Annotated in this window: 46 protein-coding genes and 2 pseudogenes (2 of these 48 running past the window's edge); 30 read left to right on the top strand and 18 right to left on the bottom strand. The window is 36.7% G+C overall.

What is annotated here, in order from left to right:
* Positions 1 to 545, bottom strand: partial view of a hydrogen peroxide-dependent heme synthase gene (gene hemQ, locus AAG068_RS26885; RefSeq protein ID WP_001287590.1) — the 5' portion only. It extends 199 nt beyond the left edge of the window; 545 of the gene's 744 nt are visible here — the first part of the coding sequence; its start codon is at positions 543 to 545; its stop codon lies off the left edge, out of view.
* A 280-nt stretch (positions 546 to 825) separates the two neighbouring features.
* On the opposite strand from hemQ, the gene pta reads away from it, so the two are divergent.
* A complete protein-coding gene (gene pta / locus AAG068_RS26880; RefSeq protein WP_342716476.1) occupies positions 826 to 1797 on the top strand; it encodes a phosphate acetyltransferase in 972 nt (323 codons plus the stop codon).
* Between the two features lie 48 nt (positions 1798 to 1845).
* Here the strand turns inward: pta and AAG068_RS26875 are convergent, their stop codons facing one another.
* Together AAG068_RS26875 and AAG068_RS26870 are read right to left on the bottom strand one after the other, a co-directional pair.
* Positions 1846 to 2691, bottom strand: coding sequence for a lipoate--protein ligase family protein (locus AAG068_RS26875; protein ID WP_342716475.1), 846 nt, complete (start codon positions 2689 to 2691; stop codon positions 1846 to 1848).
* A gap of 129 nt (positions 2692 to 2820) precedes the next feature.
* The gene (locus tag AAG068_RS26870; RefSeq protein ID WP_001980712.1) at positions 2821 to 3513 is read right to left on the bottom strand and encodes an RsfA family transcriptional regulator; all 693 of its coding nucleotides are present in this window, start codon (positions 3511 to 3513) and stop codon (positions 2821 to 2823) included.
* Positions 3514 to 3950: 437 nt separating this feature from the next.
* Between AAG068_RS26870 and AAG068_RS26865 the strand changes: the two genes are divergently transcribed.
* The 6 genes from AAG068_RS26865 to AAG068_RS26840 all read left to right on the top strand — a co-directional run bounded on the left by AAG068_RS26865 (position 3951) and on the right by AAG068_RS26840 (position 9964).
* Positions 3951 to 4175, top strand: a complete 225-nt coding sequence (locus AAG068_RS26865) for a DUF1450 domain-containing protein (protein ID WP_000526077.1) — start codon at positions 3951 to 3953, stop codon at positions 4173 to 4175.
* 314 nt (positions 4176 to 4489) lie between these two features.
* Positions 4490 to 5545, top strand: a complete 1056-nt coding sequence (locus AAG068_RS26860) for a FecCD family ABC transporter permease (RefSeq protein ID WP_242318754.1) — start codon at positions 4490 to 4492, stop codon at positions 5543 to 5545.
* Positions 5542 to 6558: a FecCD family ABC transporter permease gene (locus tag AAG068_RS26855; RefSeq protein ID WP_001260777.1), complete on the top strand. Its 1017-nt coding sequence runs from the start codon at positions 5542 to 5544 to the stop codon at positions 6556 to 6558. Before AAG068_RS26860 ends, AAG068_RS26855 begins: the two co-directional genes overlap by 4 nt.
* 15 nt (positions 6559 to 6573) lie before the next feature.
* A complete protein-coding gene (locus AAG068_RS26850; RefSeq protein WP_000212064.1) occupies positions 6574 to 7386 on the top strand; it encodes an ABC transporter ATP-binding protein in 813 nt (270 codons plus the stop codon).
* Positions 7387 to 7576: 190 nt separating this feature from the next.
* Positions 7577 to 8512, top strand: coding sequence for an ABC transporter substrate-binding protein (locus AAG068_RS26845; RefSeq protein ID WP_000787746.1), 936 nt, complete (start codon positions 7577 to 7579; stop codon positions 8510 to 8512).
* Between the two features lie 147 nt (positions 8513 to 8659).
* Complete coding sequence (locus AAG068_RS26840) at positions 8660 to 9964, top strand: HD domain-containing protein (protein ID WP_000262739.1); 1305 nt, start codon at positions 8660 to 8662, stop codon at positions 9962 to 9964.
* A gap of 39 nt (positions 9965 to 10003) precedes the next feature.
* Here AAG068_RS26840 and AAG068_RS26835 read toward each other — a convergent pair whose 3' ends face one another.
* Complete coding sequence (locus AAG068_RS26835; RefSeq protein WP_001147171.1) at positions 10004 to 10189, bottom strand: 2-hydroxymuconate tautomerase; 186 nt, start codon at positions 10187 to 10189, stop codon at positions 10004 to 10006.
* 111 nt (positions 10190 to 10300) lie between these two features.
* On the opposite strand from AAG068_RS26835, the gene AAG068_RS26830 reads away from it, so the two are divergent.
* Both AAG068_RS26830 and AAG068_RS26825 read left to right on the top strand, forming a co-directional pair.
* Complete coding sequence (locus tag AAG068_RS26830) at positions 10301 to 10972, top strand: site-2 protease family protein (protein WP_342716474.1); 672 nt, start codon at positions 10301 to 10303, stop codon at positions 10970 to 10972.
* 18 nt (positions 10973 to 10990) lie between these two features.
* Positions 10991 to 11500, top strand: a complete 510-nt coding sequence (locus AAG068_RS26825) for a YwhD family protein (RefSeq protein WP_342716473.1) — start codon at positions 10991 to 10993, stop codon at positions 11498 to 11500.
* A gap of 33 nt (positions 11501 to 11533) precedes the next feature.
* Here AAG068_RS26825 and AAG068_RS26820 read toward each other — a convergent pair whose 3' ends face one another.
* Together AAG068_RS26820 and AAG068_RS26815 are read right to left on the bottom strand one after the other, a co-directional pair.
* A complete protein-coding gene (locus AAG068_RS26820) occupies positions 11534 to 13585 on the bottom strand; it encodes a transglycosylase domain-containing protein (protein ID WP_342716472.1) in 2052 nt (683 codons plus the stop codon).
* 98 nt (positions 13586 to 13683) lie between these two features.
* Entirely contained in the window at positions 13684 to 14409 is a 726-nt protein-coding gene (locus tag AAG068_RS26815) for a glycerophosphodiester phosphodiesterase (protein WP_342716471.1), read from the bottom strand.
* Between the two features lie 152 nt (positions 14410 to 14561).
* On the opposite strand from AAG068_RS26815, the gene AAG068_RS26810 reads away from it, so the two are divergent.
* From AAG068_RS26810 to speB, 4 genes are all read left to right on the top strand, one after another.
* Positions 14562 to 14969 carry a MerR family transcriptional regulator gene (locus AAG068_RS26810; protein WP_342716470.1) on the top strand — a complete coding sequence of 136 codons (408 nt, stop codon included), beginning with the start codon at positions 14562 to 14564 and terminating at the stop codon, positions 14967 to 14969.
* Between the two features lie 5 nt (positions 14970 to 14974).
* Entirely contained in the window at positions 14975 to 16138 is a 1164-nt protein-coding gene (locus AAG068_RS26805) for an MFS transporter (protein ID WP_342716469.1), read from the top strand.
* A gap of 164 nt (positions 16139 to 16302) precedes the next feature.
* Positions 16303 to 17130: a polyamine aminopropyltransferase gene (gene speE, locus AAG068_RS26800; RefSeq protein WP_000424698.1), complete on the top strand. Its 828-nt coding sequence runs from the start codon at positions 16303 to 16305 to the stop codon at positions 17128 to 17130.
* Between the two features lie 217 nt (positions 17131 to 17347).
* Entirely contained in the window at positions 17348 to 18220 is an 873-nt protein-coding gene (gene speB / locus AAG068_RS26795) for an agmatinase (RefSeq protein WP_001209831.1), read from the top strand.
* Between the two features lie 329 nt (positions 18221 to 18549).
* On the opposite strand, the gene AAG068_RS26790 is transcribed toward speB, so the two are convergent.
* Positions 18550 to 19587 carry a PTS sugar transporter subunit IIC gene (locus AAG068_RS26790; protein ID WP_342716468.1) on the bottom strand — a complete coding sequence of 346 codons (1038 nt, stop codon included), beginning with the start codon at positions 19585 to 19587 and terminating at the stop codon, positions 18550 to 18552.
* Between the two features lie 234 nt (positions 19588 to 19821).
* Between AAG068_RS26790 and AAG068_RS26785 the strand changes: the two genes are divergently transcribed.
* Positions 19822 to 20184, top strand: coding sequence for a YxeA family protein (locus AAG068_RS26785; RefSeq protein WP_098668206.1), 363 nt, complete (start codon positions 19822 to 19824; stop codon positions 20182 to 20184).
* Between the two features lie 25 nt (positions 20185 to 20209).
* On the opposite strand, the gene AAG068_RS26780 is transcribed toward AAG068_RS26785, so the two are convergent.
* Positions 20210 to 21205: a S66 family peptidase gene (locus tag AAG068_RS26780; protein WP_342716467.1), complete on the bottom strand. Its 996-nt coding sequence runs from the start codon at positions 21203 to 21205 to the stop codon at positions 20210 to 20212.
* A gap of 202 nt (positions 21206 to 21407) precedes the next feature.
* Here AAG068_RS26780 and AAG068_RS26775 point away from each other — a divergent pair, with 202 nt between their 5' ends.
* The 5 genes and pseudogenes from AAG068_RS26775 to AAG068_RS26755 all read left to right on the top strand — a co-directional run bounded on the left by AAG068_RS26775 (position 21408) and on the right by AAG068_RS26755 (position 25138).
* Positions 21408 to 21845 carry a DUF1934 domain-containing protein gene (locus AAG068_RS26775; RefSeq protein ID WP_000414867.1) on the top strand — a complete coding sequence of 146 codons (438 nt, stop codon included), beginning with the start codon at positions 21408 to 21410 and terminating at the stop codon, positions 21843 to 21845.
* Positions 21845 to 23515 carry an arginine--tRNA ligase gene (gene argS / locus AAG068_RS26770; protein WP_342716466.1) on the top strand — a complete coding sequence of 557 codons (1671 nt, stop codon included), beginning with the start codon at positions 21845 to 21847 and terminating at the stop codon, positions 23513 to 23515. Before AAG068_RS26775 ends, argS begins: the two co-directional genes overlap by 1 nt.
* A 151-nt stretch (positions 23516 to 23666) precedes the next feature.
* A complete protein-coding gene (locus AAG068_RS26765; RefSeq protein WP_342716465.1) occupies positions 23667 to 24194 on the top strand; it encodes an RNA polymerase sigma factor in 528 nt (175 codons plus the stop codon).
* Entirely contained in the window at positions 24181 to 24495 is a 315-nt protein-coding gene (locus AAG068_RS26760; RefSeq protein WP_342716464.1) for an anti-sigma factor, read from the top strand. Before AAG068_RS26765 ends, AAG068_RS26760 begins: the two co-directional genes overlap by 14 nt.
* Positions 24479 to 25138 (top strand): annotated as a pseudogene (locus tag AAG068_RS26755) (anti-sigma factor). The gene AAG068_RS26760 and the pseudogene AAG068_RS26755 overlap by 17 nt, the downstream one beginning before the upstream one ends.
* Positions 25139 to 25163: 25 nt before the next feature.
* Here the strand turns inward: AAG068_RS26755 and AAG068_RS26750 are convergent.
* The gene (locus tag AAG068_RS26750; protein WP_342716463.1) at positions 25164 to 25538 is read right to left on the bottom strand and encodes a hypothetical protein; all 375 of its coding nucleotides are present in this window, start codon (positions 25536 to 25538) and stop codon (positions 25164 to 25166) included.
* A 1914-nt stretch (positions 25539 to 27452) separates the two neighbouring features.
* Here AAG068_RS26750 and AAG068_RS26745 point away from each other — a divergent pair.
* Entirely contained in the window at positions 27453 to 35192 is a 7740-nt protein-coding gene (locus AAG068_RS26745) for a Cna B-type domain-containing protein (protein WP_428845980.1), read from the top strand.
* Positions 35193 to 35372: 180 nt separating this feature from the next.
* Here AAG068_RS26745 and AAG068_RS26740 read toward each other — a convergent pair.
* The 4 genes and pseudogenes from AAG068_RS26740 to map form a co-directional block, all read right to left on the bottom strand.
* Positions 35373 to 35520, bottom strand: a pseudogene (locus AAG068_RS26740) (type I methionyl aminopeptidase); the annotation flags it as partial.
* A 319-nt stretch (positions 35521 to 35839) separates the two neighbouring features.
* Entirely contained in the window at positions 35840 to 37237 is a 1398-nt protein-coding gene (locus AAG068_RS26735; protein WP_342716460.1) for a M28 family metallopeptidase, read from the bottom strand.
* 541 nt (positions 37238 to 37778) lie between these two features.
* A protein-coding gene (locus AAG068_RS26730; protein ID WP_342716459.1) for an IS3 family transposase occupies positions 37779 to 39079 on the bottom strand; the annotation gives its coding sequence in 2 pieces (ribosomal slippage) (positions 37779 to 38722 and positions 38722 to 39079; 1302 coding nt in all).
* A 161-nt stretch (positions 39080 to 39240) separates the two neighbouring features.
* Entirely contained in the window at positions 39241 to 40035 is a 795-nt protein-coding gene (map, locus tag AAG068_RS26725) for a type I methionyl aminopeptidase (RefSeq protein WP_097889515.1), read from the bottom strand.
* Between the two features lie 157 nt (positions 40036 to 40192).
* On the opposite strand from map, the gene AAG068_RS26720 reads away from it, so the two are divergent.
* From AAG068_RS26720 to AAG068_RS26705, 4 genes are read left to right on the top strand one after another with little or no spacing between them, the layout of a single operon-like run.
* Positions 40193 to 41095 (top strand): ABC transporter ATP-binding protein, encoded by a 903-nt coding sequence (locus AAG068_RS26720; protein WP_342716458.1) that lies wholly within the window; start codon positions 40193 to 40195, stop codon positions 41093 to 41095.
* Positions 41092 to 41826 (top strand): ABC transporter permease, encoded by a 735-nt coding sequence (locus AAG068_RS26715; RefSeq protein WP_342716457.1) that lies wholly within the window; start codon positions 41092 to 41094, stop codon positions 41824 to 41826. The genes AAG068_RS26720 and AAG068_RS26715 overlap by 4 nt, the downstream gene beginning before the upstream one ends.
* Positions 41827 to 42957, top strand: a complete 1131-nt coding sequence (locus AAG068_RS26710; RefSeq protein WP_342716456.1) for a sensor histidine kinase — start codon at positions 41827 to 41829, stop codon at positions 42955 to 42957.
* Positions 42954 to 43556 (top strand): response regulator transcription factor, encoded by a 603-nt coding sequence (locus AAG068_RS26705; RefSeq protein ID WP_342716455.1) that lies wholly within the window; start codon positions 42954 to 42956, stop codon positions 43554 to 43556. Before AAG068_RS26710 ends, AAG068_RS26705 begins: the two co-directional genes overlap by 4 nt.
* Positions 43557 to 43568: 12 nt before the next feature.
* On the opposite strand, the gene AAG068_RS26700 is transcribed toward AAG068_RS26705, so the two are convergent.
* Complete coding sequence (locus tag AAG068_RS26700) at positions 43569 to 43892, bottom strand: bacillolysin (RefSeq protein ID WP_342719823.1); 324 nt, start codon at positions 43890 to 43892, stop codon at positions 43569 to 43571.
* A 414-nt stretch (positions 43893 to 44306) separates the two neighbouring features.
* On the opposite strand from AAG068_RS26700, the gene plcR reads away from it, so the two are divergent.
* Both plcR and AAG068_RS26690 read left to right on the top strand, forming a co-directional pair.
* On the top strand, positions 44307 to 45164 hold the full coding sequence (gene plcR / locus AAG068_RS26695; RefSeq protein ID WP_342716454.1) for a transcriptional regulator PlcR: 858 nt from the start codon (positions 44307 to 44309) through the stop codon (positions 45162 to 45164).
* A gap of 87 nt (positions 45165 to 45251) precedes the next feature.
* The gene (locus tag AAG068_RS26690; RefSeq protein ID WP_002034882.1) at positions 45252 to 45398 is read left to right on the top strand and encodes a quorum-sensing peptide PapR; all 147 of its coding nucleotides are present in this window, start codon (positions 45252 to 45254) and stop codon (positions 45396 to 45398) included.
* 65 nt (positions 45399 to 45463) lie between these two features.
* Here AAG068_RS26690 and AAG068_RS26685 read toward each other — a convergent pair.
* The 4 genes from AAG068_RS26685 to cls all read right to left on the bottom strand — a co-directional run bounded on the left by AAG068_RS26685 (position 45464) and on the right by cls (position 51897).
* A protein-coding gene (locus AAG068_RS26685; RefSeq protein WP_342716453.1) for an IS3 family transposase occupies positions 45464 to 46794 on the bottom strand; the annotation gives its coding sequence in 2 pieces (ribosomal slippage) (positions 45464 to 46407 and positions 46407 to 46794; 1332 coding nt in all).
* A gap of 119 nt (positions 46795 to 46913) precedes the next feature.
* Entirely contained in the window at positions 46914 to 49592 is a 2679-nt protein-coding gene (locus AAG068_RS26680) for a DUF4084 domain-containing protein (protein WP_342716452.1), read from the bottom strand.
* A 125-nt stretch (positions 49593 to 49717) separates the two neighbouring features.
* A complete protein-coding gene (uvsE, locus tag AAG068_RS26675) occupies positions 49718 to 50671 on the bottom strand; it encodes a UV DNA damage repair endonuclease UvsE (RefSeq protein WP_342719822.1) in 954 nt (317 codons plus the stop codon).
* Positions 50672 to 50703: 32 nt separating this feature from the next.
* Complete coding sequence (gene cls, locus AAG068_RS26670; protein ID WP_342716450.1) at positions 50704 to 51897, bottom strand: cardiolipin synthase; 1194 nt, start codon at positions 51895 to 51897, stop codon at positions 50704 to 50706.
* A gap of 307 nt (positions 51898 to 52204) precedes the next feature.
* On the opposite strand from cls, the gene AAG068_RS26665 reads away from it, so the two are divergent.
* The 4 genes from AAG068_RS26665 to AAG068_RS26650 all read left to right on the top strand — a co-directional run.
* Positions 52205 to 54316: a (Fe-S)-binding protein gene (locus AAG068_RS26665; RefSeq protein WP_342716449.1), complete on the top strand. Its 2112-nt coding sequence runs from the start codon at positions 52205 to 52207 to the stop codon at positions 54314 to 54316.
* Between the two features lie 9 nt (positions 54317 to 54325).
* Positions 54326 to 55609, top strand: a complete 1284-nt coding sequence (locus AAG068_RS26660; protein ID WP_342716448.1) for an acetyl-CoA C-acetyltransferase — start codon at positions 54326 to 54328, stop codon at positions 55607 to 55609.
* A gap of 49 nt (positions 55610 to 55658) precedes the next feature.
* Positions 55659 to 56510 carry a 3-hydroxybutyryl-CoA dehydrogenase gene (locus tag AAG068_RS26655; RefSeq protein ID WP_071757850.1) on the top strand — a complete coding sequence of 284 codons (852 nt, stop codon included), beginning with the start codon at positions 55659 to 55661 and terminating at the stop codon, positions 56508 to 56510.
* 72 nt (positions 56511 to 56582) lie between these two features.
* Positions 56583 to 57671, top strand: the 5' portion of a protein-coding gene (locus AAG068_RS26650; RefSeq protein ID WP_342716447.1) for an acyl-CoA dehydrogenase. The gene runs 42 nt beyond the window's last position; only the first 1089 of its 1131 coding nucleotides appear in the window; it begins with the start codon at positions 56583 to 56585; the stop codon falls past the right edge of the window.

Raw genomic sequence — 57671 nt, 5'->3', positions numbered from 1 at the left:
CGCACCTTACCTGCGTACTGGCGACCGATTTTACTATGACTGTACATCATTTTTTTACGTTCTTCCATAGGAAGCATGTACCAGTTGTCATCACCTTGGCGACGCTTGTCCATTGGATAGAAGCAAATGTGATTTGCTTTTGGTAACTCAGGATATAAGCGGGCTAAGATTTGTGGGTTTTGGTATGGATCTTCATCAGCTGGAAGGTAGTTGCTTAGTTCAACAACAGATACGTAAGAGTATGCAGGAACCATATATTCAGCTAATGTTGTTTTATTCAATTCTGTCTCAATTTCATTTAACTCTTCCATTGTTGGACGCAAAATCATAAGCATAATATCAGCTTTTTGGCCAACAACTGTATACATCGCATGACTGCCTTTTTTCGCACTAGCTACTTCATTCCATTTTTCAACGACATTTAAAAATTCAGACACAGCTTGTCCGCGTTCGTCGCTAGATAATGTTTTCCATGCAGCCCAATCAATAGAACGTAAATCATGTAAACAATACCAGCCATCTAACGTTGTTGTTGCTTCACTCATTCCATTCACCTCAGTTAATGATAGTTTTACACGTTAACTATAGCATATATAGTTTTAAAATCATCTATATAAAGCCTTGGCGCATAAAATTGTCACATTTAAATTTACTTGAAAATAGGAAGAGATAAGGCCTAAAGGGGATTTATTTCTATGCTGAATTTTATGAAAATATAATCATTTTTATTTTATCTATTTTTTGGGAGCTATAAGTTTAAAATATAGAAGAAAAGCAGTATTCTTAAAGATAGAGTTTTTTTAACATATGTAGGAGGGTTTATTCGTGAGCAACTTATTTACAACAGTAAAAGAAAAAGTTCAAGGAAAAGGCATTTCTATCGTACTTCCTGAAGGAACTGATGAAAGAATTTTAGGCGCTGCAGAGCGTTTAGCAAAAGAAGAGTTAGTAAAACCAATCTTAGTTGGTAATAAAGAAGAAATTAGCGCAAAAGCTGCTAGCATGAATTTAACATTAGCAGGCGTTGATATTTACGACCCAGCTACATACGAAGAAATGGATGCAATGGTAGCATCTTTCGTTGAACGCCGCAAAGGTAAAGCAACTGAAGAAGACGCTCGCAAAATCCTTAAAGACGAAAACTACTTCGGTACAATGCTTGTATACATGGGCAAAGCACACGGTTTAGTAAGTGGTGCAGCTCACTCTACAGCTGATACAGTTCGTCCAGCACTTCAAATCATCAAGACAAAACCAGGCGTTACAAAAACTTCTGGCGTATTCATCATGGTACGTGAAGAAGAGAAATATGTATTCGCTGATTGTGCAATTAACATTGCACCAAACAGCCAAGATTTAGCTGAAATTGGTATCGAGAGTGCGAAAACTGCTGAACTATTCGGTATTGATCCACGCGTTGCTATGTTAAGCTTCTCTACAAAAGGTTCTGCGAAATCTCCAGAAACAGAAAAAGTTGTAGAAGCAACTCGCATTGCAAAAGAAATGGCTCCTGAATTAGCTTTAGATGGAGAATTCCAATTCGATGCTGCATTCGTACCATCTGTAGCTGAGAAAAAAGCTCCAGGTTCTACAATTAAAGGTGATGCTAATATATTCGTATTCCCAAGCTTAGAAGCTGGTAATATTGGCTACAAAATCGCTCAACGTTTAGGTAACTTCGAAGCAGTAGGACCAATCTTACAAGGTTTAAACATGCCTGTAAACGACCTATCTCGTGGATGTAACGAAGAAGAAGTGTACAAGTTAGCTTTAATTACAGCAGCTCAAGCACTTTAATTCTATAATGAATTGAAATAAAGACCGTCGCTATAATAGCGACGGTCTTTATTTTTCTAAGCCAAGTGCTTTATTATTACGATCAATAATACGCTGTAAATTCGTCTCATATAAAGGTATTTCATCTATTGTTAATTGAGATGGTGTTAATTTTGGAGCGAATTGCTGTAATGTTTTTAAAAGGCGCATCATTAAATCTTGTACTGTAATGGTTTCGCCAAGTAATTCTGAAAGTGAGGCCATCGTACTCGGTACAATTTCAGGATACGTAAAGCGTGTTTCTTCTCCTTGAATGGCTAGGTTGTAGAAATCACGAACGAGTGTGGCACGTTCAGAACCACTTCCTGTAGCACATAGATAAATTTGGACGGCGACACCGCCGCGAATACGGCGCTGTGAAATACCAGCAAATTTTTGATCGCGAATACTTAAATCGTAGCTACCAGGGCAGTAAGAACCAACGATTTCTTTTGCCTCGATTGTAACATCGTAATCCTTTAACATTTCTTGAATTAAATGCCACATTGTATCGTATCCAAGATCAATATCGATACCCTTTTCTGTTTCTTGGAATAACAGTGATACATTTAAAACATCTTCATCAAGTACGACTGCAAGTCCGCCAGAATTCCGAACGATAACATTGAAGTTGTTTTCTTTTAGAAAAGAAATACCTTCTTCCAAGTGCGGTAGGCGTGAATCTTGAATGCCAAGAACAATTGTATTGTGATGAACCCAAGAACGCATTGTTGCAGCTGATTGACCATTTCCAATGCTTGTGCATAATGTGTCATCCATGGCGAAGGACTGCAATGCATGGAATGTTGGTCCCAAACTAGACTGATCTACAATACGCCACTCTGGCTGAGATAAAATGGAACGGGAATTGCTCATATAACTAACCCCTTATCTTTAAAATGACAATCTCTATTATAGCAAAAAATGAAGAATGGGGTTTTCTCACATATAAAGGGAAAATTTAAAGGTGAAAGACTAAAAAAGGATGCATTATATGCATCCTTTTTATTCTGCAATTTTTTCTAAATTACCGTTTCGATCCATTCGGAAAGATGTTTGAGAACGTTCCTCGTCATCCATGACTGCCAACTTACGAGCGCGGTTCATAATATTCATAAGTGTTTCGTAATCTTCTTGTACAGTATGAGATTGCTTTTCTAATTTTTCTAGTTTCTTTTCTAGTTCTTCATTTCGAAGGATTTGTGATTTAATTTCTTGTTTCAATCTCGTATTCTCATTTTCAAGAGCTGTCACTTTTATATTGGAAGATCCGACTGTTTGTAAAAAATAAATAACATCTTGCATTGTCATAGAGCCTTTTGCAGCAGGGACGGTAGTTTCTTTATATGGAATAGCTTCTTTGTATTGTACAATCGATTCCTCTTGTACAAATTCTTCATAATCAGTTATCGAATCTGAAGCTGGTGGTGTATAAAGTAAACGTTTTTTCGCTTGTTCACCGCTTGCAGCGCGCATTTTATCTTTACGATGTTTTTTTGCTAGTTGAAGAGCTTGTTCATAGCTATAGCGAACAACAGCATTCCAACGGAAACCACAGGCAGCCGATGTACGATTCAACCTGTCTCCTACTTCTTCAAATGCATTTAATTGCGTACTTCCTTCTCGAACGTGACGAAGTACAGTTTCAGCAAGTAATAAATCATCCTCATCCGTCCAAGCATCTTGTCTTACTTTCATAGATTCAACTCCCTTTCTTTTTATGAACTTCCTATTTTTATAATGGGCAAAAAAATGAGCTTTTATACAAAGCTTTTAAAAATATGGTAGATTTCGATGAAAGGTATAAAGTGAAACTTTAATCAGTGGGGGTTTTCTTCGTCTCCCACTGATTATTAGCCCTCACCAATCGGACTTTAATGGGCAGCCCGCCTCCCACCTAGATTCTTTGCTTTCGCTGAATTTTGAGATGGAGGTCTTACTGCCCATTAAAGCGGGATAAATTTTGCCAAGAATGACGGAAGCTTCTGTAGGAGAACATATAAATATGTAGCATTATATGAGGAAAGAGCGTCACAAGGAAACTTGCAACGAGCTTCAAAGAGCGGTAAAATACCATTTAGTGTTTATTTTTAAATGTACTTGAGAAAAGTTTAAAATAGAGGAAGTGTTATATAATGGGAAACGAATTTCGTGTGTGTGATGATTGTCAGGCAACGAACGTTAAAACGTTGATTCCAAAGCTAAAAAAAGTAGATTCATGTGCAACGATTGAAGTTGGATGTCAGTCTTACTGTGGTCCTGGTCGTAAAAAATCATTCGCATTTGTAAATAACCGTCCAGTTGCGGCACCGACAGAAGACGAACTAATTGTAAAAATTGAAGCAAAGTTAAATAAGTAAGGAAAAGAAGAGTGAACAGATTACTCTTCTTTTTTTATGCCCATAAAGGAAAGGATTTATTCTGTGGAAGCTTAATTGGTGATGATAATAGATAATGACAGATAGGCATTATCTATTTATTAAGGTCTCAACCTATATGAATTTGTATTTCAAAATAATAGTTGACAGTCTTTGGAAGCGATAGGTAGAATAGAAGGTGTCTGATTCTGAGAATCATTATCAGGAAAAGAACGATTCATTTTATTTTTTTTATTACTATTTGAGAATAAATTTCATTTTAATAAATATATGTTGTTGGTTAGGATGGTTGAGGGATGGAAGCGAGCGCAAGCAGTATAGAACAGCAAGAAGAGAATGTTAAAGAGATTAAGAGCAGACCGCTCATCGCTTCTATTATTTTAGTAGCGGGTACAGTTTTGTTAGCTTTAAGCATGGCAGTTTCTATTTCTTTTGGGGCTGCAGATATTAGTTTAAAGACTGTATGGCAAGCTGTATTTCAGTTTGATGGATCTATTACACATCATAACGTAATTCAAGAGCTTCGCATGCCTAGAGCAATAGGGGGCGTAGTTGCAGGTGCCTTTTTAGCGGTATCAGGAGCAATTATGCAAGGCATGACGCGAAATCCACTTGCTTCACCATCGTTAATGGGAATTACAGATGGGGCTGTATTTGGAATTGCAATTATGTATGCATTTTTCCCTAATTCACCTTATTTAATGTTTGTTATCGCATCTTTTATTGGAGCTGCGTTTGGTGCAAGCATTGTATATGGAATTGGGTCTTCTTCACCAGGTGGATTAACACCTGTGAAATTAGCTTTAGCAGGTGCAGCTATTAGTGCTTTATTAGGGGCAATTTCATCTGGAATCGCATTGTATTTTAATCTTGCCCAAGAGGTGAGCATGTGGAATGCAGGCGGAGTTGCTGGAGTGAAATGGCAAAGTATTAATATGTTAGTGCCAATTGGCCTTGTTTGTCTTTTTATCGCGATTATGATGTCGAGATATATTACAATTTTGAGCTTTGGTGAAGAAATTGCAATTGGACTTGGTCAAAATACGACATTAATTAAATTTATCGGAACAGTACTTGTTCTTATTTTAACGGGTTCCGCAGTTTCCATGGCAGGATCAGTAGGGTTTGTTGGTCTTGTAATCCCGCATATGACTCGTTTCCTTGTAGGCTCGGACTATAGATGGGTTATTCCATGTTCTGCGGTCTTAGGCGGGCTGTTAATTGAATGTGCAGATATGTTATCTCGCGTTATTAACCCGCCATTTGAAACGCCAATTGGAGCAATTACAGCGCTAATTGGGGTTCCATTCTTCCTCTACTTAGCACGTAACGAAGGGAGAGGGAAAATGTGAGGACAAGTGTCTTAACAAAAAAGAACGTTTCGGTTTTAACAATTTTAGTAGGATTAATCGTTACTGTATTTTTAGTAAGTTTAAATACAGGGACATTTAAAATACCACCGATGGACGTATTAAAGTCATTGGTTGGACTCGGGGCTGAAGATCAGTCTGTTATTTTATTTGAATTCCGTATGCCACGTATGGTCATTGCTATATTAGTTGGATCTGCTTTAGCGATGTCAGGTGCGATTTTGCAAGGGTTATCACGTAATCCACTTGCTGATCCAGGTATTATTGGTATTAACGCTGGAGCGGGATTAACAGTCGTTATCTTCGTTTACTTTTTCTTCGGGAAAGTTGGAACTGGTACATTTTTATCTGTATTTATTCTTCCTTTCTTTGCGTTAGTTGGTGCGATATTAGCAGCGGTTATTATTTATTTACTAGCATGGAAAGACGGCGTTTCATCAACGAGATTAATACTTGTCGGTATCGCTGTTGCAGCCGGGTTTGGTGCTGTTAGTTTAATTTTTTCTATGAAGATGACATCTAACGATTTCCGTTTTGCTACGATTTGGTTAGCAGGAAGTCTATGGGGCACAGATTGGAAGTTTGTATTAAGTGTACTTCCATGGATGGTTATTTTCTTGCCACTTGCTATTAGCAAGGCTCACATATTAAACGTAATGAACCTAGGCGACTCCACAGCAGTTGGCCTTGGTGTAAATGTAGAAAAAGAAAGACGTAAATTATTATTTATTGCAGTTTGTTTAGCTGGTGCATCTGTTGCTGTTGCCGGAGGAATTGGTTTTATCGGTTTAATGGCTCCGCATTTAGCGAGGCGCCTTGTTGGTGGTAAACACCAAATTATGCTGCCTACCGCTGCACTAATAGGGACGTTTTTACTTTTATTCGCAGACGTAATTTCAAGAAGTGTGTTAACAACTTCAGAAATACCGGTCGGTCTTGTTATTTCTGTAATTGGTGCACCATATTTCATATACTTACTTATGAGGACAAAATAAAGGGAGGCTTTTTGTATGGCAACTTTAGCAGTTGATGCGGTATCTGTTGGCTATAATGAAGGGTTAATTATTGATGGATTAACAGTTGAAATTCCGGAAGGGAAAATTACAACAATTATTGGACCAAATGGTTGTGGGAAGTCCACATTATTAAAAACGGCTTCTCGTATTTTGAAGGCGAAAAAGGGTACTGTTTATCTTGACGGAAAAGCAATTGAGAAACAGCCAACGAAAGAAATCGCAAAGAAAATGGCAATTTTACCACAGACTGCAGAAGTGCCAACTGGCCTTACTGTGTTTGAACTCGTTTCATATGGACGCTTTCCTCATCAAAAAGGGTTTGGAACATTGAAAGAAGAGGATTATCGCTACATTCATTGGGCACTTGAAGTGACGGGAATGACAGAATTCGCAAATCGTCCAGCAGAGGCGTTATCAGGCGGGCAACGTCAACGCGTATGGATTGCGATGGCTCTTGCACAAGGGACAGAATTACTCGTATTAGATGAACCGACAACGTACTTAGATATGGCTCATCAATTAGAAGTATTAAACTTATTGAAAAAATTAAACGAAGAAGAAGGTAGAACGATTGTTATGGTTATCCATGACTTAAACCATGCTTCTCGTTTCTCAGATCATATGATTGCATTAAAAGCAGGTAAGTTAATGAAGCAAGGAACGCCAGACGAAGTGATGACGAGTGAAACACTTCGCAGTGTATTTGAGATTGAAGCTCAAATCGTTCCGTGTCCAGTAAACTGTAAACCAATTTGTTTAACATATGATTTAGCGATGATTAGTAATCAATTGCGTAAAAAAGCATAAGTAGAATCCCCCTCGTAAAGAGGGGGGCTTCTAATGGACGTTGAGCTTCTTATTAGTAAATAGGAAGTTGAACACCCGTTAGAACGGGGCATAAGCAACAATTAATCAGTATATATTTATTAATTGTTAACCTTGTTTCTTATAGTTCACTGTAACTTATAAGAGAAATACAGCTAGAAGGAGTGGGAACATGAAGAATTTTAAAATGGCGTTATTAGCAATGGTACTAGTCGTTACTTCTGTACTATTTGCAGCTTGTTCTAACAAAGAAGAGAAGAAAGCAGATGCGAAGACTGAAGAGCGCACTGTACAACATGCAAAAGGGGAAATTAAAATCCCTGCAAATCCAAAGAAAATTGCTGACCTTAGTGGTTCAACAGAAGAATTATTAATCTTTGGTATGAAACCAATCATTACTGCTAATACATCTCAAGAAAAAATTGATGCACATATTGAAAAGAAATTAAAAGACGTAAAACCAGTTGGTTCTGCTTGGGGCGATAAAATTAACATCGAAGCAGTAGCTGCTGCAAAACCAGACTTAATTCTTGTAAACAATCGTCAAGAAAAGATTTATGATCAATTATCTAAAATTGCACCAACAGTTATGTTAAAAACTCCATTAGACCAATGGCGTCCGAAATTCGAAGAAGTAGGTCAAATCTTCGGTAAAGAGAAAGAAACAAAAGAATGGTTCAAACAGTATGATGAAAAAGCAAGCAAATTACATGATAAAATCGTAGCGAAAACTGGCGATGCTAAATTTATGAAAATGGCTGCATATCCAAACGCTTTCCGCGTATACGGTGACTACGGTTACGGTAGCGTAATCTTTAACGATTTAAAATTACCAGCAGTTAAAGGTACACCAACTGATAAACCTTTAGTACAAGTACAAAAAGAAGCTTTAATTGATTACAATCCAGATTACTTATTCGTATTTACAACTGGTGACGGTTCTCAGCGTCTAAAAGAATTCCAAGAAGAATCAATTTGGAAAAATATGAACGCTGTTAAAAATAACCACGTATTTACAATTAAAAACGAAGACTTAAACAAAGGATACTTTCCTCTAGGTAAAGAAATGATCTTAGATGAAGTTGCTGAATTCGTTTTAGGTAAATAATGTATAAAGAAAAAATCACTTTTACCGAAGTAAAAGTGATTTTTTCTTTATATAAGGACAATTAATATAGTCTTTCATTTCTTTCTGTTTCCTATTTCGTTTATAATATATGGTAAGAATGCAGTAAAGAAAGGAGGATGTCGGAAGGTGGTATATTTAAACGACAAACTCAGCGAAACAAAAGTGTTTAAAGACCCGGTACATAAATATGTGCACGTGCGTGATCGTGTTATTTGGGATTTAATCGGAACGAAAGAATTTCAACGCTTGCGCCGTATTAAACAGCTTGGAACGACATTTTTTACATTTCACGGTGCAGAGCATAGTCGCTTTACTCATTCGTTAGGTGTATATGAAATTATTCGTCGTATGATTGATGATGTGTTTGATGGCAGACCAAACTGGAATGCTGAAGATAGATTGTTATGTTTATGTGCGGCATTACTTCATGATGTCGGTCACGGCCCGTTTTCTCATTCGTTTGAAAAAGTATTTTCATTAGATCATGAGAAATTTACGCAAAAGATTATCGTTGGAGATACGGAAATTAATCGCGTATTAAGTCGTGTGGATAAAGATTTCCCCCAAAAGGTAGCCGATGTAATTGCGAAAACATCTACTAATAAATTAGCGATTAGCATGATTTCCAGTCAAATTGATGCAGATCGCATGGATTATTTATTAAGAGATGCGTATTTCACTGGCGTAAAGTATGGAAACTTTGATATGGAACGTATACTGCGTGTCATGCGTCCGTACGGGAATCAAGTAGTCATTAAAAATAGTGGTATGCATGCTGTTGAGCATTATATTATGAGTCGTTATCAAATGTATTGGCAAGTATATTTCCATCCGGTAACGCGCAGTGCTGAAGTTATTTTAACGAAGATTTTACACCGTGCAAAATCATTGCATGAGAAGTATTATACATTTAAAAATCATCCTGTTCATTTCTATTCTTTATTTGAAGAAGAAGTGACAGTAGAGGATTATTTAAAGTTAGACGAGAACGTTATGTATTACTACTTCCAAGTATGGCAGGATGAAGAAGATCCAATTTTAAGTGATTTATGCCGTCGTTTTATGAATCGAAACTTATTTAAATATGTAGAGTTTACAGATAAGCACGGTTTAGATAATTGGATGGAATTAAGTAGCTTATTTAAAAAGATTGGACTTGATCCAGAATACTATTTAGTAGTTGATTCAACATCAGATTTACCGTACGACTTTTACCGTGCTGGTGAAGAAGAGGAACGTCTGCCGATCTTACTTCTTATGCCGAATGGAGAACTTAGGGAGCTATCACGTGAATCGGATATTGTTGAGGCAATTACTGGTAAGAAGAGAAGAGATCAAAAATTATTCTATCCGCATGATTTAATCTATGAAGATGGAAGAAAAGGAAAATATAAAGAGAGAATCATCGAGTTACTAGAAGGAAAAAAATAAGAAGCAGCTAGGAGCTGCTTCTTATGAAAGAACTTGAAATTATTTGTCACTTAAGCGTTTTCCGCCAACTGCATAATGGTTTTTAGACATTTCTTCGATGAAAACAACGATGTTTTCTTCAGGAGCACCAGTTGTTTCGCTTACTGCTGCTGTTACTTTCTCAGCAAGAGCTTTCTTTTGTTCCTCTGTGCGTCCTTCTAGCATTTTCACTGTTACGTATGGCATATATAATCGCTCCTTTTATGTAAGTTACACTCTTATTATAGCGGATTATGAGGAAGAACAATCGAAAAAATAAATAATTTCTTTTTTGATATATTGAAGAGGAGATGAATTATGGATCAGTTATTTAGATACCCGTTGCACCAAATTCCTTTGGTAGCAATGGCCATTATTATCGCATTATCAGTGCATGAATTTGCGCATGCATATGTAGCATATAAATTTGGAGACGATACAGCAAAGAGACAAGGCCGTTTGACTTTATCACCGATGGCACACTTAGATCCTATTGGGATGATTGCAGTGTTAATTCTTGGTTTTGGTTGGGCAAGACCAGTACCAGTTAATCCGTATAATTTTAAAAGACCGCGCCTTGCAGGAATATTAGTTTCTATTGCGGGACCGATTAGTAACCTAATTTTAAGCGCAATGGGTTTAATTATTTGGTATAGCTTATTAAAATTTGGTGTACTATACTCAATTCCATCTGCAGTAGCAGATACGTTAGCTCAATTTTTCCAGATTTTTATTATGTTGAATATCGTTTTACTTGTCTTTAACTTATTGCCAATCCCACCACTTGATGGATATCGCGTAGTGGAGGATCTAGCACCAACAAATATTCGTGCGAAAATGACACAGTATGAAAAGTATGGAGCGATAGCGTTATTAATTCTTGTTATTACACCGCTTAGCAATTACACAATCCAGCCTATTTTTAATGTTGTTATTCCATATGTATTAATATTTTTACAGAATATCATTGCGCCTATTTTCGGCCTTTAAACGAGGAGGAACTTACATATGACAGAGAAAAAGAAAAAAATCGGTTTTAATATCGTGAAAAATGATTCAACAGATGGACATGGTGGTTTTGGCGTTGGGGCATTAAGTCTAGAAAATATTTCACCTGTATTTGTCGATGTACTAGAGAAAACAGCATTTGTTGATATCGGTGCGATGCATGCGCGTAGTACAGTAGAAAAAGGTATTAAGTTTTTAACAAATAAAGATGAAGTTCCAAACGGAAAACCATTTTGGCTTGTGTGGGTAACAATTGAAAGAACTGCGACAGGTGCATATTATGCAGGTGTAACAGCTTGTGAAATGACAGTTGACCGTGAAATTCGTCGCGGATATAAATCACTTCCAGAGCACGTAAATAAAATGGATAAATCATTGAAGCGTCACATTATGGTTGAACATATGGACGAATCATCTAAAAAAGTACTGGGTACATTCTTGAAAGAATATAATGAAGCGATTTGGAACGAATCTAGCGAAGAATTGCGCCGTGCATTATTAAGTGAATAAAAAATAGCTGACGGATGCCCGTCAGCTATTTTTTTACCAAGGAAGATATTTTTTCCACCAACTTGTTTTTTTCTTTTCTTCAGTTGTCTTTTCAAATTCCTCTTTATCATCGACGTGATCCATACAATATTCAGTTGGTTCTGTACCTTTTGCAAAATACATTTTCACTGAAATTGGACAATTTTTTGTAGCGATTTTTCCGTTTTCAGGGTTAATATTGACTGCAACGACGTCACTTGGCTGTTTAAACTCTTTTTTAGGTTGTCCATCTAAGCCTTTCTCCATCGTATCGGTCCATATTCTTTTCGCATATCCTTGCTCTGCTACGTTTGAAATCGATTTAGGTTGATCATATCCAACCCATACCCCAGTTACGATTTGCGGGGTAAACCCAATCATCCAACTATCTGTTTCAGTGGAACCAGATTTTCCAGCATATGTTCTTGATAGTTTAGATAACATCGATTGACCAGTTACAGCAGCATAACTGCTTAGTTTTTTATTAAACATGCCCGTCATCATTTCTTCCATCACAAACGCTTTGCTCTTATCGAGAATTTGTTTACTCTCCAAATGAGCATCGTATAGCATATTTCCTTCATGATCCATAATGCGGCGAATGAAAATCGGTTTTACTTCTTTTCCACCATTTGCGAACATGCTATAAGCGTTAACCATTTCAATCGGTTTTACAGGAGATGTACCGAGAGCAAGAGAAGGGACGTCTTTTAATGCGCTCTTAATTCCGAACTGTTTCGCCGTTTTTGTAAGGATGTCTTCGCCTAAAAATAAATTTGTCTTCACGGCATATACGTTATCAGAGACCGCAAGAGCCTGCGCCATTGTTACAAAATCGTCTGCATAATAGTCTTTATAGTTTTTCGGTTTATACTTTGAAACACCGTCACCTAAAGTGAACACAGTGTATTCACTTTTTAAGCGCGTAGCAGGGGTAAATCCTCGTTCTAATGCCGCATAATATAGAAATGGCTTAAACGTAGATCCAGGCTGGCGAGCGGCCTGTGTAGCCCTGTTAAATTGGCTCGTATTATAGTCAGTCCCGCCAACAAGTGCAGCCACTTCCCCTGTTTTTGGGTTCATAGAGACGAGCGCAGTTTGTATGTTTGTTGTGTCAGGTATATGATCTTTTACAGCTTGCTCTGCAACCGATTGTAATTTAGGGTCGAGCGTTGTATAAATACGCAAGCCTCCTTTTTGTAAGGCTTGTTCATCTAATCCGATATCACGAAGAAGGGAAGCTTGTACAGCATCTTGGAAATAAGGCGCAACCTCTGCCACCTTTTTCGTATCTAATGAGGCGAAAGTTAATGGCTCTTTCTTCGCTGAAGTTGCTTGTTTCTTCGTAATATAACCTTGCTCTACCATTTCATCTAATATGAGAGAATGTCTTCCTTTCGCACGATCTTCTTTTAAAAAGGGAGAATAGACACTAGGTCCTTTCGGGATACCTGCGAGCATGCTAGCTTCTGCTAACGTTAATTCTTTTGCAGTTTTATCGAAATATAAACGGGACGCAGCTTCGATTCCGTAAGCACCATGTCCGTAATAAATTGTATTTAAATATCCTTCTAAAATATGATTTTTATTATAATTTACCTCAAGGCGAATTGTGTACATTGCTTCTAATAGTTTACGTTTCCACGTTTTATCATGATCTAAGTATAGGTTACGAGCATACTGTTGTGTAATCGTACTAGCACCTTGGACTTTTGCCATCGCTTTTAAATCGGCAACAATGGCACCAGCAATACGCTTCATATCAAAGCCATGATGTTTGTAGAATCGTTGATCTTCGATAGATAGTGTCGCCTCTTTTACATAAGGAGAAATTTCATTGAGAGATACATTGTAACGTTTTTGCATTTCATTACTTTGTCCTATAACAGTATCATCATTAGCGTAAAAGACACTTGTTTGCGGGACAGCAACAGGAGGAGGTCCCATAATTTTTGCAACTATAATAATAACAAAAAAGGAAAAAACGAAAAAAAGAACAGAAGAAAACATTACGGTGAAGAAAAGACGTTTATATTTTTTAAGTTTTGGATTCATAGTTTGATTCATCTTTTTCAGCCCCTCATCATACAAACATTATTGTATTAGTATTGAGGGTTTTTGGTTATTTTAAACAATGAAATTTTGAAAACAAAAAGCTCCTTCAATTAAGAAAGGAGCTCAAAGGCACGTGCTGGCCAATCGGTAATAATGACATCTACACCATAATCAATCATAGTTTGTAAATCTTTGTATTCGTTAATTGTATAAGGGCGGAAAACGTACCCTTGTTTTTGTGCTAGTTGAACAAATTCCTTTGTAAGTAGTTGAAAATTTGGATGTAAACCAGTTGCTTCTCTAGCTTTTGCTTCGGCGATAGGATCAGCAAGTGGTGTATCATATAAAATTGCCCTTGGAATTTCAGGAGCTATTTCTGCTAATAATGAAACAGAGTCGTGGTTAAATGAAGAGAATATAATTTGATTAGACAGATGGTATTCTCGGACGAGAGCGACAACTTTGTCTTCAATATTTGGATAGTGGATAACATCTGTTTTTAACTCAATGTTGAGCTGTAACTTTGTTGTAGATAACCAAATGAATACTTCGCGTAACGTCGGAATTTTTGCTTCATGGAAAGAAGGGTCTTTATAGCTACCAGCATCTAAAGCTTGTAATTCCACTACTGTTTTTTCAGAAACGTGGCCTATGCCATTCGTTGTGCGATCTACCGTTTCATCGTGAATCACGACAAGTTTACCATCTTTTGATAGGTGGACATCAAGTTCAATTCCATGGGCGCCAATGCGTTCAGCTTCTTGGAAGGCAATCATCGTATTTTCTGGATGTGTTCCTTTTACCCCGCGATGGGCGAAAATAAGTGGTTTATTCATACGGAAATCTCCTTATTGTTTCTTTTCTTTCATTATGAAACTGCTTTTGGAAAAATACAATTGAATAGGATAAACATTTACAAAAGTCTAACAGTTGCACAAAAGTTAACGTTAACGTAAAATGTAATAATCGAGTGAAGGGAGGAATAAACATGTATAAAATTGATGAAGTCACAAAGCAAGTTGGTTTAACAAAACGTACACTTCGTTATTATGAGGAAATTGGTTTAATTCATCCCCCTGAACGTAGTGAGGGGAACATTCGCCTGTATACAGACGAGGATATCGCCAGAATTAAAAAAATTGTGGAAGCGAAAGAAGTGTTAGGAATTACGCTTCAAGAGATGCAGCATTTCTTATCGTTAAAAGAAAGAATGGAGCAAAGAAGAAGTAGTGAAAATCCTCGTGACCGTGAAGTGATTCAAGAAATTAAAGAGATGCTTGAACAACAAGTGCAAACGCTAGACGGAAAAATGGAGCAAATGCAACGTGTAAAGGCAGAACTTGAAGATAGCTTACATCGTGCCGTGACATTTTTAGAGAGCACAAAAGGAGAATGATCAAAATGGAGAGCAAACAAAAACTAGGGAGATTGATTACAGTGGTGGCTACCTTCCTTGCCTTTTCGGGTATAGGGGTAGTCGACCCAATTTTACCAAGCATTGCTGAGCAAATTGGTGCATCCCATTGGCAAGTAGAGATGTTATTTACAGCATATATTTTAACGATGGCAATTATGATGTTACCAGCTGGAGTATTCGCATCGAGATTTGGTGATAAACGAATGATGACGATTGGTCTTGCGATCGTGACTGTATTTGCGTTTATATGCGGTATATCGCAAACAATTGCTCAATTATCTCTTTTCCGCGCAGGATGGGGATTAGGAAATGCGATGTTCTTCGCAACGGCGATGACATTATTGATTGCATTAAGTAAAGAAGTTCATGAAGCAGTAGGATTGTATGAAGCAGCTATCGGTTTAGGGATGGCAGGCGGACCGTTATTAGGCGGGATATTAGGTGGACATTCTTGGCGTTACCCATTTTTTGCGACGAGTATTTTAATTTTCTTAGCATTTATTTTAGTTTTCTTTTTTGTAAAAGAACCGGAGCGAAAAGTGAAGCGTAAAGCAGCAGGCGTAGGGGAATTACTTAACCTGGTGAAGTATAAACCGTTTATGCAAGGTGCGATTTCAGGAATGTTATACTACTACGGATTTTTCGTTGTGTTAGCATATTCACCACTTATTATGCATTTATCTGCTATTCAATTAGGATTTGTATTTTGTGGATGGGGATTAGCGCTAGCTTACGGTTCTGCAATTTTAGCCCATAAGCTAGAAGGTAAATATGAGCCAAAAGCATTGTTGAAAGGTAGTTTACTCGTATTTGCGCTTTTCTTAATCGCACTATTCTTTGTGAAAGTTATGTGGTTACAAATTGTATTAATTGTTCTATCAGGATTAGCATCTGGATTAAATAATGCATTATTTACAAGTTATGTAATGGATATTTCACCTTATGAAAGATCTGTTACATCAGGCGTTTATAACTTCGTTCGTTGGTTAGGTGGCGCAATTGCGCCAATCTTATCAGGGATCATCGGTCATACTGTTTCACCGCAAAGTCCGTTTTTAGTCGGTGGAATTGTTGTGTTAGTTGGTTGCGTAATGCTTTTAATTCCGATTCGAAAACCGGTAGAAGTAGAGACAAAAGCCCTTTCTTAAGAAAGGGTTTTTTTTATGCATAGATATTGGAACCCTCTGACTAAAATATATTTTCGTTATTTTTTTACTTTTAACTATACTTTTTGGATGTTTTGTTTTATTTTTGTTAGGGGACATTAATGATGTCCCTATTATAAATTTGCATTGAAAGGCGTGATTGTACGATGGAACTATGGTTCACTGAAAAACAAACAAAACATTTTGGGATTACGGCGCGTATTAACCGCACATTACATACGGAGCAAACAGAATTCCAAAAACTAGATATGGTTGAAACGGAAGAGTTCGGAAACATGCTTATTTTAGATGGCATGGTTATGACAACAGAAAAAGATGAGTTCGTTTATCATGAAATGGTAGCGCACGTACCTTTATTTACACATCCAAACCCTGAAAACGTATTAGTTGTTGGCGGCGGTGATGGCGGTGTTATTCGTGAAGTATTAAAACACCCAAGTGTAAAGAAAGCAACTCTTGTTGAAATCGATGGAAAGGTAATTGAGTACTCTAAACAATACTTACCATCAATTGCAGGCGCATTAGATAATGAGCGTGTAGAAGTAAAAGTAGGAGATGGCTTCCTACACATCGCAGAGAGCGAAAATGAATATGACGTAATTATGGTAGATTCTACTGAGCCAGTAGGACCAGCAGTAAACTTATTTACGAAAGGTTTCTACGCTGGAATCTCTAAAGCGTTAAAAGAAGACGGTATTTTCGTTGCACAAACGGACAACCCTTGGTTTACACCAGAATTAATTACAACTGTGTTTAAAGACGTAAAAGAGATCTTCCCTATTACTCGTTTATACACAGCGAACATTCCAACTTACCCAAGTGGTCTTTGGACGTTCACAATTGGATCTAAAAAACATGATCCATTACAAGTAAGTGAAGAGCGTTTCCACGAAATCGAAACGAAATACTACACAAAAGAATTACACAATGCAGCATTCGCATTACCGAAATTTGTTGGTGATTTAATTAAGTAAGAAAATCGTATCGAATAAATAAAGTATAAGTAGCTCATTTAAGGTGTTTGTCCAGAAGACTTGAACATGCTAGCTACTTACACTCCTGTAAAGAAAATTGTCTTCTTGTTATGAAACAGAAGACCCGGTAAATCGAGAAAGAGGAGCAATGCGCTCCAAATTTGAGAAATAATGAAAGGTTGGGATACCTTAAGTTCCACATAAGGAGGAAAAGAATATGCGTTTTGATGAAGCTTATTCAGGTAAAGTATTTATTAAAAGTCATCCAAGTTTTGAAGAGTCAAAGGTAGTTATTTACGGGATGCCTATGGATTGGACAGTAAGTTACCGTCCAGGTTCTCGCTTTGGCCCTGCACGTATTCGTGAAGTATCAATCGGTCTTGAAGAATATAGCCCATATCTAGATCGTGAACTAGAAGAGGTAAAATATTTTGATGCGGGTGATATCCCATTACCATTCGGAAACGCACAACGCAGTTTAGACATGATTGAAGAGTATGTATCAAAACTTTTAGATGCCGATAAGTTTCCACTAGGTCTCGGTGGTGAGCACTTAGTGTCTTGGCCAATTTTTAAGGCAATGGCAAAAAAATATCCGGATTTAGCAATCATCCATATGGATGCTCATACTGATTTACGTGAGTCGTATGAAGGGGAGCCTTTATCCCACTCTACACCTATTCGTAAGGTGTGCGATTTAATTGGTCCGGAAAACGTATATTCTTTCGGTATTCGTTCTGGAATGAAGGAAGAATTCGAATGGGCAAAAGAAGTAGGTATGAACTTATATAAATTTGACGTATTAGAACCGTTAAAAGAAGTATTACCGAAACTGGCAGGACGCCCAGTCTATGTCACAATTGACATTGACGTATTAGACCCAGCTCACGCTCCTGGAACAGGAACGTTAGAAGCTGGAGGTATCACATCTAAAGAATTATTAGATTCCATCGTGGCAATTGCAAATTCAAATATAAATGTAGTTGGAGCAGACTTAGTAGAAGTAGCTCCTGTCTACGACCATAGTGATCAAACACCAGTCGCAGCAAGCAAATTCGTGCGGGAAATGCTGCTCGGTTGGGTAAAATAAAAGTGAAGCCGACTGTTTAGACCCGGTGACTAAGGTTCTTTCCTGCAAAAGGTGCTTTTTACCTTTTGGCAGGGAAGGTTCTTAGACGCAAGGGTCTAGGAGGCGTAACTGGATAAAGTAAAAGTGGAAGCGGCTCGTTCAGAATGTGAGGGGGAAGAAGCGAGGCACCGATCATTCTAGCCGCTGTAGCTAGATAAAATAAGAGCCCCCTATATGAATAGGGGACTCTTGTTTTGTCGATATATTTAAAAAATCGCCGATATAATTTTATTTACCGTCACGCGACATAAAAAAGAGCTATTCTCAAACGATGAGAATAGCTCTTTTTCTTATGCAACCTTTTCTTCCGAAGTAATGCCACGAATTTCATCAGCAGAGCGAATTGGATATTTACGGAACACGATTGATCCGATATATCCAACAATCGTGGTAACGATTCCACATAATACAGCAGCAATTGTTACTTTTACAACGTCATTAAATCCGAATAAGACAAGAAGTCCTGGGATTGGTGATGCTGTTCCTGGCGCATTATTAACGAGCTGGAACAGAGATGTAATAATACCAGCAAGTGCACCGCCAACGAAGTTCGTCGCATAAATTGGAATTGGATTTGCTGAAACAACATCGGCTTGTGTTAAAGGTTCGATTGCTACAGCAATTGTATCTTTCTTTGAACAAATCTTTAGTCGTTTAAAGAAAATAAAGTTCATTGGGGCTGAGGCTGCTACGGCAAGACTACCAATTGCCATTGGTAAACCTGTTAATCCAAGCATTGCAGTGAGTGCCATAGAACTCAGTGGAGAGGTAGAAATAACTGTTATTAATCCACCAAGCATAATACCCATAATAATAGGATTTTCTGTAGTTGCAACTGAAATCATAGAACCGATTTTACCGAGCGTTGCGTTCACGAGCGGATCCATAAGCATTGCCATTCCGCGTGAGATTGGCGCAGCGATAAATAAAATTGCTAAAAACTCTACGCCAGCCGGTAATTTTTTTTCGAGAAATTTCACGACGAAAGCGCAAACGTATCCAGCGAAAAATCCTGGTAAAATACCGAATCCGCTAGTAGCGATACCGATTAAAACAGCATATACGGGTGAAACACCTATTGCTAGAGCGACTAAAATCGCCGCTGCGACACCGCTCATACTACCAGAAGATTCCCCTACTGATTGTAAAAAGTCGTTATGAAACATTTCTCCACCGATATAACGGTGAAATGCTTCAATAAGAAAACTTGCGATTGCTGCATTAGCTAAAGCACCCATCGCTTTCATACCGTAAGGAGCACGGTAACTAAAAAGTGTAAATAGACAAAGTACAACAAGTAATAGTGCTAAACCTTGCAAGATAGCCATTTGAAAACTGTCTCCTTTGATTTTTGTAATAAAAATTTGTATCATTCAATAATAATATAAAAGTTCATGAAACGGAAAATTTTTTTATTGGGAAATTACTATAAGGTGAAAATGCCTTACAATAATGTAAGGAAAGTGTAAGGCATTTAGATAGAGTATAGTATTTCATTTTTCGTATAATACAAGTATAGATATATGACTAGAGAGAAAGAAGTGCAAACAGGAGGTTCATGTATGAAATTGGTAATGAAAGTTTTAGCTGTATTCGCCATCATTTTAGGTGGAACAGCGTATTATTTGAACACAAAAACAGAAGGTGTACATGCTTTTGTAGACAACTTCTTTTCAAATAAAGAAATACAAGATTATTATGCGGTTATAGATAAAGGTGAGAAAAAAGACGGTGAATACTTGTATACATTTAAAGGGTATACAGAGGACGGAAAGCTACAAGTTGTGAAAAGAATGATGAACCGTGAATTGCATACGGGGGCGTTTATAAAAATTTATGCAAAGGGTATGCAAGGAAAAGGATGGGCTGAAATCCCGAAAGAATCAATTCCGCAAAAAGCGTTGGAAAAAATAGAAAAACGATAAAAGGAGCGACTCATTCGCTCCTTTTTTAGTGCGTTAAAATCGTGATAGATGTTTTTTCTTTGTTAGAAATGATTTTTACACGTCCGCCAATTGGGAAAGTGAAAATCGGGGTTGTATGCCCGAAACTTGCGTTTGCGATGATAGGGGTATGTGCAAGTTCAAGCTTTGAAGCAATCATTTCTTGCATGTCTTCTATCGTACATTCTGCACCTTCTGCACCTTTTTGCATCTTTCCTATAACAATACCCTTTATGTACTCAAAATCTTGCTGCTGTATAAGGGAATGTAAATAACGATCAAAAGTTTTAAGGGTAGCTGTTCCAGTTAAACTATCCTCTTCAAGAAATAAAATTTTATCTTTTAAATTTGGCATATATGGTGTACCTTGCAGTAAATTGAATGTGCTCATATTACCACCGATAATTTCCCCAGTTGCTTCGCCTTCGTGAATTGAAACATATCCTTCATTTTTAATGAATTCTCGATTTTCCTGATCGATGTACCAAGAATCATCGCTCCATGTTTCAGATGGTAGGACTTCAATAGGCTCATTAGAAGTTAAGCATTTTAAAAAGTAATCGTTCGTATACTCGAGCCCTTTCTCCATTCCAAATGAAGAGAAATGGGGTCCTGAATATGTAACGAGTTCTGTTTTTGAGTAGATGGCATTATTTAAAGCGGTAATATCAGAATAGCCACAGAAGAACTTCGGATTTTCTCGAATTAAATTATAATCGAGGTGTTTCAATAAACCGTTAGAGTTGTATCCGCCAAGTGTCGTTAAAATGGCTTTTACATTCGGGTCTCTAAATGCTTCGTGGAGGTCTTGAATGCGTGAAGAAATAGAAGAGGAAGCAAACCGATCGATCTCATCAGCATATGTTGAGAATGTAACTTGAAAGCCCATGTCAGTTAATCTTTTTATAGCGAGCTCTTGGTTCGTATTTGAGACAATACTTAAACTGCAAGATGGTGAAATCACTCTAATTTCATCACCTTTTTTCAATTTTGTTGGTAGCACTTAACTCACCTCTTTAAATGAAAGAATATTTAGATTTAAAAAATATTTTATCATATGAAATAAAGTGAAAGTGAATTATTTTTTGAAATGGAGTTTTCCTGATTTTTCAGCAGACAGACAGAGGTTTTTTTTGATATGATAGGAAAAGTGATTTATTATAAGTAGTATTTAATATCTATAACATTTGAAAGGTGTGCAAGACGTGGAGAAACAACTTGCAGGCTTGCCGGTACACGTTCATTTCGTAACAGAAATCCGTGAAGGGGCGAGGAAGGAAACCGTTGCTTTTGAAGCAAATGGTCAATACTATGTAAAAGGTCAAGGTACATACGTAACATTCCAAGAGCCGAACGAACAGGGCGAAGTGAAAACAATTATTAAAATTCAAGATGAACAAGTTCTCATTATGCGTTCAGGTGCTGTTTCTATGCGTCAAACGCATGTGAAAGGTGAATGGACAACTGGTACGTACACGAGTGAACTTGGTACGTTTGCATTGCAAACGAAAACTGATAACGTTCTTTTTAAATGGTCGGATGAAAAGAAAAAAGGACAACTCTTCTTAACGTACGCATTGCTTCTAAGTGAACAAGAAGCTGGCAGATATACAATTACAATTAATTTGAAGGAGGCAAAATAATGAATTCTTTAGAACAAGTAAAAGGATTAATTAAAGAAGAAATTCAAGCTGCTGTATTAAAGGCAGAATTAGCGACAGAAGAACAGATTCCAAACGTTGTATTAGAATCTCCAAAAGATAAAACAAATGGTGACTTCTCTACAAACATGGCAATGCAACTTGCACGCGTTGCGAAAAAAGCACCTCGTATGATTGCAGAAGAATTAGTTGCAAACTTCGATAAAGCAAAAGCTTCTATTGAAAAAATTGAAATCGCAGGTCCTGGTTTCATTAACTTCTACATGGATAATAGCTACTTAACAGACTTAATCTCAACAATCGTTAACGCTGGTGAAGCTTATGGTGAAACGAATACTGGTAAAGGTGAAAAAGTACAAGTTGAGTTCGTATCTGCGAATCCAACAGGTGATCTTCACTTAGGACATGCACGTGGTGCAGCAGTAGGTGACACTTTATGTAACCTATTAGCAAAAGCAGGATACGATGTATCTCGTGAGTACTACATTAATGACGCTGGTAACCAAATTCATAACTTAGCTCTTTCTGTTGAAGCTCGTTACATGCAAGCTTTAGGCCTAGAGAAAGAAATGCCTGAAGACGGATACCACGGTGCGGACATCATTGCAATCGGTAAACGTTTAGCAGAAGAATTTGGCGATCGTTATGCGAAAGCTGATGAAAAAGAAAGCTATGAATTCTACCGTGAGTACGGTTTAAAATATGAATTAGCAAAACTTCAAAAAGACTTAGAAAGCTTCCGCGTTAAATTTGATGTATGGTTCTCAGAAACATCATTATACAAAAACGGAAAAATCGATCAAGCTCTTGCTGTATTAAAAGAGCGCGAAGAGATCTTTGAAGAAGATGGAGCAACTTGGTTCCGTTCAATGACTTACGGTGACGATAAAAACCGTGTATTAATTAAAAACGATGGATCTTACACGTACTTAACACCAGATATCGCGTATCACCGTGATAAATTAGAGCGTGGTTTTGATAAATTAATCAACATTTGGGGTGCTGACCACCACGGTTACATTCCTCGTATGAAAGCTGCTATCCAAGCGCTAGGTTACGATAAAGAAACACTTGAAGTAGAAATCATCCAAATGGTACAACTGTATCAAAACGGTGAAAAAATGAAGATGAGTAAGCGTACAGGTAAAGCAGTTACACTTCGTGAGCTTATGGAAGAAGTAGGCGTGGACGCAATGCGTTACTTCTTCGCAATGCGTAGCGGTGATTCTCATTTAGATTTCGATATGGACTTAGCTGTATCAAAATCTAATGAAAACCCAGTATACTATGCACAATATGCACATGCTCGTGTATGCAGTATCCTTCGTCAAGGTGAAGAGTTAGGATTAGCTACGGGCGGAGATGTGAACTACAAACTTGTTACTTCTGAGAAAGAAGTAGAGTTACTGAAAAAACTTGGTGAATTCCCAGCAGTAGTTGCGGATGCAGCACAAAAACGTCTACCACACCGCATTACAAACTATGCATTTGAATTAGCAGCAGCATTACACAGCTTCTACAATGCAGAAAAAGTATTAAACCAAGATAACGTAGAATTAAGTAAAGCTCGTTACGAATTAATGAAAGCAGTACGCACTACACTTCAAAACGCACTAGCAATCGTAGGAGTATCTGCACCAGAAAAAATGTAATAAAGAAAAGCGGAGTTGATTTTTCGCTTTCAGTAAAAGGCAATCACACAATGTTGTGATTGCCTTTTTGTATGGAGATAATAAAAAAATAAAATTTTATCAAACAAAAGGAGAATTTGCGTCGTCTTATATAAATGACAGGAGGTTTCCGATGGAAGAAAAGGTAGAAGAATTAATTGATATATATAAGCAGCAAATATATTCCTTATGCTATAAATTAGCGAAAACAAAAGAAGATGCAGAAGATATTTTTCAAGAGACTTGGATAAAAGTTTTTTCCTCTAGGCACCCACTTTCTTGTGTGGAAAATTATAAAAAATGGATTACTACAATTTGTGTTCGTACATTTTATGACTTTTATCGTAAAAAGAAAAGGTGGAAAGATCGCGTATTGGATTTGTTTCATAAAGGGGATGGTGGAGAAATAGATTTCGCAGATGAAGTGGATGTATCAGAAGAATTTATTCAAAAAGTAGAAGCAGAAATGATACGAGAAGTTATACAGTTATTGAATGAAAAATATAAAGCCGTGCTCGTACTCTACTATTATGAACAATACTCTTATAAAGAAATAAGCGAAATATTAAATATACCGATTGGTACGGTGAAATACCGCCTTAATTATGCGAAGAAGCAAGTGCGAGAACATTTGGAGGGGTTCATTTATGACGGAAGATAAGTTTGATCAGAAGATAAGGAGCAGCTTAGGTGAAGACACAATTCCAAGCGAAGAGCTGATAAATAATACGAAACAGAGCGTACGAAATGCTCGGAAATTAGAGAAGAGATGGGTTATTTGTATTCATGCTATTTGGATTATTTTATTAACAGTTGTTATGGAACAGTTTGTCATTCATTTGAATCATAAAGTCCCTATGTTGATAGCAAGTGTGATTATGATGCATCTATACGTTCCTATATATGTTGTCATACAGTCATTTTTAAAGAAGGAGTATAAATTACATGATAGAGTTCGCTAATCCATTTGTAGTATTTGAGATAGCTGGGATTACAATGCTTTTGACTTTTATAGCACTTTTAGTAAGTGTAGCATCATGGGTATATACAGATGCGAAAACGCGTGGAATAAGTAAGTGGTGGAGTGTTATAGCAATTGTATTGCCATTTTTTATTGGAGTTTTGTTATATATGATACGAAGAAGTAACAAGAAAATAGAAGGAGAACATACAATGAAGGCTATGAAAAAACAAAAGATAACACTAGTTGTCATATTTGCAAGTGCGATATTTGTATTACTGAGCGGCTTTGCTTTCGTTCAAACGTTAGATGATATGTGGAAAGCTGGTGATATATATTTAGAAAGTGAGAAGCAAGGAGAGAAAAGTTATGAAGCAAAATTCTTATTATGGGATATTGCTGGTAAAGATATTGAAATTCAGTAGGAGACAGATACAGAAGTGACATTTTCTTATGAGACAGATGCAAAACGCGGTAATTTATGCTTTAGTTTGTATGAAAGACAAGGAGAAGGTATAAGAGAGTTAAAAGAGATCTGTGAATCGAAAAAAGGTACTTTTAAAGCTACATTAAAAGCGGATGAAAATATAAGTGGTTTAATGGTGAAAGATGGTTTTGTAAAAGTGAATTGGGAAACAAAATAAAGGGCTCTGAGAAAGGCCCTTTATTTTATCGGATTGTATACGTAACCGAAAAGCTAACAGGACTATAGTAAACGTAAGGTGCATGAAATTGAACGTACATATTTCCATCTGTTTTTGCAGTGAAAATTCGGCCGTATCCATCAGAATAACGTCCAATAAGGTTATGATTTGAGTCATAAACACTGTAACTAGGAGTTTTGCTGTTAGGTTGAATTGTTAACTCTTGTCCCTTTTGAAGGAAAACAGGTTCTTGTTCAGAACTGCTTCCAGTTTGCAAAGAATAAAATTTTGTAAAGCTTTGTTCTTGAGTAGCGGCAGCAGCTTTTTTTTCAGCAATAAATGCGGTAGCACCAGTAATTCCTGCTAAAGTTAACGCACCGGCTAAAATCATTTTTTTCATAGTAAAAAAAGCCTCCTTATTAGTTGTAATCATTTTTGTTACAGTTAATATTGTATATGATAATGAGTAGGAGGAAATATGCTTTTATGCATATATGTATTTTCTCAATAAAATGTCACCACTTTAAAGTGGGTTATTTTTAATATAACTAATTGTTTTTTCTTTTGGACTGACAAAACAAGATGGATAAAGACTTTATTATATGTTTTTTTATTTTAATTAATTTATATTGAGAAATAGAAAAGTAAAAACTGAATTACTTGCATATTTTTAATGAGGATATAGATGTTATTACTTTTAAAAGAAAGGTGGTTTTTTTTAAAAACATAAATATATAATGTTTTGTAGATTAAGGAGAATTCTATGAGGGTGGTCAATCTTAGCCAAAATATGATATGTAAAATAGGATAATCGGTTAACCTAAAAGTGCCTTATAATAATGAAGTAAAAATGGGGAACAACAATTAACTATTGATTTTTGGTAACAATTCTAGAATAATAGACTATGGAAAAAAATTGTTGTTTTTTGGGGGAATTACGAAAAAAGGCATGTCTGTATTATTTATTGATGAAATGCTAATAGGGAATGTTGTAATTGCTTTAAATAATGTTATTACAATCAAGGTAAGTGTACTTAAATTTATAACTGCCTAACAACTGTGTAGGTAATCCTCAAAACTTCTTATTTATTTAAAGAGTTAGGGATTTGGTGCTAATCAACTTGGTTTTTTAGATTAGATAAAAATAATGAGGAGATATACACCTCTTATTTTTGATTTAACATCACTTATATATATATTAATACATAAATATATATAAGTATATATAAATATTTTATTATTCGTAAAGAAATTAAAAATTCCTAGCGGATAGATAATATGTAGGTTTATTTTAATTTTTTGACATAGATCTAGAATCAGATCTATCAGGAGAAACCCTTTTTCCTGGCACCCATTTATATACTCCAAAAATGAAAAGACTGATTCCCGTATTTCTGCAAAATTCACATGAAATCAGTTGAAAATCACAATCGTTTTTATTTACCCCCAAACTTGTTCCACTTTATTCAGATTTGGAGAATATTTCTTTTATCTTCATAGACAAACAATACTTCGTCCGTAATATTTTAATCATATAGCGCTGATGTTAAAATGTTTTTTGCATCAATTTATTTCGGTATTTAACTAAATATCAAATGTTTTAATACATGGAAATTATCAGCCGCACTTATGATGACAGAAAGCTTATCTTCTAATGATATTATGTAAAATATGAGTATTTTAACTCGTTCCACATTTATAAGCTTTTTTGCTGGTATGTTGAATGCGACTATAATCCGTACTTATCGTTCTTTTTTCAGAACGATAAGTATGGGAGTTGATAGGATGCATATTTACTGTGAAGTAGTTAGTCTATATTTGCCCGCACTAAAATCTTTTACACATAGAATAATCATTTTATAATTCCTAAGGCACAAAAAGAAGAATGGTTGTCATGAGTTTCGTCTGGAATGCGTTTTAAATCATTTTTTTCTGATTTTAAATGTATTCCAGTATCTGTCGTCTATATGTATTTATTATTTAAACTTCTTTATTAAGGTTTATCTATGTTCCTATTAAAAAATATAGGTCAAAAGTACATAATTGTAGACGTGTTGAAAATGTTAGATACACTTATAAAAAATCAAGTTTCAAGTTGTTAAGTAGTAGTGAAGGGGGAAGAGAAATCATAATAGCTATTAAAAATACGTAGGTTAAATAGTTGGATAATAGAATTTTCAACATAACATGTTTGTACCAGAAACTATTTATATTTTAAATTATGAGGAGGCTAACATAAAGTATGTACTTAAAGAGAATAACTTCGATTTTTTCGATTATAATGATTTTTATATTTACTATAGGCCAGAGTCTTTTGCCTATAGTAGCAAATGCACAAGAGTTAAACACGGCAGGGCTTGTGGATAGTTTTAAGATTGATAAAACAGATCTTTATGTCGGACAACGGACTAAAGTAACTGTAAACTTTAGTGAAAAAGATGGCCTTAAGCTGAAGCCTGGAGACACACTGACATTAACACTACCTCCAGAATTAAAAGGATTAAATACAGAGTTTTTATTAGATGATTATGGTACTTGTAAAGTCACTGCAGGTACTGTGGTATGTACATTTAATGATAGAGTGAGTACACATCAAAATATTAAAGGGTATTTAAACTTTTTTATAGAAGCTGCTAATGTAGGAACGGATGAAAAGAAAGAGATTGAAACCAATTTTGGTACAAATGTAGATAAGCAATCTGTAACAATTACCGGCCCAAGCAGTGGAGGGGGTACAGATCCTGGAAAGCCACCATTTTTTTATAAAACTGGTGATATGAACTCAGGTAAGAGCGATGAAGTACGTTGGTTCTTGAATATAAACTTGGCTAAAGAAGAGTTAAGTCGTGATATTGTTGTGACTGATAATTTACAGGAAGGTCAAACACTTAATAAGGATAGTTTCTATATAATTGTAGATGATCATATAGGTCGTCGATCTTTAACGCTACAAGAGCTTGAAAAGCAAGGTTACGGAACGATTACCTTTACTGGAGACAAATCATTTAAAGTTGTGCTTAATAAGGATAAAGCGCGTCTTGCCTCCTTTTCAATTGGTTATACATCTACTATAACGGAAGCCGGGAAGAAGCAAGATTTCTTTAAGAATGATTATACGATTGATTACCAAGTTTTAAACGGAGAACCGGTTACTGAATCGGGTACTCATCCAGTCGAAAATATGACAGCTGGCGGTGGTGCTGAAGGTAACGTGACTCCAAGAGGAACACTAAAAATTGTGAAGCATATTGAAGGGGATGAAGAAAAAGTAATCCCAAATGTTTCGTTTAAGTTATATAAAGAGTCTAATGAACAAGTTGGAGATGTATATACAACAGATGAAAAAGGGATAATTGAAATCCCTAATTTACAACCAGGTAAATATTATGTGAAAGAAGTTTCGGCTCCAGACTATGTTGATTTCGATCCTCAAGCAAAAGTGAATTTTGAAGTTAAATCAGATGCTGTAAATGGAGTTAAGTTGCTAATTCCGAATAAAGTGAAAACTACATCTATTGCAGGGACGAAGACGTGGAAAGACGATAACGAGAAAGATCGTCCAAGTTCAATCAAAGTAGAATTACTACAAAATGGGAAAGTGGTAGACACGAAAGAAGTAACAGCGGCAGATGGTTGGAAATACAAATTTGACAACCTAACAGTCTATGATGCAAATGGAGTAGCGTACAAGTATGAAGTAAAAGAACAACCGATAGATGGATACACAACAGAAGTAAATGGTTATGACATTACAAATACAAAAGTGGTACAAACAACCAAAGTAGAAGGAACGAAAACATGGAAGGACGGAAATGCGGAAGGTCGTCCAACGATGATTAAAGTAGAGTTACTACAAAATGGTACAGTGATTGCGACGCAAGAAGTAAGCGAAGCAACAGGCTGGAAATATGAATTTAAAGATTTGGCAATAAACGATGTAGCCGGAAAAGCATATAAGTATGAAGTGAAAGAACAACCGGTAGCAGGATATGAATCCAAAGTAAATGGTTATGACATCACGAATACAAAAGTAGGCAAGACATCAGTTGCAGGAACGAAGACGTGGAAAGGTGGCACAGAGGAAGAGCATAAAGCCATCAAAGTAGAGTTACTACAAAATGGTACAGTGATTGTGACACAGGAAGTAAGCAAAGAAACAGGTTGGAAGTATGAATTTAAAGATTTAGTAGCGTTCGATAAAAATGGAAAAGCATACAAGTATGAAGTGAAGGAACAACCGGTAGCAGGATATGAATCCAAAGTGAATGGTTATGACATCACGAATATAAAAGTAGGCAAGACATCAGTTGCAGGGACGAAGACGTGGAATGATAACAATGCATCAGATCGTCCGAAAACCATCAAAGTAGATTTAGTACAAAAAGATAACTCACAAGCACAAAAAGAAACAGTGATTGCGACGCAAGAAGTAAGTGAAGCAACGGGCTGGAAGTATGAGTTTAAAGATTTAGCAGCGTATGATGAAAATGGAGTAGCATACAAGTATGAAGTGAAAGAACAAGCAGTACCAGGATATGAATCCAAAGTAAATGGTTATGACATCACAAATACAAAAGTAGGCGAAACAAAAGTAGAAGGAACGAAAACATGGAAAGACGATAACGCGAAAGATCGTCCAGAAATGATCAAAGTAGATCTTTTACAAAACGGTAAAGTAGTAGATACAAAAGAAGTAACAGCGGCAACAGAATGGAAGTACACGTTTGAAAAACTACAAGCTTACGATGCAGAAGGTAAGGCATACAAGTATGAAGTGAAAGAACAAGCAGTTGAAGGATATAAATCCAAAGTAAACGGTTATGACATCACAAATACAAAAGTAGGCAAAACAAAAGTAGAAGGAACGAAGACATGGAAAGACGGAAATGCAACAGACCGTCCGACAATGATCAAAGTAGACTTACTACAAAACGGGAACGTGATTCAAACACAAGACGTACTAGCAGTAATGGGTTGGAAATATATATTCGCAGATCTAGAAGCATATGATGCGGAAGGAAAGGCTTACGAGTATACAGTGAAAGAACAGCCAGTAGCTGGATATGAATCCAAAGTAAGTGGTACTGACATCACAAATACGAAAGTAGGTCAAACAAAAGTAGAAGGAACGAAGACATGGAAAGACGATAACGCAACAGATCGTCCGGAAATGATCAAAGTAGATCTTTTACAAAATGGTACAGTGATTGCGACGCAAGAAGTAAGCAAAGCAACAGGTTGGAAATATAAATTCAAAGATTTAGTAGCGTATGATGAAAATGGAGTAGCGTACAAGTATGAAGTGAAAGAACAAGCAGTTGAAGGATATAAATCCAAAGTAAACGGTTATGACATCACGAATACAAAAGTAGGCGAAACAAAAGTAGAAGGAACGAAAACATGGAAAGACGATAATGCGAAAAATCGTCCGGAAATGATCAAAGTAGACCTTTTACAAAACGGTAAAGTAGTAGATACAAAAGAAGTAACAGCAGAAACAAACTGGAAGTATACGTTTGAAAAACTCCAAGCATACGATGCAAACGGAGCAGCGTACAAGTATGAAGTGAAAGAACAAGCAATACCAGGATATGAATCCAAAGTAAATGGTACTGACATCACGAATACAAAAGTAGGTAAAACAAAAGTAGAAGGAACGAAAACATGGAAAGACGATAACGCGAAAAATCGTCCGGAAATGATCAAAGTAGACCTTTTACAAAATGGTACAGTGATTGCGACGCAAGAAGTAAGCAAAGCAACAGGCTGGAAATATGAATTCAAAGATTTAGCAGCGTATGATGAAAATGGAGTAGCGTACAAGTATGAAGTGAAGGAACAAGCGGTGGCTGGATATGAATCCAAAGTAAACGGTACTGACATCACAAATATAAAAATAGGCGAAACAAAAGTAGAAGGAACGAAGACATGGAAAGACGATAATGCAACAAATCGTCCAAGCACAATCAAAGTAGACTTACTACAAAACGGTAAAGTAGTAGATACAAAAGAAGTAACAGCAGAAACAAACTGGAAGTATACGTTTGAAAAACTCCAAGCATACGATGCAAATGGAGTAGCGTACGAGTATGAAGTGAAAGAACAGCCAGTAGCAGGATATAAATCCGAGGTAAAAGGTTATGACATTACGAATACAAAAGTAGCGAAATTGACAGTAGAAGGAACAAAAACATGGAACGATAACAACGCAACAGATCGTCCAAGCTCGATTAAAGTAGACTTACTACAAAACGGTAAAGTAGTAGATACAAAAGAAGCAACAGCAGAAACAAACTGGAAGTATACGTTTGAAAAGCTACAAGCATACGATGAAAATGGAGTAGCGTACAAGTATGAAGTGAAGGAACAGCCAGTAGCGGGATACCAATCTGACGTACACGGTTATGACATCACAAATACAAAAGTAGGCGAAACAAAAGTAGAAGGAACAAAAACGTGGAACGATAATAACGCAACAAATCGTCCAAGCTCGATTAAAGTAGACTTACTACAAAACGGTAAAGTAGTAGATACAAAAGAAGTAACAGCAGAAACAAACTGGAAGTACACGTTTGAAAAAATCCAAGCATACGATGCAAATGGAGTAGCGTACAAGTATGAAGTGAAAGAACAGCCAGTAGCCGGATATGAATCCAAAGTAAGTGGCACTGACATCACAAATACAAAAGTAGGCGAAACGAAAGTAGAAGGAACAAAAACTTGGAGCGATAACAATGCAACAGATCGTCCAAGTTCGATTAAAGTAGATCTTTTACAAAACGGTAAAGTAGTAGATACAAAAGAAGTAACAGCAGAAACAAACTGGAAGTATACGTTTGAAAAGCTACAAGCATACGATGCAAACGGAGTAGCATACAAGTATGAAGTGAAGGAACAGCCAGTACCAGGATATGAATCAAAGGTAAATGGTTATGACATCACAAATACAAAAGTAGGCAAAACAAAAGTAGAAGGAACGAAAACATGGAAAGACGATAACGCGAAAGATCGTCCGGAAATGATTAAAGTAGACCTTTTACAAAATGGTACAGTGATTGCGACGCAAGAAGTAAGCAAAGCAACAGGCTGGAAATACGAATTCAAAGATTTAGCAGCGTATGATACAGAAGGAAAGGCATACAAGTATGAAGTGAAAGAGCAAACAGTAGCCGGATATGAATCCAAAGTAAGTGGTACTGACATCACAAATACAAAAGTAGGCGAAACAAAAGTAGAAGGAACAAAAACGTGGAACGATAATAACGCAACAAATCGTCCAAGCTCGATTAAAGTAGACTTACTACAAAACGGTAAAGTAGTAGATACAAAAGAAGTAACAGCGGCAACAGAATGGAAGTACACGTTTGAAAAACTCCAAGCTTACGATGCAGAAGGAAAGGCATACAAGTATGAAGTGAAAGAACAAGCAGTTGAAGGATATAAATCCAAAGTAAACGGTTATGACATCACAAATACAAAAGTAGGCGAAACGAAAGTAGAAGGAACAAAGACATGGAACGATAACAACGCAACAGATCGTCCAAGCTCGATTAAAGTAGACTTACTACAAAACGGTAAAGTAATTGACACGAAAGAAGTAAGTAAAGCAACAAATTGGAAGTACACGTTTGAAAAACTCCAAGCATACGATACAAACGGAGTAGCGTACAAGTATGAAGTGAAAGAACAACAGGTAGACGGATACAAATCCGAAGTAAACGGTTATGACATTACGAATACAAAAGTAGGCGAAACAAAAGTAGAAGGAACAAAAACGTGGAATGATAACAATGCAACAGATCGTCCAAGCACAATCAAAGTAGACTTACTACAAAACGGTAAAGTAGTAGATACAAAAGAAGTAACAGCAGAAACAAACTGGAAGTATACGTTTGAAAAACTCCAAGCTTACGATGCAAATGGAGTAGCGTACAAGTATGAAGTGAAAGAACAACCAGTAGCAGAATATGAATCCAAAGTAAGTGGTACTGACATCACAAATACAAAAGTAGGCGAAACAAAAGTAGAAGGAACGAAGACATGGAAAGACGATAACGCAACAGATCGTCCGACAATGATCAAAGTAGATCTTTTACAAAACGGTAAAGTAGTAGATACAAAAGAAGTAACAGCGGCAACAGAATGGAAGTACAGGTTTGAAAAACTCCAAGCATATGATGCAAACGGAGTAGCGTACAAGTATGAAGTGAAAGAACAGCCAGTAGCCGGATATGAATCCAAAGTAAGTGGCACTGACATCACAAATACAAAAGTGGGCAAAACAAAAGTAGAAGGAACGAAGACGTGGAACGACGGAAATGCAACAGACCGTCCGACAAAGATTAAAGTAGACTTACTACAAAACGGGAACGTGATTCAAACACAAGACGTACTAGCAGTAATGGGTTGGAAATATATATTCGCAGATTTAGAAGCATATGATGCGGAAGGTAAGGCTTACGAGTATACAGTGAAAGAACAGCCAGTAGCTGGATATGAATCCAAAGTAAGTGGTACTGACATCACAAATACAAAAGTAGGTCAAACAAAAGTAGAAGGAACGAAAACATGGAAAGACGATAACGCAACGGATCGTCCGGAAATGATTAAGGTAGACCTACTACAAAATGGTACAGTGATTGCGACGCAAGAAGTAAGTAAAGCAACAGGTTGGAAATATGAATTCAAAGATTTAGTAGCGTATGATGCAAACGGAGTAGCGTACAAGTATGAAGTGAAGGAACAACCAATAGCTGGATATAAATCCGAAGTAAAAGGTACTGATATTGCAAATACAAAAGTAGGCGAAACGAAAGTAGAAGGAATAAAAACGTGGAACGATAACAATGCAACAGATCGTCCAAGCTCGATTAAAGTAGACTTACTACAAAACGGTAAAGTAGTAGATACAAAAGAAGTAACAGCAGAAACAAACTGGAAGTATACGTTTGAAAAGCTACAAGCATACGATGCAGAAGGTAAGGCATACAAGTATGAAGTGAAAGAACAAGCAGTACCAGGATATGAATCCAAAGTAAATGGTACTGACATCACAAATACAAAAGTAGGCGAAACAAAAGTAGAAGGAACGAAAACATGGAAAGACGATAACGCGAAAGATCGTCCGGAAATGATCAAAGTAGATCTACTACAAAATGGTACAGTGATTGCGACGCAAGAAGTAAGCAAAGCAACAGGTTGGAAATATGAATTCAAAGATTTAGCAGCATACGATGCAAATGGAGTAGCGTACAAGTATGAAGTGAAAGAACAGCCAGTAGCCGGATATGAATCCAAAGTAAGTGGCACTGACATCACAAATACAAAAGTAGGCGAAACGAAAGTAGAAGGAACAAAAACTTGGAGCGATAACAATGCAACAGATCGTCCAAGTTCGATTAAAGTAGACCTTTTACAAAACGGTAAAGTAGTAGATACAAAAGAAGTAACAGCAGAAACAAACTGGAAGTATACGTTTGAAAAGCTACAAGCATACGATGCAAATGGAGTAGCGTACAAGTATGAAGTGAAAGAACAACCAGTAGCTGGATATAAATCTGAAGTAAAAGGTTATGACATCACAAATACAAAAATCAAGGACAAACCAAATGTAGATCCGAAAGATCCAAGCACAGATCCGAAAGATCCAAGCACAGATCCGAAAGATCCAAGCACAGATCCGAAAGATCCAAGCACAGATCCGAAAGATCCAAGCACAGATCCGAAAGATCCAAGCACAGATCCGAAAGATCCAAGCACAGATCCGAAAGATCCAAGCACAGATCCGAAAGATCCAAGCACAGATCCGAAAGATCCAAGCACAGATCCGAAAGATCCAAGCACAGATCCAAAAGATCCAAGTACAGATCCGAAAGCTCCAAACACAAATACAGATAACAATAGCCATTCAAAAGTTCCACCTACTACAGAAAATGATAAGCCAACCTTACTTCCTAACACAGGAGGAACATCAGCAGAAATGAGTTCAATTCTTGGAGGTATGGTATTGTTCCTTTTAGGCGGAATCCTACTCGCTCGTCAGCGAATTAAATAATAAAAAAGCTTTAGATTATTAATTACACTGTAATCTAAGTAGCTGACAAATTAAAAAATTACTATTGATATTGCTCCCTTTAGGTAAGTATTCAAAAACACTTCACGATAAAGTGAAGGGAAGAATGCAGCCTGAAGGGTTTTTTTTATAGAAAAAAGAGAACAATTTTAAGGTGGACTCAATCAGCGGCTCTAAAGCGATAACAAAACCGTTTTTAAGAAGCCTATTATAATTGGACCATAAACTTAGAGCAGGGTATCTCATGTAATTTAAGGTCAATGCCATGTTTCATTAAGTTTTGGATAAATGCATAGCCATTTTTATGGCTAATTTAGAAATAGCATTTTGTAAAGTTTTGTTCTTGAATAGCTGCTGCAATGTTTATTTTAGGAATGAAGGCATTAGTTCCTGCAGTTCAAGTTAACAAAACTGCAAGAGCAACCTTTTTTTAATTGAAAAATATTCTCATTAGATGTGATCAATATTATTACAATTTTTATTCTACGTAATGCTATACAGTTTATATATTTTATTTATATATTACGATTTTAATTATACACCATAATACCATGTAATAAATATGCTTTTATGCATATTTATTTTTTCTCAATAAACAGCCACCGATTAATCGGTGGCTTGAAATAGTATTAAGCGGCTTTTTGTCCTGTTTTTACGGTGAAATGAAGGCTGTTATAGACACCAGTACCAATGACCTCTAATGCCATTTTCATACGTTCTAGCGAAATATTTTCTAATACGTTATCTTGAGGTGTGTGATATACCTTCTCAATATGATAGATTAATGGATTCCAACTATCGACACCCATCCATATGAATAGGGCGGCCGGAATACCAACTTCAGCAAATGGCACATGATCACTAGAGCCAAATTTTCCTTGAAGAACGAATTCATTATTTAATTGTTTACCTGCTTGTAAGGCTGCGTCTGTTACCAGGTTTGGAGAACCGTTAGGCGTCATAGCATATAAATTCTTCGCTTTATCGTAATTTGTTGCAACCATGTCTGCGTTAAAGACACCTAAAATTCGATCGCGTTCTTTTTGGGATAGACTATTAACGTAATGATCGGAACCAAGTAAGCCAGTCTCTTCAGAACCAAAAGCAATAAAACGAATTTCTTTATCAGTTTCTACATTTTGAAAAGCACGAGCTAACTCTAATACTAATCCTGTACCAGAAGCATTGTCATTTGCTCCAGGTGCGCCAACTACGCTATCATAGTGGGAACTTACAACGACAGCTTTTTCATTACCTGTACTATTTTTAGGTTTCTTTTTAGCGATGACGTTTAATGATGTTAAATTAGATTCATGTCTTGCTTTTAGGGAAAGAATTGTTGTCCCTTTTTTAGCAATTTCCTCTTTAAATGCATTTCCTTGCGCATAAGCAAGACCAAAGACAGGGATAGATTGCTTTTTCGTTAGGCGAGGATTGAAGGTTTGTCCATAATTTCCGCGTCCGCCAATTAAACTGTATAAAAGAACTCCTTTTGCTCCTTTACTAACAGCATTTTCAACTTGTTTATTATAGTCTGCAACTGTTGTTCCTCTTTCAAATAGAACAATTTTCCCGTTTACTTCATTTGGGATATCCTCTAATTTTGTTCCACCTTGAACAAAGATAAGAGGGGCTGTAACAGCTTCTGTAGAAATTAGTGCGTTAGGAGCAGCACCAGCTTGCCAATTACGCTTTGTGGATAATGGTGATTCCATAAATCCAACGTATTGATCGGGCACTTGAAATGGTTGATATTCTACCTCATAGCCCATTGATTTAAGCTGCATACCAACGTAGCGAGAAGCCCATTCTTCTGATTTTGTTCCACCAGGGCGAGGACCAATTGTTTCGGATAAGAAACGGATGTGTTCGATAGCGCGGCTTGCATCAACTTGTTTTATGATAGGTGAAGTTTGTGTGATTTCTGACGTGGAATCAGCTTTGGCTTGTCCGACTGGAGCTATGCTAACAGCGAGTGATACAGCAAGCAAAGAGCTTACTATTTTTTGTTTCAAAGATTTTTTCATTTTTTCCTCTCCTATTCTTCTATTCTCTCTGACTGACAAAAGAAGACGGATAACGACTTCATTTTAACTTTACCCTTATTTGTTTTCAATATTCTGACATTGAGAAATAAAAAAACGATGTATGCATATTTGCATATTTTTGATGGAGACATGTATGCTATCATTTTAAATGAAGGTTCGCTTTCTGCTTGGAAAGCTCCTACATTGCATGAATCTAGTGTACCCAAACTTTAGATTATGTAGAGAAAAGAATCCACTGTAGGGTTTCTTTTCTCATGTTTGAATCATGTGATGATAAATATGTTTCCGCATTTCATACTTATTATCAGTGATATATGTAAGGCATCCATATGAAAATACGAGGCTGTTCAAAGGTTTTCCGTACTTTTGGACAGCCTCACCCCGTTAAAAGGACGATACTTTATGTATCGTCCTTTTTCAGGCTGTGGAGAAAATCTTCTCTACAGCCTGAAAAAGAACCGCTTCTTACTATGAACTGTACCCTATAAAATGGACAGTTTAATAAAAAAGCCCTGAAAAATCAAGCACTTAAAAGGTGGTTCCGATATTCAATCGGAGCCATCTTTTTTAATGTCCACTGATAACGATTATAATTATACTCCTTCATATATTCCCTTATGTTGAGTTCGAGGGATTCAAAGGTTTGACAATCTTTATAATCTAATTCATCTTTCATATGACCAAAAAAGGATTCCATTGGTGCATTGTCTAAACAATTGCCCCTACGGGACATAGATTGTCTGATTCCCATTTCCCTTACGCGTTTCTGAAATTCAGGGTGTGTGTAATGAATACCTTGGTCTGAATGTAGAAGCGCTTCAGAATGGATGCTTTCTCCTAATCTCTCTTTCAAGTTATTTAATGTTTGATAGACGATATCCATTTGTAAAGAAGAGGAGACATGATAGGCTAAAATTTCTCGTGTTGTGCTGTCTTTTACACATGATAAATAAGCCTTCTTTCCTTTTCCATAAAATAAATAGGTAATATCCGTTAACATACTTTTTTCAGGCTCTTCTTGATTGAATTGGCGTTTTAAAAGGTTCGGACATGTTTTATGTTCTTGTGTCGCCTTTGCGATGTGTTTATAAGGATTCGCTCGGCGAATCTTTGTCACAAGATTATATTTACGCATAATACGGTAAATACGTTTGAGGTTCATACAAATTCCTTTTGTCTTTTCCAACACCATTTTGATAGAACGACCACCACATGTTTTCCTTTTTCGATTGAAAATTTCTTGGATCCATTCATAATCTGTTTCATCATTGCGTTCTTTTTCTAGATGTTTCTCTGTCTGATGAAGCCACGCATAGTATCCACTCCGACTTACCCCAGCCAGTGTGCAAAGATAACGCACCATACGTGGGAATTGGAATCGACGTATGGTTTGTTCAATCAGTGTGTATGTTTCTCGTGGTGTTAACGCTTCTTCTGTAACGCCTGCCTTTCGAGTTCTTCTAACTTTTTTAGGAATGTCAATTCCGCTTCTAAGAACGCAATACGCGCTTCCGCTTTCTTTAATTTTTCATCGGAAGAGAGAGGTTTTTCCGAAGGACGTCCCGTGCTTCCTTTCCCGCGGCGTTCTGTATAAAATCCTTCTTCACCAAATTGTTCAAAGGTTCTTCGCCAACGTTTCAAGCATTGTTTTGGTTTCTCCTCACCAATCACAGCTAAGTCAAACCCATTCTCTAAAAAGATTTGGCTAGGACCTTTTCCTTGTTGATTTTCTTTTACCGCTCTTACTTTGAAATCTGGACAATAGCTAATCGAACGTTCCGACGCTTTTACTACATTTTTATTTTTTTCCAGCTGCTTCATTTGAATCTCATTAAAATTTTACTCATTCTCCGTACCTCATTTCTATCGTTGGTTCCATTATAACGAGGTTTTTTGATAAAAATACACAAAAACCCCGAATCATGGGGCTTTTTTTAAGTGTCCATGATTCGGGGTACAGTTCACTAAGAAGCGGTTCTTTTTTATATTTCTGTTAAAATTATCGGTTCGCCGCGTGTTACGACAACTGTATGCTCACATTGTGCAACAAGGCTTTTATCAGGTGTAACGAATGTCCAACCATCATCGCCACGTTCGATAATGTGATCAGCTTTCATAGAAATGAATGGCTCTACAGCGATAACTAGGCCGTCTTTTAGAAGTGCATTATCCATTGGATCAAAGTAGCTTAAAATATGGTTTGGTGCTTCATGTAAACTAAGACCGATACCGTGACCAGTTAAGTTTTGAATCACATTATATCCATTTTTATGTGCAAAGTTTGAAACAGCACGACCAATTTGGTTTTGTTTTGAACCAGCTTTCACCTTTTTCATTGCCGCCCAAAATGCATCAACAGCTGCTTGGCAAAGCTTTTCTTTTGCTTCATCTTCTCCAAGTACAAATGAAATACCTGTATCTGCATAATAACCATCAAGTGCAGCAGATACGTCGACATTTACTAAGTCGCCTTCTTTTAATACGCGATCTCCTGGAATACCGTGAGCAACTTCTTCGTTTACACTGATGCAAGTTACACCAGGGAAATCATATTCTTTTTCAGGTGCAGAAATAGCACCGTGCTCATCTAATACTTTTTTACCGATCAAATCAAGCTCTTTCGTTGTCATACCTGGCTTCGCTTCTTTTTTCATTTCTTCACGTGCAAGCGCAACGATGCGGCCGATTTTTCGTAAGCCTTCTAAATCTTGTTCATTACGAATAATCATGAAAACCACTGTCCTTCCTCGAATATATATCTTATCCGATTGTATCATGTTTATTTTCGTCCTGCTACTCGCTTGCAGTATGCGGATTGATTCCTCTCATAAAGAATACATGACAATTGTCATATCGATGTCATGACGCATCATACTGTTTCCTAAGTTTTCCAAGTAATACAATGTAAATATAAGAAACAGCGGGGGTGGAGAGATGGAAAAGATTATTGAAGTAAATAGTGTTTCTAAAACATTTAAGCATAAAAGTGCAGTAAATAATGTTTCATTTCATGTAAATAAAGGAGAAATCGTAGCACTACTTGGACCGAATGGGGCAGGGAAAACGACGACGATGTCGATGATGCTTGGATTAAAGGATCCGACGGAAGGAACTGTTTCTATATTTGGAAAGAGTCCAAAGCATAGAGATGTTCGTAATAGCCTCGGCGCGATGTTACAAGAAGTAAGTGTCATTGATAGCATTACAGTGGAAGAGGCAATTGAGTTGTTCCGTAGTTATTATACGAATCCGGTAGCGAAAGAAACGTTGCTACAGTTATCAAATTTAGAATCAGAGCGAAAGCAAAGATGTGAGAAATTATCAGGTGGTCAAAAGAGAAGGTTAAATTTTGCACTCGCACTTGCAGGAAATCCAGATTTGCTATTTTTAGATGAGCCGACGGTTGGAATGGATATTACGTCCCGAAGAATGTTTTGGGAAACGATTCGAAAGTTAGCAAGTGAAGGGAAAACAATTATTTTAACGACGCACTATTTAGAAGAAGCGGATGCATTGGCGAATCGTATTTTATTGTTTGCAAATGGAAAGATTATCGCAGACGGTACGCCAGATGAGATGAAAGCGACGATTTCACGAAAAACAATTACATTTTATTCGAAGGAACGTATTCCTGCAAAATTATTAAAAGAGTTACAAAGCGTAACAGAAGTACAATCAAACGAAGGCCACTTCACTTTAATAACTGAAGATACGGATGCAACCTTAAAAGCAATTTATGAAAAGAACTTACCTGTAACAAATATTTCAGTTGAACGTGGAAGTCTTGATGAAGCATTTGAACAGTTTGTCGCAAATCAGAAGGGGGAAATCGCATGAGAGCTTTATGGATGCAATGCAAAATAGAAATTTTACGTACGTTCCGCAATAAATTATTTATCTTTTTCTCATTATTAATGCCGGTTATGTTTTACTACATTTTCACAAATGTTATTCAAGTGCCACAAAACGGAGATGCGTGGAAAGCACATTATTTAATCTCAATGGCGACGTTTAGTATTGTAGGGACAGCACTTTTTAGTTTCGGTGTAAGGATTTCTCAGGAAAAAGGGCAAGGGTGGACACATTTGTTGAAGATTACACCACTTCCAGAGGGAGCGTATATAACAGCAAAGATTATCGCTCAAACAGTAGTAAATGCTTTTTCAATCTTAGTTATCTTTATCGCAGGAATATTAATTAATCATGTTGAGTTAACAGTAGGGCAATGGATTGGTGCTGGATTATGGTTGTTGTTAGGAGTGACACCATTTTTAGCGTTAGGAACAGTAATAGGTTCTATTAAGAAGGCGGATGCAGCAGCGGGTTTAGCGAATATTTTAAATATGAGTTTAGCTGTAATTGGCGGTCTATGGATGCCAATCGAAGTATTCCCGAAAATATTAAGATCTATCGGTGAATGGACACCAACATATCACTTCGGGAGTGGTGCATGGGATATTGTAGCTGGAAAATGGGTTGGTTGGGAAAATATCGCGGTATTAGGAGGTTATTTCCTTATATTTGTTGTAATATCAATATATATAAGAAAAAGACAGGAAGCGGTATAAATGATAGAGAAGAAGAGGATTGAGATTTTTCCGAAACATATGGGTTTCTTCCCGTATATGTTTCTCGTGTATTTATTATTTCCGATTTACCATTTATCGCAGGCGTCAGGGTGGAAGTTTGTAATTGGAAGCGGTATGTTGATAGTTTTCATTATCACATACCGTCAGCTTTATTTTGTGCAGAGGACGTTTGTTTTTTGGGCATGTATTCAAATGGTACTCATTTTTTTATTTGCTTTATTTTACAACCCCTTCATGATATTCTTTGGTTTTTTCACAGCAAGTGCAATAGGGTTTGCACCAAATAAGAAAGTGTTTCGAGTGTTAATAAGTTTGTTAGTTGTAATGCTTGGAACTTTTATATTTATAAATATGAATCAAATAACAACTACGAGTTTAGTAAATATTGTTCCGATGTTTATTTTAATGCTGCTTACACCATTTGGAATGCGTAATTTTAATCAAAAAAAGATGTTAAGAAATCAATTAAACGAAGCGAATGAGCAAATTAAAGATTTAGTAAAACGTGAAGAGCGGCAGCGGATTGCAAGAGATCTTCATGATACGTTGGGGCATACGTTATCACTCATTACTTTAAAGAGTCAGCTCGTGGAGAAATTAATTGTAAAAAATCCGGAGCGTGCAAGTGCGGAAGCAAAGGAAATTACACAAACATCTCGTACGGCTTTAAAGCAGCTAAGAGAATTAATTTCGGATATGCGTATGATTACAGTAGAGGAAGAGCTAGAGCAAATAAGGGCAATCTTACAAGCGGCCAATATCGAATTAGAAGTGAAGCAGGAAGCGAGTTCGAGTTCGTTATCACCTATAGAACAAAATATTTTAGGAATGTGTTTACGTGAGGCTGTGACGAATGTTGTAAAACATAGTAAGGCGACAAATTGTACAGTTTCTGTACTAGAATCACAAGGTGAGCTAATTTTGAAAGTAGAAGATAACGGAATCGGTTTAGCAGATCAAAACCACGATGGAAATGGCATTCGTGGTATGAAGGAGCGCATCGCTCTTATTGATGGGTTTGTTGAACTGGGCACAATCAATCCAGGGACCCTATTAATAGTAAAAGTACCGGTTGTTATTCGAACAGGAAAAGATGAGGTGAGGGTATGATTCGAATTATTATTGCCGAAGATCAGCGGATGCTTCGTGGTGCATTAGGGGCCTTGCTTGATCTAGAAGATGATATCGAAGTAATTGGGCAAGCTGCGAACGGGGAAGAGGCACTAAAACTAATTGAATCGTTACAACCTGATGTAAGCATTATGGATATTGAAATGCCAATTCAAAGCGGATTAGATGTTGCGGAAATTTTAAAGAAAGAAAAATCAGCATGTAAGGTGATGATTTTAACCACATTTACGCGCCCTGGTTATTTTGAACGAGCAATGAAAGCTGGCGTACAAGGATATTTATTAAAGGATAGTCCGAGTGAAGATTTAGCTGCATCGATTCGTAACGTAATGAAAGGAAAGCGAGAAGTCTCTCAAGATTTAATGTTCGGCTTATGGCAGGAGCAAAATCCGTTATCAGATCGCGAAAAAGAAGTATTGCTACTCGCGAAAGAAGGAAAGACGGCAAATGAAATTGCGAAGACACTTTATCTTTCACCTGGCACAGTTCGTAATTATATTTCTGAAGTATTAACGAAGCTCGATGCGAAAAATAGAATTGAGGCCATTACAATTGCAGAAGAAAAGGGATGGATATGAAAAGAAGTTTACCTATGAGTGGTAAGCTTCTTTTTTCTTATAAACAAGTATTTCAATAGAGAGTTTCGTCACAGTCGCATCGCTCAGGATTTGAAGTATATCACGTAATTTAGATTTTACTTCATTTTTCGACAAAAAATTTGTTATAGTAAGATTAGGTTGTTGATCTAAGTTTTGGACAACTTTACCACTAACAGTTGTGATTACTCCATTTTTATCTACTTTTACAATAAGATCTTGGCCATATACTTTATAGTTTTTATATGTTTGTGCAAGGCGAGCTTCGGTTTGATTTTCTTTTGTTGCTTTATTTGTAGGTTGGGAATCTACATTCATTTCAGTTGTCATTCACTTTTGTTGAGCTTTCGCCTCATTTATCTCACCTTTTAAATACTTTTTCAGCATATTTTTTCGTATCATTTTGAGGTTGTGTAATTTTTTAAGCGTTAAATTAGGCTAAGTAATTTCAAATTTTACTTCATTTCTGTCTAATTCTTGGGTGTGAATAACTTCTGCTACTGCTAATAAAGGAAAAAGAAGACCGAATGTAACGAAGGCACGGGCGAATTTTCTATAATTTATCTATAAAACCACTAATCTATTATTGTATGTGAGACGAATTGTATGAAGAATTTGCCGAATTTTATATATATTATGCATTATTTCATGTCAAAAATTGTCGAACTCACATTATTGTAGTGGTATGACAACTTAACAAATTATATTGTTATAATGGGATGGTGAGTAAGTATGCACGCAGAAAAATTAGGAAGTGAAATTAAGAAAATTAGGGTAATGAGGGGATTAACACAAAAACAGTTATCCGAGAACATATGTCATCAATCGGAAGTGAGCCGAATTGAATCAGGCGCAGTATACCCAAGTATGGATATATTGCAAGGTATTGCAGCAAAGTTACAAGTTCCCATTATTCATTTTTATGAGGTACTCATTTATTCAGATATTGAGAGAAAAAAGCAGTTTAAAGATCAAGTCATTACGCTATGTAAGCAAAAAAAATATAAAGAGATTTATAATAGAGTATGGAATGAGCTGAAAAAGGAAGAATATCATCCAGAATTCCAGCAGTTTCTTCAATGGCAATATCATGTAGCAGCTTACATATTGAAGAAAATTGATTACGAATATTGTATTTTAGAATTGAAAAAATTGTTAAACCAACAATTAGCTGGAATAGATGTATACCAAAACCTCTATATAGAAAATGCAATCGCAAATATCTATGCTGAAAATAGCTATTTTAAGAAGAGTATTGAGTTGTTTGAAGGTATATTGAAACAATTAGAGTCATTGCATGATAATGAAGAATTTGACGTGAAGGTAAGATATAATCATGCAAAAGCATTATACTTAGATGAACAATATGAAGAGTCACTTTATCAAGTAAATAAAGCGATTGAAATATCATGCCGAATTAATAGTATGGCATTAATTGGGCAGTTATACTATCAACGAGGTGAATGTCTAGGAAAACTGGGGTATGATGAGGCTGAGATTGAAGATGCATATAAAAAAGCAAGTTTCTTTTTTGATATATTAGAAATGCATGCATATAAAGAAGCGCTTGCAGACAAAATCAATAGATAGACAACCTAAAAAATGGATATGCATAATTGCATAGAGTATGGATAAATTTTCATGATATATTAAAATAAAAAATGTGGGTGATGGAATATGAAAAAACTACTTATCGGTAGCCTATTAACGTTAGCAATGGCATGGGGTATTTCATTAGGTGATACAGCATTAGAGAAAAGCCAAGTGATTTCTCATAATGATCAAGAGGTACAATTAGCAGCAGATCTACCTTTTGAATATTAAAAACAACCGTCTTACTTGAACTGTACCCTATAAAATGGACAGTTTAATAAAAAAGCCCTGAAAAATCAAGCACTTAAAAGGTGGTTCCGATATTCAATCGGAGCCATCTTTTTTAATGTCCACTGATAACGATTACAATTATACTCCTTCATATATTCCCTTATGTTGAGCTCGAGGGATTCAAAGGTTTGACAATCTTTATAATCTAATTCATCTTTCATATGACCAAAAAAGGATTCCATTGGTGCATTGTCTAAACAATTGCCCCTACGGGACATAGATTGTCTGATTCCCATTTCCCTTACGCGTTTCTGAAATTCAGGGTGTGTGTAATGAATACCTTGGTCTGAATGTAGAAGCGCTTCAGAATGGATGCTTTCTCCTAATCTCTCTTTCAAGTTATTTAATGTTTGATAGACGATATCCATTTGTAAAGAAGAGGAGACATGATAGGCTAAAATTTCTCGTGTTGTGTTGTCTTTTACACATGATAAATAAGCCTTCTTTCCTTTTCCATAAAATAAATAGGTAATATCCGTTAACATACTTTTTTCAGGCTCTTCTTGATTGAATTGGCGTTTTAAAAGGTTCGGACATGTTTTATGTTCTTGTGTCGCCTTTGCGATGTGTTTATAAGGATTCGCTCGGCGAATCTTTGTCACAAGATTATATTTACGCATAATACGGTAAATACGTTTGAGGTTCATACAAATTCCTTTTGTCTTTTCCAACACCATTTTGATAGAACGACCACCACATGTTTTCCTTTTTCGATTGAAAATTTCTTGGATCCATTCATAATCTGTTTCATCATTGCGTTCTTTTTCTAGATGTTTCTCTGTCTGATGAAGCCACGCATAGTATCCACTCCGACTTACCCCAGCCAGTGTGCAAAGATAACGCACCATACGTGGGAATTGGAATCGACGTATGGTTTGTTCAATCAGTGTGTATGTTTCTCGTGGTGTTAACGCTTCTTCTGTAACGCCTGCCTTTCGAGTTCTTCTAACTTTTTTAGGAATGTCAATTCCGCTTCTAAGAACGCAATACGCGCTTCCGCTTTCTTTAATTTTTCATCGGAAGAGAGAGGTTTTTCCGAAGGACGTCCCGTGCTTCCTTTCCCGCGGCGTTCTGTATAAAATCCTTCTTCACCAAATTGTTCAAAGGTTCTTCGCCAACGTTTCAAGCATTGTTTTGGTTTCTCCTCACCAATCACAGCTAAGTCAAACCCATTCTCTAAAAAGATTTGGCTAGGACCTTTTCCTTGTTGATTTTCTTTTACCGCTCTTACTTTGAAATCTGGACAATAGCTAATCGAACGTTCCGACGCTTTTACTACATTTTTATTTTTTTCCAGCTGCTTCATTTGAATCTCATTAAAAATAATTTTACTCATTCTCCGTACCTCATTTCTATCGTTGGTTCCATTATAACGAGGTTTTTTGATAAAAATACACAAAAACCCCGAATCATGGGGCTTTTTTTAAGTGTCCATGATTCGGGGTACAGTTCAACTTAGACGGTTGTTTTTTTGTGGAGTAACCTCCAAACATCTTTACTAGAAACAGGCTTGCTAATAAAGAACCCTTGAATGTTGTCACAGTTTTGTTCATATAAAAACTTCCATTGTTCTTCTGTTTCTACACCTTCCGCAATAACTTCTAAATTTAGTTCTTTTGATAGTGTAATAATGGAAGAGATAATCGCTTCCTCTAAAGGGCTAGTTGTAATGCCGCAAATAAACTCCCGAGCAATTTTTAATGTGTTGATTGGATATTTTGTTAAATAAGCTAAAGAACTATAACCAGTTCCAAAGTCATCGATTGAAATTTGAATACCGAGATTTTGGAGCTGTTCTAGTTTGGCAACTACAGATTGATTTTGATTAATTGCAATGCTTTCCGTAATTTCAATATCTAGTGCTTCTGGTTTTAGTTCTGTTTCTTCTAACACTTTTGAAATGGTTGGAATTAAATTTGTGTGGTTAAATTGAACAACAGATAAATTTACACCAACTTTCAAGTGAGAAAAACCTTGATTATGCCACCTTTTTGCCTCTAAGCAGGCGGTACGTAAAATCCAATTTCCAAGCTCAATAATAAATCCAGTTTCCTCCGCTAGAGGAATGAATTGAGCAGGCGATACGATGCCGAGTTTTGGATGCTTCCAACGAATTAATGCTTCAAAACCGATAATTTGTTTTGTTTTTGTGCTTACTTGTGGCTGATATTCTAGGAAAAATTCATTTTGTTGTAATGCTTTTGTAAGTTCACCTTCTAAGAATTGGATTTCATTTTGGGCGATACTTATTTCTTTTGAGAAGAAAACAAATCTGTTTTTTCCATTTGCTTTCGCGCGATACATAGCCATATCAGCATTTTTCATTAATTCAGTAACATCGGTCCCGTAATCAGGATACATGGCAATTCCGATACTCGGCGTAATAGACAGTTCTTCGTCTTTAATGAAGAATGGTTTGTTTAAAACGGTTAAAATTTGTTCAGCTATAAAAGCCGCACTTTTTTCTGAGTACATATCTGGTAATAGAATTGTAAACTCATCTCCACCTTGACGAGCAACAATATCTTTTGAACGCAAGCAACCGCGTAATCTTTTTGATACTTCAATTAATAATAGATCTCCGACATCGTGACCAAGTCTATCGTTAATTTTTTTGAATCGATCTAAATCAAGGAACATAACGGCAACATCATTCACGCTAGTTTGAGCTGTATTTAAAATGTTTTTTAAATCTTTTTCAAACTTTCGGCGATTTGGTAATCCAGTAAGTGCATCATGAAAGGCTAAATGTTCTACTTGTTTTTGCTTTTCATATAAAGTTGTAATATCACGTGCTATGCCGAACATCCCAACAACTTCTTTATTTATGAAAGTAGGGATGAGTGTAATGTGAAGGTAATAGTAGTAGCCTTCTTTTTCTTTTGTACGAACTTCTAAAGTTTGTGGCCTACCTTGTTTTGTTATTTGTAAAGCTTTCTTTAGTAGATCATGGTCTTTTGAATCAATGAAGTGTAGAAGAGAATAGCTTGCTACTTCACAATAGTAGGCGGTAAACAAGCTTTCACATGCCTTATTAGAATGTTGAAAAATACCATTCATATTTAAAGAAAAAACAGCATCGGGATGATCTTCAAATAAAGATTTATAGCGTTGTTCACTTTTTGATAATGCAAATGCACCTTCTTCAACCTCATCTTCTAGTTGTGTAGTCAACTGTTCATATGTATCGATTAATACTTTATTATCTTTCCACATGTAAAGTTGTCGTAAGAATAAAAAAATAAGTGATAATACGAGACCGATTAACATGAACTTATCATCCCAAGGTTGAATGATAATAAAGGAAAAAGTAATGATTATACTAAAATAGGGTAATATAAAGCGCACATAGTCGAATCGATAATATTTTGTTTTCGTTTCATGTTGTATTGGTTTATCCAAGATGTATAGTATGGACGATAAACAGATTAATAAAATTGAAGCGGTATGTATTAAATAAGAGACTTCAGCGGAAGTTTGCATTCCTTTGTTGAACTGGAACAGCTGTATATATCCGTAAACGAGAATGATAGTAAAACCAATAATTAATGAAATTCTACTAGAAGAATATTGTTCTCTTCTATACAGGCTAATAACGGCGTAAATTACTAATGATTGTGCGACAAAATATCCAATTAAAATCCATGTGCCCTTTGTTAGCATACTGAAGCTTGAAAGATCCAAAATAAAAGTTAGGGTGAAATAAATATTCATAATAACAATAAAGATGCTATCGAATGAAAATTGAGCAAGGCCTCTAATAGAGTAATGTTTTATGAATTTTATAGTAAAGCCAGAAAAGAGTAAAATATATTGGATGATGAAAAAAGGTAGTGCTTCATATGAGAATATGACTTGAGTGCATATAGAAAGTGAATGAAGAAATAAAGTTATCTCCATAGCCAATCCACATAGGCAAGTGCATAATAATAACACCCAAAATAATTTATCGCCGCGCTTCATCTTCTTAATTGCTTTATATGAGAAATAACAAGAAAAGACTGCAGCAAAACAAAATAAGAAAAGGATTCCAATTTCTTTTATATTCCATTTATCTGGAATGAAGAATATCCAAAGGGAAAATATAAAAATATACATTATGACAAATTGTACATACTTTTTTTGATTAATCATATTATGACTCCATTTCAATAAAGTTGAATCTTAGGGGGAAAATGCTAATTTAAATAATAGCATATAAAATAGGAACATTTTTACTATAAGAATTACTTTTTGAAAAAAAGGCGCAACATTACAATTTACCATTGTAACGTTGCGCCAGTTGTTCTTTTCATTCCTCTTATAGAAGAAAGTTCAGCTATTAATTGGAATAGTGCTAAATCTTTCTGTTTACTTTCAATCATAATATCGAAATCATGATTGATTTTTTTTGCAATGTGTAAGAAAGGTTTAATAAACTCTAAATCAATATATTCAGCGTGAGCCCTAAACTCTTTTTCTGATTTAGGGGAGGAAATGTGAACTTTAGGAAGGATATTTGTATGTGACCAAGTTTCAAAAATTGCAGGAAGTAAATCTTCTAGCAGTTCCTCGCAAAGGTTGGCCATATGATGATGATAATCAAATACGAAAGGGATCTTTTCTTTTTGGCAAATAGATAAAGTTTCAGCAGTTGTATATGTTTTATCGTCGTTTTCAAGCGTCATTTGCTTTTTGATATGTGCAGGAAGTTTTTTTATGTTTTCATGAAAACGTCCAACCGCTTTTTCTTTATTTCCATAGGCACCACCTACATGGATGTTAATATAAGAAGAATCTGCAATTCCTATTGCATCTAATACTTTATAATGATAAGTCATATCTGTAATAGCGTTAGTTGTAATATGTGGCTTATCGCTTGTAAATAGCGTAAATTGATTTGGATGAAAACTTACTCGCAAATTGTGTTCTTTAATTAATGCCCCAATTTTACGCCAAAGCGGTGTGAACAACCCGATGTAATCAAACTCGACTTCGGGATGTGTTGCAAGTGGGACGATGGAAGAAGATAAGCGATATAAAGGAATTTCATGCGCTATATTGTAATGAAGAATACGTACTGTATGCTCAAGATTCTGCCGCGTAACATCGTATAATTTATCTTCTCGTTCTTGTTTACTAAGCTTTTGAAAGCTTGTAAATGTCATCGTTTTAGCCGGAGAACAGTCCCAGAGTGCCATTGCATGTGAGACATATCCGAAACGCATAATCATAATGAATACATCTCCTTTATCCATTATCTTTCCTATAGAAAGAAAGCAAGTATCGTTCCTACCCATTCTTTTCCCCTATCAATAAGAGAATGCGGGCTAACATCTTTAAAGGAAAGTAATGACGCATTTTCTAGATCTTCATGGAATTTGTTTTTTACTGTTTGTATAAAATGTTCATCATATAAAAGGCAGTTGATTTCATGGTTAATATATAAACTTCTCATATCAAAGTTTGCAGTTCCAATATCACAAATATAATCATCGACTATAATAACTTTAGCGTGAAAAAACCCTTGTTGAAATACGTAAATATTGCATCCAGCTTGTATTAACTTTCGGCAATATGGGAATTTTGCTTCGCGAACAAGGGCGTGATCCGCTTTTTCTGGAACGAGAACCGTGATTTGAACCCCACGTTGTCGCGCTTTTAATAATGCATTCATAATTTTCTTCCCAGGAATGAAATATGGTGTACCGATAAAGAGGTCCTTTTCCGCACTTTCAATTAAATGTAAAAATATATTTTGCAAGTAGGCACCATCAGTAGGGATAAAACGATGCAGAATGATTCCTGGTTGTTGCTTAGGAAAATAAAGAGGTGAATCTAATAAATTTTGGTTCGTATCGTCGAGCCAATCATGTAAAAATTGCTTTTGTAAATCTTGTATTCCTTCCCCTGTAAGGCGTAAATGATAATCGCGCCATAATCCTAATTTTTGATTATGTCCTAAATATTCTTCTCCAATATTAAACCCACCAATATAACCAATTTTTCCGTCAATAACTGTAATTTTTCTATGGTTTCTTTGATTTGCAGAAAAGAAAAGAAAAGGAAACCTTACTTTATGACAAAATGAAAAAGAGACCCCATGTTTTTGCAAGGAATGAATTGCCTCGTTTGATAAATGGTGGCTTCCTAATCGATCGAGTAAAAGTCTTACTTCAATTCCTTCCTTTGCTTTATCGATAAGTAAATTTAAAAATTCACGGCTGATTTTATCGTTTTTGACAATGAAGAACAAAACGTGCACATGATGCTTCGCCTGTTTTATATCAGTAAATAGGGCGTCATACAAATCTTTTCCGTATGTATAAAGGTGAAAATCACTTTGACGTAAAGGGAAAGAACGAGAACGTACACGCTTTAAATGAACAATTCTCCCATAAGAAAGATCGATTACAATCCAGAGAGCGATGCCTATTAATAAGAGAGATAAGAAGAACATGAGTAAATTCCCTCCTTCACGGTCTTTTCACCATCAGTTTTTTATAAATTAAAGTTTCAATGTATCCGATTATTTGGTGGCTAATAATCAGGAGGGAATGAATAACTTCCTACTGATTAAAGTTTCACTTTATAGTTTCACCGAAATAAACAGCTTTATTAAAAAATATGTTGTTGTATAACAAAAAACTGTTGACTGAATGCTCACTCATTATATAATGAAGGTAGGGGATAAAATTCAGAAAATTATATGTTTTCGAAGATTCTAAAAAAGAAAGAGGGCTTACAAAGAGAGGGGTAGCATAAAAATGAATAGCTTACTGATCATTAATTGGCTGGCTGCCATTGCTGTTATTGCTTATGCGGGATATTTGTTTGTGTATCTTATACGAACGAGGATGGCCTACATACAGTTAGGAAAAAAGATTGAATTTGACCGTCGGTTTAAAGAGCGTTGGGATCTCCTTAAGGTCAATGTTTTCGGTCAGAAAAAGCTGCTGAAAGATAAAAAGAGCGGCATTATTCACGTTATGTTCTTTTACGGATTTATTCTTGTCCAATTTGGAGCAATTGACTTCGTTTGGAAAGGACTCGCACCAGGATCACATCTTCCACTTGGACCACTATACCCTGCATTTACATTCTTCCAGGAAATTGTCACACTTGTTATTTTAATTGCAGTCTTTTGGGCTTTTCATCGACGTTATGTTGAGAAGCTAGTTCGTTTAAAACGTAATTTCAAATCAGGCCTTGTTCTTATCTTTATTGGTGGCTTAATGATTTCTGTGCTACTCGGTAATGGAATGGGAATTATATGGCACGGCGAGGAGCTTTCATGGAGTGAACCAATCGCTTCTGCAATCGCTTACGTTTTCTCGGGGATAAATGAAACCGTAGCCATTTCTGTGTTCTATTTCTCTTGGTGGGTGCATTTACTAATTTTGTTAACGTTTTTAGTTTATGTTCCACAATCAAAACACGCGCATTTAATTGCAGGACCAGCCAACGTTTTCTTCGGTCGTCTTTCAAATCCAGGGAAACTTGAAAAGATTGATTTTGAAGATGAAACACAAGAAACATTTGGTGTTGGTAAAATTGAAGACTTTAGACAAAATCAGCTTATTGATTTATACGCTTGCGTAGAGTGTGGTCGTTGTACAAATATGTGTCCGGCAACAGGAACAGGTAAAATGTTATCGCCGATGGATTTAATTTTAAAACTTCGCGATCATTTGACTGATAAAGGAGCTGCAGTGACATCAAAAGCACCGTGGGTTCCAGTAGTTGCTTTTAATAATACACAAGGAAATCAGTTAGCGATGATGGCAGCTGGGAAAGGACAACAAGAATCTGCAGCTACAACACTCGCTTACGATCCGAGTTTAATCGGAGATGTTATTACAGAAGAAGAGATTTGGGCTTGTACAACGTGTCGTAACTGTGAAGATCAGTGTCCGGTTATGAATGAGCATGTTGATAAAATTATTGATTTACGCCGCTATCTCGTTTTAACAGAAGGAAAGATGGATGCGGAAGCGCAGCGTGCGATGACAAACATCGAGCGTCAAGGGAATCCTTGGGGTCTGAACCGTAAAGAGCGTGAAACATGGCGCCAAGGTGATGATGAAGTAACAGTTCCAACTGTGAAAGAAAAATCGAAAGCTGGCGAGGAGTTCGAATATTTATTCTGGGTTGGTTCAATGGGATCATATGATAATCGTAGTCAGAAGATTGCGATATCGTTTGCAAAGTTGATGAACGAAGCAGGCATTTCATTTGCGATACTTGGTAATAAAGAGAAGAACTCTGGAGATACACCGCGCCGACTTGGAAATGAATTTGTTTTCCAAGAGATGGCGACAAAGAATATCGAAGAATTTGAAAAAGCAGGAGTGAAGAAAATCGTTACGATTGACCCTCATGCTTATAACACATTTAAAAATGAGTATCCGGACTTTGGCTTGCAAGCAGAAGTCTATCATCATACAGAACTGTTAGCTCAGTGGGTGAAAGAAGGACGCTTAAAACCTGTTCACGCTATTGAGGAAACAGTTACGTACCATGATTCCTGTTATTTAGGAAGATACAACGAAGTATACGAAGCGCCACGTGATATTTTGAAAGCGATTCCTGGTGTGAACCTTGTAGAAATGGCACGTAACCGTGAAACGGGAATGTGTTGTGGAGCAGGTGGTGGCTTAATGTGGATGGAAGAGACAGCTGGTTCACGTATTAACGTTGCTCGTACAGAACAAGCATTAGCTGTGCAACCATCCATTATCGGTACAGGTTGTCCATATTGCTTAACGATGATTAGTGATGGGACGAAAGCGAAAGAAGTAGAAGAAAATGTTCAAACGCTTGATGTAACAGAGATTTTAGAACGCTCTGTTATCGGACAGAAGAAAGAAGCAATGTAATTCGTAGGAATGAATACAACTTTAGAGAGAGGTGCAATCATTGCACCTCTTCTCAGCGTAACAATGCCGAGCGAGCGCTCGGTTCTAAAAAAAGAAATGGGGGAAAGAAACATGAGTAAAACAGTTATTTTAAGTGCTGCAAGAACACCGGTTGGGAAATTTGGAGGATCTTTAAAAGATGTAAAAGCAACAGAACTTGGAGGAATTGCAATTAAAGCAGCGCTTGAAAGAGCGAACGTTTCTGCTAGTGATGTTGAGGAAGTTATATTTGGCACGGTTATTCAAGGCGGACAGGGACAAATTCCATCGCGCCAAGCTGCGAGGGCTGCTGGAATCCCTTGGGAAGTGCAGACGGAAACAGTGAATAAAGTTTGTGCATCAGGGCTGCGTGCGGTTACGTTAGCGGATCAAATTATTCGTACTGGCGATCAATCATTGATTGTAGCTGGCGGTATGGAGTCGATGAGTAACAGTCCTTACATTTTACGCGGAGCAAGATGGGGATACAGAATGGGCAACAACGAGGTTATCGATTTAAATGTTGCTGACGGTTTAACATGCGCATTTTCAGGTATACACATGGGTGTTTATGGCGGAGAAGTTGCGAAAGAAGATGGAATCTCTCGCGAAGCACAAGATGAATGGGCATATCGTAGCCATCAACGTGCAGTGTCAGCGCATAAAGAAGGACGTTTCGAAGAGGAAATCGTGCCAGTAACGATTCCGCAAAGAAAAGGTGATCCGATTGTCGTTGCAAAGGATGAAGCACCACGCGCGGATACAACGATTGAAAAGTTAGCAAAATTAAAACCTGTATTTGATAAAACAGCGGCGGTGACAGCTGGTAATGCGCCAGGCCTAAACGATGGTGGTGCTGCACTTGTATTAATGAGCGAAGACAGAGCGAAGCAAGAAGGAAGAAAGCCATTAGCGACAATTTTGGCGCATACAGCAATTGCAGTGGAACCTAAAGATTTCCCGAGAACGCCAGGGTATGCAATTAACGCATTGTTGGAAAAAACAGGAAAGACAATTGAAGACATCGATTTATTTGAGATTAATGAAGCATTTGCAGCGGTAGCAATTGCAAGTACAGAGATCGCGGGAATTGACCCAGAAAAATTGAATGTAAATGGCGGCGCAGTAGCGATGGGACACCCGATTGGAGCAAGTGGAGCGCGCATTATAGTTACATTAATTCATGCACTTAAGCAACGCGGCGGCGGAATTGGAATTGCTTCGATTTGTAGTGGTGGCGGTCAAGGCGATGCAGTGATGATTGAAGTTCACTAATTAAGATTAGAAGGTATATAGTTTATTGAAAATTAAGGGGGATGAAGAAATGAGTGTACAAAAAATTGTTGTAATTGGTGCAGGACAAATGGGGTCAGGAATTGCGCAAGTATGTGCAATGGCAGGATACGATGTGAAGGTACAAGATTTAAAACAGGAGCAATTAGATAGAGGATTGGCTATCATTACGAAAAACTTAGCACGCCAAGTAGAAAAGGGGCGCATGAAGGAAGAAGAAAAGGAAGCGACATTAAACCGTCTTACAGTAACGCTTGATTTAGATTGTGTGAAGGAAGCAGACCTTATTATTGAAGCAGCTGTTGAGAAAATGGATATTAAAAAGAAAATCTTTGCGAATCTAGATGAAATCGCTCCAGAACACGCAATTTTAGCGACGAATACGTCATCTCTGCCAATTACCGAAATTGCAGCGGTAACGAAACGTCCGGAAAAGGTAATCGGTATGCATTTTATGAACCCTGTTCCGGTTATGAAGCTTGTTGAAATTATTCGTGGATTGGCTACAGATGATGCAGTATATGAAACGATTGAAGATATTACGAAGAAAATTGGGAAAGTACCAGTTGAAGTAAATGATTTCCCAGGGTTTGTATCGAACCGCATTTTATTACCGATGATTAACGAAGCAATTTACACGTTATATGAAGGTGTAGCGACGAAAGAAGCGATTGATGAAGTAATGAAACTCGGCATGAATCACCCGATGGGCCCTTTAACGCTCGCTGATTTTATCGGTTTAGATACATGCTTATACATTATGGAAGTGTTGCATGAAGGCTTAGGTGATAGTAAATATCGTCCATGTCCATTGCTACGCAAGTACGTAAATGCAGGATGGTTAGGACGTAAAACAGGTCGTGGTTTCTACGTTTACGAATAAATTCCCCTTTGTTACAAAATAGTGGTCTTACCAAATTGTTAAAAGGATATATAGCAAATGGAGGCGGAGTATATGAACTTTCGTTTTAATGAAGAGCAACAGATGATGAGGAAAATGGTTCGAGATTTTGCGCAGAAGGAAATAGCTCCCTTTGTTCCTAGTATGGAACAAGGGGTGTTCCCAAAAGAGATTTTGCAGAAGATGGGTGAGCTTGGATTAATGGGAATTCCAGCGCCTGCAAAATACGGCGGTTCAGAAATGGATTTTATCTCTTACATTTTAGCGATTGAAGAAATTTCAAAGGTAAGCGCAACAGTTGGTGTAATTTTAGCTGTACATACGTCAGTTGGGATGAACCCAATTTTATATTTTGGAACAGAAGAACAGAAAGAGAAATATGTTTCTAAACTTGCGACTGGTGAATATTTAGGCGCATTTGCATTAACAGAACCCAATGCAGGATCAGATGCAGGGAGTTTGAAATCAAGAGCTGTAAAGAAAGGCGATTACTACATTATTAATGGATCGAAAGTATTTATTACAAATGGCGGTGAAGCAAGTACATACATCGTATTCGCTTCTACAAATCCAGAGGCAGGAAAAAGTGGGATTTCTGCATTTATAGTAGAGAAAGATACACCAGGCTTAATTATTGGCAAAGATGAGCATAAAATGGGACTTCTCGGTTCTCGCACGGTACAACTTACGTTCGAGGATATGAAAGTGCCGGCTGAGAATTTACTTGGTGAAGAAGGACAAGGATTTAAGGTAGCGATGGCGAATTTAGATGTTGGACGAATTGGAATTGGAGCGCAAGCACTAGGAATTGCTGAAGCGGCGCTTGCATGTGCAATTGATTATGCGAAAGAACGTGAGCAATTCGGAAAACCAATTGCGGCGCAGCAAGGGATTGGCTTCAAACTTGCAGATATGGCTACTAGTGTAGAAGCGGCGCGATTACTCGTATATAGAGCGGCATCGTTAAGAGCACAAGGACTACCATGCGGTAAAGAAGCATCTATTGCGAAATTATTCGCTTCTAAAACAGCTGTTGAAGTTGCGATTGAAGCGGTGCAAGTATTTGGTGGATACGGTTATACGAAGGACTATCCAATAGAAAGATTTTTCCGTGATGCGAAAATCACGCAAATATATGAAGGA

The sequence above is a fragment of the Bacillus paramycoides genome, from assembly GCF_038971285.1.
GTDB lineage: Bacteria > Bacillota > Bacilli > Bacillales > Bacillaceae_G > Bacillus_A.
The sequence above is the reverse complement of the archived record's forward strand: the minus strand, read 5'-3'. Positions and strand labels throughout refer to the sequence as shown.

Bases quoted from the DNA above. Each gene is read 5' to 3' on its own strand.
- AAG068_RS26820 (WP_342716472.1), bottom strand. From the start codon at position 13,585: ATGAATCAAACTATGAATCCAAAACTTAAAAAATATAAACGTCTTTTC.
- AAG068_RS26815 (WP_342716471.1), bottom strand. From the start codon at position 14,409: ATGAATAAACCACTTATTTTCGCCCATCGCGGGGTAAAAGGAACACAT.
- cls (WP_342716450.1), bottom strand. From the start codon at position 51,897: ATGTTCTTCTTATCTCTCTTATTAATAGGCATCGCTCTCTGGATTGTA.
- map (WP_097889515.1), bottom strand. From the start codon at position 40,035: ATGATACAATCGGATAAGATATATATTCGAGGAAGGACAGTGGTTTTC.
- AAG068_RS26765 (WP_342716465.1), top strand. From the start codon at position 23,667: ATGGAAGAAAAGGTAGAAGAATTAATTGATATATATAAGCAGCAAATA.
- AAG068_RS26805 (WP_342716469.1), top strand. From the start codon at position 14,975: ATGGAGAGCAAACAAAAACTAGGGAGATTGATTACAGTGGTGGCTACC.
- AAG068_RS26850 (WP_000212064.1), top strand. From the start codon at position 6,574: ATGGCAACTTTAGCAGTTGATGCGGTATCTGTTGGCTATAATGAAGGG.
- AAG068_RS26660 (WP_342716448.1), top strand. From the start codon at position 54,326: ATGAATACAACTTTAGAGAGAGGTGCAATCATTGCACCTCTTCTCAGC.
- AAG068_RS26790 (WP_342716468.1), bottom strand. From the start codon at position 19,587: ATGGCTATCTTGCAAGGTTTAGCACTATTACTTGTTGTACTTTGTCTA.
- AAG068_RS26680 (WP_342716452.1), bottom strand. From the start codon at position 49,592: ATGATTAATCAAAAAAAGTATGTACAATTTGTCATAATGTATATTTTT.
- AAG068_RS26760 (WP_342716464.1), top strand. From the start codon at position 24,181: ATGACGGAAGATAAGTTTGATCAGAAGATAAGGAGCAGCTTAGGTGAA.
- AAG068_RS26875 (WP_342716475.1), bottom strand. From the start codon at position 2,691: ATGAGCAATTCCCGTTCCATTTTATCTCAGCCAGAGTGGCGTATTGTA.
- plcR (WP_342716454.1), top strand. From the start codon at position 44,307: ATGCACGCAGAAAAATTAGGAAGTGAAATTAAGAAAATTAGGGTAATG.
- AAG068_RS26710 (WP_342716456.1), top strand. From the start codon at position 41,827: ATGATAGAGAAGAAGAGGATTGAGATTTTTCCGAAACATATGGGTTTC.
- AAG068_RS26735 (WP_342716460.1), bottom strand. From the start codon at position 37,237: ATGAAAAAATCTTTGAAACAAAAAATAGTAAGCTCTTTGCTTGCTGTA.
- AAG068_RS26785 (WP_098668206.1), top strand. From the start codon at position 19,822: ATGAAATTGGTAATGAAAGTTTTAGCTGTATTCGCCATCATTTTAGGT.
- AAG068_RS26665 (WP_342716449.1), top strand. From the start codon at position 52,205: ATGAATAGCTTACTGATCATTAATTGGCTGGCTGCCATTGCTGTTATT.
- AAG068_RS26690 (WP_002034882.1), top strand. From the start codon at position 45,252: ATGAAAAAACTACTTATCGGTAGCCTATTAACGTTAGCAATGGCATGG.
- AAG068_RS26700 (WP_342719823.1), bottom strand. From the start codon at position 43,892: ATGAATGTAGATTCCCAACCTACAAATAAAGCAACAAAAGAAAATCAA.
- AAG068_RS26860 (WP_242318754.1), top strand. From the start codon at position 4,490: ATGGAAGCGAGCGCAAGCAGTATAGAACAGCAAGAAGAGAATGTTAAA.
- AAG068_RS26810 (WP_342716470.1), top strand. From the start codon at position 14,562: ATGTATAAAATTGATGAAGTCACAAAGCAAGTTGGTTTAACAAAACGT.
- speE (WP_000424698.1), top strand. From the start codon at position 16,303: ATGGAACTATGGTTCACTGAAAAACAAACAAAACATTTTGGGATTACG.
- AAG068_RS26870 (WP_001980712.1), bottom strand. From the start codon at position 3,513: ATGAAAGTAAGACAAGATGCTTGGACGGATGAGGATGATTTATTACTT.
- AAG068_RS26715 (WP_342716457.1), top strand. From the start codon at position 41,092: ATGAGAGCTTTATGGATGCAATGCAAAATAGAAATTTTACGTACGTTC.
- AAG068_RS26705 (WP_342716455.1), top strand. From the start codon at position 42,954: ATGATTCGAATTATTATTGCCGAAGATCAGCGGATGCTTCGTGGTGCA.
- AAG068_RS26830 (WP_342716474.1), top strand. From the start codon at position 10,301: ATGGATCAGTTATTTAGATACCCGTTGCACCAAATTCCTTTGGTAGCA.
- AAG068_RS26750 (WP_342716463.1), bottom strand. From the start codon at position 25,538: ATGAAAAAAATGATTTTAGCCGGTGCGTTAACTTTAGCAGGAATTACT.
- AAG068_RS26835 (WP_001147171.1), bottom strand. From the start codon at position 10,189: ATGCCATACGTAACAGTGAAAATGCTAGAAGGACGCACAGAGGAACAA.
- uvsE (WP_342719822.1), bottom strand. From the start codon at position 50,671: ATGATTATGCGTTTCGGATATGTCTCACATGCAATGGCACTCTGGGAC.
- AAG068_RS26845 (WP_000787746.1), top strand. From the start codon at position 7,577: ATGAAGAATTTTAAAATGGCGTTATTAGCAATGGTACTAGTCGTTACT.
- speB (WP_001209831.1), top strand. From the start codon at position 17,348: ATGCGTTTTGATGAAGCTTATTCAGGTAAAGTATTTATTAAAAGTCAT.
- argS (WP_342716466.1), top strand. From the start codon at position 21,845: ATGAATTCTTTAGAACAAGTAAAAGGATTAATTAAAGAAGAAATTCAA.
- AAG068_RS26720 (WP_342716458.1), top strand. From the start codon at position 40,193: ATGGAAAAGATTATTGAAGTAAATAGTGTTTCTAAAACATTTAAGCAT.
- AAG068_RS26655 (WP_071757850.1), top strand. From the start codon at position 55,659: ATGAGTGTACAAAAAATTGTTGTAATTGGTGCAGGACAAATGGGGTCA.
- AAG068_RS26865 (WP_000526077.1), top strand. From the start codon at position 3,951: ATGGGAAACGAATTTCGTGTGTGTGATGATTGTCAGGCAACGAACGTT.
- AAG068_RS26825 (WP_342716473.1), top strand. From the start codon at position 10,991: ATGACAGAGAAAAAGAAAAAAATCGGTTTTAATATCGTGAAAAATGAT.